We start from the raw sequence: 57,671 nt of genomic DNA, 5'->3' as shown, positions 1-57,671 counted from the left end.
AAAAAGAGGGAAAGCCTAAAGTGTGTTGAATATATTTTAAGAGTGTTTAAACCCGAACGTATTTTACTATTTGGAGTCAGGAGGTGCCACAGACTTGAGCAACAATGACATCATTGTTAGTTTGGACATCGGTACATCCAAAATTCGCGCTATTATTGGGGAAATGAATAATGGAACCTTTAATATTATTGGAGTTGGATCTGCCGACTCGGAGGGAATTCGCAAAGGTGTAATCGTAGATATCGATCAGACGGTGCAATCGATCCGCAATGCAGTGGATCATGCAGAACGTATGGTAGGTATTCAAATATCCGAAGTGTATGTTGGAATCTCGGGAAATCATATCGGACTGATGAGCAGTCACGGTGTCGTGGCAGTGTCTAACGAGGATCGTGAAATCGGAGAAGAAGACATGGAACGGGTGTTGAAAGCAGCCGAAGTGATTGCGGTTCCACCGGAACGGGAAATTATTGATGTTGTCGCCAAGCAGTATGTTGTAGATGGCTTGGAGGGCATACAGGACCCCCGTGGTATGATTGGTGTTCGTCTGGAAGTAGAGGCGACCATCATTACGGGTGCAAAAACCGCGATACATAATCTTTTGCGCTGCGTGGAAAAAGCGGGTTTGAAAGTAAGTGATTTGGTACTCATGTCACTTGGAGCAGGTCAGCTGGCATTGTCCAAGGATGAAAAAACGATGGGTTCCGTGCTTGTGGATATCGGAGCAGGGGCTACAACCATCGCCATCTTCGAAGAAGACAGTCTCGTTGCAACTTCAACGCTGCCTATCGGCGGAGAGTTTGTAACGAATGACATTGCCTATGGTCTGCGCACATTAACAGATCAAGCCGAAAAGGTGAAACTGAAATATGGCTGCGCATGGCTGGATGATGCTGCTGCGGATGTCATGTTCAAAGTAACACGGATCGGCAGCAACGTAGACAAGGAATTCTCTCAAGAGGATCTGGCGGCTATTATTGAACCGAGGGTTCAAGAAATATTCCAGATGATTTCTCAAGAAGTGAAGCGTCTTGGTTACAATGATCTTCCTGGAGGTTATATACTAACGGGAGGTACGGTCTCTATGCCGGGTGTTCTGCAGGTAGCTCAGCATGAGCTTGCTGCTTCGGTACGAGTTGCGGTGCCGGATTATATCGGTGTGCGTGACCCTGGCTTCACGAGCGGAGTCGGCATTTTGCACAGTGTAATTCGCAGTTTGCGTATTCGTCCCTCGAGCAACAACGGCGGTGGAAATAACAACAACAATAATAACAACAAAAAACCGACCAACCGTCCTAAGCCGAATACGGCCCAGGAATCGGAGCAGAAACCAGGTCTGTTCGAACGGCTGAAAAATATGTTCAGCGAATTTATATAAAAGGTTGAATCCATTTCATACAATTCTTGAAGCCGTCTGAATGCGCTGGTTCTAAAATAAACGCTTTCGTTCGTCGATATATGAAATTGATTCGGTTCAATCAAAAATTGGACGGGCCATCCATGCACATTGAGGGGGAGATGGAATAATATGTTGGAATTTGATTTCGAGATGGAGAGCTTGGCTCAAATTAAAGTCATCGGTGTAGGCGGCGGCGGAAGCAATGCAGTCAACCGTATGATCGAAAACGGTGTACAAGGTGTAGAATTTATTACGGTAAATACGGACGCTCAGGCGTTGCACCTCGCGAAATCCGAGCATAAATTGCAAATCGGTGATAAATTAACCCGTGGTCTTGGCGCTGGTGCCAACCCGGATGTAGGTAAAAAAGCAGCGGAAGAATCCCGTGATTTGATCATGAACACCTTGAAAGGTGCAGACATGGTATTTGTTACAGCGGGTATGGGTGGCGGTACGGGTACAGGCGCAGCTCCGGTTATTGCCGAAATCGCCAAAGAGTGCGGCGCACTTACCGTGGGTGTAGTTACTCGCCCGTTCACATTTGAAGGACGTAAACGTTCCAGCCATGCAGAGCAAGGTATTGAAGCTCTCAAGGAAAAAGTGGACACGCTGATTGTCATTCCAAATGATCGTTTGCTTGAGATTGTAGACAAAAAGACACCAATGCTTGAAGCGTTCCGTCAAGCAGATAATGTATTGCGTCAAGCCGTACAAGGTATCTCTGACTTGATCGCTGTACCGGGTCTGATCAACCTTGACTTTGCAGACGTCAAAACGATCATGCACGAGCGTGGATCTGCGCTGATGGGTATTGGTGAATCGACTGGCGAGAACCGTGCTGCAGAAGCGGCACGTAAAGCCATCATGAGTCCTTTGCTTGAAACATCCATCGAAGGTGCACGCGGGGTTATCATGAACATTACAGGTGGCATTAACCTGTCCCTGTATGAAGTCAATGAAGCAGCTGAGATTGTTACGTCAGCTTCTGATCCGGAAGTGAACATGATCTTTGGTGCCATCATTGATGAGGATCTGAAGGAGGAAATCAAAGTCACGGTTATTGCGACTGGCTTTGAAGATAAACCTGCTCCCCCACCACCAGGACGTAAACCCGCTCCAGCAAGTGAGCCTGCGGATAACCGTTCCCCGAACTTGCGTCCGTTCGGAAATCAGCCGAGCAATGATCAGCTGGATATTCCGACATTTTTGCGCAATCGTTCACGTAATAATAACAACGATTAATACGATAATAGATTTCATTGAAGACCCGGTGCTCCTGATGGAGCAACCGGGTCTTTTTTGTTTTTTTTATTATCCTATCACATCGTATTGAACAAATTCTGAACAACTACTCTGAGTAATTCCGACAAAAAAAGTTGGAACGATCCCCCCATGATTAGACAGACTTTGAAAAGTGAGCTCCTTATACTTGTGAATATGCTCATGAATATCGGGATAACGTTATTTCGATATGTTGCGCGCAGGCAGGTGAAGAATGTGGTTGTATATGTGGATCTTATTTTTTTGACGAACCTGTGTATTGACGGTGCACTCATCGGACTGACGGCCTGGATGCGCAAAACGAAGCTGGTCTGGTGGCGATGGTTGCTGTCCGCGATCGTGGGTGCGCTGTACGTTGTCATGATGTTTGTGCCGGAGTTTGATTTTATGTTCACCTTTTTGATCAAGTTTGGATTGTCTCTGGTGATGCTGAGTATTGCATTTGGGTTTAAGGGTCTTCAGGCATTTATGAGGACCTTGGGTACCTTCTATGTAATCAATTTTGTCGCCGCAGGGGGAATTCTGGGTGTGCACTACATGCTGCAAAGCTCTGGGGAATTGTTCAACGGCATTTGGTTTACAGCATCAGGTGGAATGTCTTTTGATTTGAAAATTGCCTTCTGGTTCACGTTTGTCGTCTTTTTTGCCGTGCTTTTTCTATTCAAAGCCGTACAGGGCTCCAAACGAAAAACAGACCGAATGACAACGTACTTGGGTAAAGTGGAGGTTTTTATTGATGATGTGACTATTTCTTGTACAGGCCTTCTGGATACAGGAAATCAACTCACAGACCCCCTTTCACGTATGCCCGTCATGGTAATGGAAGTATCGTTATGGCAAGACATGCTGCCTGCTGCTTGGAAGGGAAGGTTGAAGGATGAGGCGCCGGACAACCTTATCATGGAGCTCGATCAGGAGGACTTCCACTGGCAGGATCGTTTAAGGCTTGTACCCTATCGAGGCATTAACAAAGGAACTGCGTTTATGCTGGCGATGAAGCCAGACCGGGTGAAGGTAACGATGGATGAGATGTGTTATGAGACGACAAAGGTATTAATAGGGTTGGACGGGGGCGTACTGTCATCCGATGGAAAATACCAGGCCGTGATTCACCCTGAGCTTGTGCAAGACGCTGCTTCTGCGCAGTCTACGGCTATCTCTGCGGGAGCAACAGAAAAGCCGCTGAATGTGGTATAGGAGGAACGTACATGCTTGTAAAATGGAAACTGGTGGCGCAGCTGCAGTACTATCGTTTATTATTTCTGCTTGGGTTGAAAAGTGAAGAGATTTATTATATCGGAGGCAGTGAGGCGCTTCCGCCCCCATTAACACGTGAAGAAGAAGAGTTTTTGTTGCAAAAGTTGTCTTCAGGAGATTCCGCGATCCGTGCCATGTTAATTGAGCGGAACTTGCGACTGGTTGTATACATCGCACGTAAATTCGAAAATACAGGTATTAATATCGAGGATCTGGTCTCCATCGGTGCGATTGGTTTGATTAAAGCCGTTAATACGTTTGACCCGGAAAAGAAAATTAAGCTGGCAACCTATGCTTCCCGTTGTATCGAAAATGAAATTTTGATGTACCTGAGACGTAACAGTAAAATTCGTACAGAAGTTTCTTTTGATGAACCACTCAATATTGATTGGGATGGAAATGAACTATTATTATCCGATGTACTCGGTACTGAGAACGATACAATCTATCGGAATATCGAAGAACAGGTAGACCGGAAGCTTTTGCATAAAGCATTGGAAAAATTAACCGAGCGGGAGCGAATGATTATGGAGCTTCGCTTTGGCTTGACGGATGGGGAAGAAAAGACACAAAAAGATGTCGCCGATCTGCTTGGAATCTCCCAATCCTATATCTCTCGTCTCGAAAAAAGAATCATTAAAAGACTCCGCAAGGAGTTCAACAAGATGGTCTGAACAGGAGCATTTTTCATAATGGGTATTAATGGCAAGGATGCCAAGTGCGAATAAAAAAGCCTGCCCCGGAGATAATGTACATTAATGTTTCTCCTTGGGAGGTAAATCACGATGACCCGAAACAAAGTCGAGATTTGTGGCGTGGACACCGCAAAATTGCCTGTCCTCACCAACACAGAAATGCGGGAATTGTTTCATTCCCTTCAGCAACACCATGATCGCTCAGCAAGAGAGAAATTAGTGAATGGCAACTTGCGTCTCGTACTCAGTGTCATTCAGCGCTTTAACAATCGGGGAGAGTTTGTCGATGATCTGTTCCAGGTTGGATGTATTGGCCTGATGAAAGCCATTGATAATTTTGATTTATCCCAGAATGTCAAATTTTCAACCTACGCGGTGCCGATGATTATCGGTGAAATCCGTCGATACCTGCGCGATAATAACCCAATTCGGGTATCTCGCTCATTGCGGGACATTGCTTATAAAGCACTTCAGGTGCGTGACAGCCTGACGAATAAAAATTCCCGTGAACCGACGATATTCGAAATTTCTGAGGTACTAAATGTGCCGAAGGAAGATGTGGTTTTTGCATTGGATGCCATTCAGGACCCGGTTTCGCTCTTCGAACCGATCTATCATGATGGTGGAGATCCGATCTATGTGATGGATCAGATCAGTGATGACAAAAACAAGGATGTGTCCTGGATTGAGGAAATTGCACTGCGTGAAGCGATGCATCGTCTCGGTCAAAGGGAGAAAATGATTCTGTCGATGCGGTTTTTCGAAGGAAAAACCCAGATGGAAGTGGCTGATGAAATTGGTATTTCCCAGGCGCAGGTATCCCGTCTGGAGAAATCAGCGATACAACAAATGCAGAAACATGTGAAGTCGTAACAAGGGGTTAGCGAAGAGGCGATCAAAGGGAAGTGACATTCCTTTGATCGTCTTTTTGCTTTTTGGATTTCGACATCAGAGATATTTGGATTTGTTCGGTTTCCTTTCCTTCGAAAAAGAGGACATTTTTCGCGTATGAAACATATATTGTATAGAAGCGGAGAACGGGCAGAAGCGGATTAATCAGGGGGCGGGACCAAATGAAAGTGAACACAGGTGAAGCGGTGGGTAGCGGGATGAAAATTTCGGATTTTCAAACCAAAGATGTTATTAACATTACGGATGGAAAACGTCTGGGTCAGATTAGCGATTTGGAATTGGATCTGAAGCAGGGCCGAATTGAAGCGATTGTTGTGCCAGGTTACAGTCGTTTTATGGGGCTGTTTGGCGGGGGGACGGATCTGGTCATCCCTTGGAGAAACATTGTGAAGATCGGTTCGGATGTGATTTTGGTTAAAATGGATGAAATGAAGGAAAATAACTACGATGAGCGCGACCGTGAAGCCCGCTTGTATGACGAACAGAACGGCCGGATGGACCGGGTGGAACGTATTGAACGTTTGAATCGTAACCAGCGCCGAACGATATAACCGAGACAGAACGGGGTTCATTTGGTACACTGGAAGTTGTGAGGTGAGAAGATGGAACCGTTTATTTTGGATAAGGAAATACGGTCGGGAAGCCAGAACTCAAATTGGGGTCCTGACCCGTTGTTATTATATGTGGAGCCGTGGAAATTGCAGTTTAAGCATATGAAAGCCGGTTTTACGACAAGGCAGGGTGGTGTCGGAAGCACACCTTACGCCAGTCTCAACTGCGCATATCATGTGGGTGATGATCCGGCTGACGTGCTCAATAATCGCAAACTTGTGGCTGAAAAGCTGGGTTTCCCTTTGGAGTCCTGGACTTGTGGAGAACAGGTACATGGTAAACATGTCGCTGTAATCACGGCTGAAGAGCGGGGCAAAGGTTTGCTGGATCGACAGTCTGCAATACAGGATACGGATGGGTTGGTCACTAATGTGCCTGGTGTGCTACTGACTTCCTTTTATGCAGATTGTGTACCCCTTTATTTCTATGACCCCGTACAACAAGCGGTGGGGCTTGCTCATGCCGGATGGAAAGGTACAGTTGCCGGTATAGCCGAGTCGATGGTCGAAAAGATGGAGCAAGAATATGGAAGTCGCAGACAGGATATCCATGCTGCAATAGGTCCCTCCATTGGGGATTGCTGTTATGAAGTGGATGAAGCGGTTATGCAGCATGTACGGGTTTGGCTGGACCACTCCTCGGGTAATGATGAATACAAGAACTCTGCATCCAATCAAGTATATCGACCTGCCGCAAATGGCAAAACGATGTTAAACTTGAAAGAATGCAATCGACACATTATGATGAAAGCAGGAATATTGCCGGATCATATCGAATGTACAACTTGGTGTACAAGCTGCAATCCCGAGCTATTTTTCTCGTATCGTAAAGAAAATGGCATTACCGGGAGAATGGCGAGCTGGATTGGGCTGGAAGAGAGGTGACCCTCTGTGTCATTGGAGGAGCGTATACAACTAGTAAATCAGAAGATCGAAGCCGCGTGTCAGCGCAGTGGCCGTCAACGTGAAGATGTGAATGTGATTGCTGTCACGAAATACGTCTCACTTGAAACAACGGGAGCTGTGCTGGACCACGGTCTTGAGCATATTGGCGAAAACCGCTGGCAGGATGCACAAGCGAAATGGGAAGCATTCGGTCAGCAGGGAACCTGGCATTTTATCGGTCATTTACAGACGAATAAGGTGAAGGACGTCATCGGTAAATTCCGTTACATACATTCACTGGATCGTTTGTCCCTGGCCAAGGAGTTGGATAAAAAGGCGGCGTCTCTTGGCATCCAGGTGGAAACATTATTGCAGGTGAATATTTCGGGTGAAGAAAGTAAGTATGGCTTGCAGCCTGAACAGGCGAGTTCCTTTTTGCGTGAAATCAGTTCGTTCAACAACCTGAAGGTCATCGGCCTGATGACCATGGCACCCCATGAGGAAGATCCAGAGCTTACACGTCCCGTATTCCGCGGACTGCGTGAGCTTAGAGACCATTTGAATGGACAAGCTTTGACAGCGGAGCCATTGACCGAGTTGTCGATGGGCATGTCCAATGATTTTGAAGTGGCGATTGAAGAAGGGGCAACCTGGGTTCGGCTTGGATCGATTCTCGTAGGAAAAGAGGAGGGTTCGCAATGGGCGTAATGAATAAGTTTATGAATTTCCTCGGGCTTCAGGAAGAGGAAGAGATTGTGGAACGTGAGCGTATGGCGGCACAAGAGGAACATGATCCTGATCAGCAGGAAGCTGAAACCTCAAGTCTCGATAAACGTAGAAACCAAAGGGGTAATAATGTGGTGAGCATTCATTCCCAGAAAAATGTTAAAGTCGTCCTTTATGAACCGCGTTCTTATGACGAAGCACAGGAGATTGCTGACCATCTGCGCTCCCATCGTACAGTTGTCGTTAACCTGCAGCGGGTACGTCAGGATCAGGCTTTGCGCGTCATTGATTTCTTGAGTGGCACAGTGTATGCACTGGGCGGCGGTATTTCAAAAATTGGCGGCAACATTTTTCTCTGTACGCCAGATACGGTTGAAATTCAGGGTTCAATTACGGAAATACTGGCTGACAGCGAGCAAGATTATAACAGAATGAGGTGAGCCACTTTTGTATCAGATTGAAAGCGTGTTGTACACGTTATACCAGATTTACTTTTACATGGTCATTGTCTACATATTGATGTCATGGCTTCCCAATGCACGGGAGAGCTTCATCGGTGAATGGCTAGGTAAGTTTGTAGAACCATATTTAAGACCTTTCCGCCGATTTATTCCGCCTTTGTTCGGTGTGTTGGATATTTCACCGATTGTGGCGTTGATCGTTCTTCAACTCGCGCTTAATGGGCTGATCTCCGTCCTCCGATACTTTGTATATTAAGGTAGGGTGAACATAGATGAGCGGTGAGATTTACGAGCATTTTAGTCATGATGAGCGGGATTTTGTGGATAAAGCCTCAGACTGGGTTGAACGGGCAGGTAAGTATCATGACATGAAGCTAACTGACTTTCTTGATCCCAGGCAGGTCTTTATTTTACAAACACTTGTGAACCGTCGAGATGATGTACAGATTCGTCTGGATGGTGGTTATGAAACAGCTGAACGTAAGCGTGCGCTGATTGCACCGGATTATCGGTATCTGGACGATGAGGATATGGGTATGCAGGTGATGAGCATTACGTCTGACGATCAGAAAATCAAAGAGCTGGAGCATGGGGACTATATGGGTGCCCTGCTCGGGCTTGGCATGAAACGTGGCAAGATCGGTGATATTCAAGTGCTGGAGGATGGATGCCATACGGTGGTGGCGTCGGAAACCGGCGCTTTTTTATCGCTTCAACTGAATCAGGTGCACCGGGTACATGTGTTTACGGAGCTGTTGGCACTGGATCAGCTGAAATGGTCCGAGAGTAAACTGGAGACGATGGATATTACTGTCGCTTCACTGCGTTTGGATGGCATCTGTGCAGATGTGTATCGGCTTAGTCGCAGTAAAGTTCTCGTTCCGATCAAGGCTGGCCGCTGTCGTGTGAATTGGAAAGTGGAGGAAGATCCGTCCAAAGCGCTTAAGGCGGGAGATGTGGTATCCATTCAAGGATTTGGTCGATTCAAGGTGATGGAACAGGATGGGTTGACTAAAAAGGGACGCTGCCGCGTAAAAATCGGCAAATTTGCCTAAGTGTGTTGCAGGAAAACCCGCTTTCTTGTCGAAATGTTTAAGGTAAAGGTGCAAAAAACATTCGGTGTTTCCGATATACATTAAAGTGCAAAGGTTGATATGACCGCCAAAGGATCAGAGTCTGGTCCTGCATTCCGTATTCGTGCCAGGATTGGGCATCACATATACGGCCCCTTGGGTGGAACCCATATGCTGCAAACCTTCTCAGTCCGGGAAGGAACTTTTACAGGAGGTGGACAGCATGCCATTAACGCCGCTGGACATACACAACAAGGAATTTTCCCGACGCTTGCGCGGGTATGACGAGGATGAGGTCAATGAATTCCTGGATCAAGTCATCAAAGATTACGAAGGCGTCATTCGCGAAAACAAAGAGCTGAGCAATCAGTTGCTGTCCGTTCAGGAGAAGCTTGATCATTTTGCAACGATTGAAGAGACGCTGAGCAAAACGATCATCATTGCGCAGGAAGCTGCAGATGATGTGAAGAACAATGCGAAAAAAGAAGCACAGTTGATCGTGAAGGAAGCCGAGAAAAATGCGGACCGGATCGTAAACGAATCTTTGTCTAAATCACGCAAAATTGCTTTGGAAGTCGAAGAGCTGAAAAAGCAGGCGTCCATCTATCGTGCCCGTTTCCGTACACTTGTGGAAGCACAGCTTGAATTGTTGACTCAGGATGGTTGGGAAGCGCTGGAGAGCCGGGAGCAGGAAGTCCGTGACCGTGAGCGGGAAATGAAGGAAATTTATTAGTCTATCCGCCTGGTTGACTTTTGCCTGTAAAGAGGCTATAACTATATTCATAATGAATAGTGATTCCATGACGGGTTCAGTACGTTATGATCTCATCCCTCAGAGAGTTGGCGTCTGGTGCAAGCCAATGGATGAGTTATAGCCGAATATCTCCCCGGAGAAGTGACGCTGAAGCGGTGAAGGATTGGCCGTGTGTAAGCGAAACCGTGAGCCGAACGTTATATCGGCACCCTGCTGTAGTTAAGCGGGGCATAAGCGCTGTTGATGACAGAGCATACCCAATTTATATTGGATGTGGTTTGTGATGAACAGAATTAGGGTGGTAACGCGAGCATAACCTCGTCCCTTTCCAGGGATGAGGTTTTTTTGTGTCCAAAAAAAGGCGAACGTGCATGAGGCCGAAGGTCTCTCAAGGAGAGAGCCGACCGCCGGAAGAGCGAAGCATCCGGCAACTGGGGTTTCGCTAAGGCGAAAGTACATGAGGCCCGAGGTGCCTCAAGGAGAGAGCCCGCCGCCGGAAGAGCGAAGCGTCCGGCAACTGGGGTTTCGCTAAGGCGAACGCCCATGAGGCCCGAAGGTGCCTCAAGGAGAGAGCCGACAAGCCTGAGGAGCGAAGCGTCCGGCAACTCCGTTCTCGCGGTAAGGCCCTGCGGCGTTCCCGAAGGGGACAGCCGCATGAGGGCCGACTCCACCATACACACCCTCGCCAACGCCGCCGCAGTTCCCGCCAAAGACAACCCATTCCGGGTGTCCAGAGGGCGGAGCGCCTATGGGGTCCCCCTTGGTAAGGGGGATTTAGGGGGATTGAAACGCTGTTTGTGGACGGTCCACAACTATATCTCGAAAGGAAGATTATCATGCAACGAGTTGACGTCAAAGAGAAAGCACGTGCAAGAGAACTACGTGTGTTAAACAAATGGAAAACCGAGAATACATTCAAAAGATCCATCGAAAACCGGGAAGGCAAGCCGAATTTCGTATTTTACGAGGGACCACCAACAGCCAACGGTAAACCACATATCGGTCACGTACTGGGACGAGTAATCAAGGATTTCGTGGGACGTTATAACACGATGAAGGGTTACCGCGTCGTTCGTAAAGCGGGCTGGGACACACATGGTCTGCCTGTAGAACTGGGTGTTCAGAAAAAGTTGGGCATCTCCCACAAGTGGGAAATCGAAGATTATGGCGTGGAAAAATTCATTAACGAATGTAAAGCGAGCGTGTTCGAATACGAACAACAATGGCGCGATCTGACGGAAGGTATCGGCTACTGGACCGACATGAATAATCCGTATATCACACTCGACAACAATTACATTGAAAGTGTGTGGAACATTCTGGCGACGATTCATGAAAAAGGCCTGCTGTATCGCGGTCACCGTGTGAGTCCTTACTGTCCGTCTTGTCAGACTACACTTAGCTCCCATGAGGTAGCCCAGGGGTACAAAGACGTGAAAGACCTCAGTGCTACAGCCAAATTCAAGTTGGATGACAGCGGCGAATTCGTGCTTGCCTGGACAACAACGCCTTGGACATTGCCTTCACACGTTGCGCTTGCCGTGAATCCGGATATGGACTACTCCCGTGTTCGTCAGGACAATGAAGTGTACATCATGGCGACTAACCTTGTTGAGAAAGTCATGAAGGATGCCAAAGGTGAATATGAAATCATCGGTGCGTTGAAAGGTTCTGACCTGGTTGGCAAAACGTATGATCCTCCGTTCAATTACGTGCAGGCTGAGAAGGCAAACATCATCCTGGGTGCAGGTTTTGTAACCGATGCAAGTGGTACAGGGATTGTACACATGGCACCAGCACATGGTGAAGATGACTATCGTGTATGTCGTGAGAATGGCATCAGCTTTGTGAACATGGTGGACCTGGAAGGCAAGTTTGTGCCACAGGTAACTGATTTTGCCGGACGTTTTGTTAAGGATTGCGATATTGATATCGTAAGATACCTGTCTGAAAAAGGACGTTTGTTCAGCAAAGAAAAATATGAGCACAGCTATCCGTTCTGCTGGCGTTGTGATACCCCACTTCTGTACTATGCAATGGACAGCTGGTTTATCCAAACAACAGCAATCAAGGATCAGCTGATCGCCAATAACAGTGAAGTAGACTGGTACCCAGGCCACGTTCGTGACGGGCGTTTCGGGAAGTTCCTTGAAGATCTCGTAGACTGGAATATCAGCCGTGACCGCTATTGGGGAACGCCACTGAACATCTGGGTATGTGAAGAGACAGGTGAACAATTCGCTCCGCATAGCATCGCTGAACTGCGTGCTCGTGCCATCGGCGACGTGCCTGAGAATCTGGAGCTGCATAAGCCGTATGTAGATGACGTCAAAGTCATGAGCTCTTGTGGCAAATATGAAATGAAACGTACACCGGAAGTGATCGATGTCTGGTTCGACAGCGGCTCCATGCCGTTCGCCCAGCAGCACTATCCATTTGAAAATAAAGAAATATTCGAACAGCAATATCCGGCAGACATGATCTGTGAAGGAATTGACCAGACACGTGGCTGGTTCTACAGCTTGCTGGCTGTATCTACACTTTTGACAGGCAAAGCACCTTATAAAGCGGTTATGGCAACAGGCCACGTTCTCGATGAGAACGGACAGAAGATGTCCAAATCCAAAGGTAACGTTATCGATCCTTGGGAAGTTATCGAAGAATACGGTACAGATGCATTCCGCTGGGCTTTGTTGTCTGACAGCGCACCTTGGAACAGCAAACGTTTCTCCAAAGGCATCGTGGGCGAAGCGAAATCAAAAATGGTGGATACGCTGGTCAACACCCATGCATTCCTGACGCTGTATGCTACGATTGATGGATTTGATCCACAGGAGCATCCGTTCAAGTTGTCTTCACACAATCTGGACCGCTGGATTTTGTCAAGACTGAACAGCCTGATTCTCGTTGTAGAAAAAGCGCTGGCTGTTAACGACTATCTGAACTCTTCCAAAGCCATTGAAGCGTTTGTAGATGAACTCAGTAACTGGTATATCCGTCGTTCACGTGACCGTTTCTGGGGTAGCGGATTGACAGAAGACAAACTGGACGCTTACCGTACACTTACCGAGGTGCTGGTGACTACTGCCAAACTCGTGGCTCCATTCACACCAATGCTTGCAGAAGATATCTATCTGAACCTGACTACCGGTGAGAGTGTGCACATGGATGATTATCCGGTTGCCAATGAAACGCTGATTGACTTGAATCTGGAGCAGGATATGGAGACAGCACGCCGAATCGTGGAACTTGCCCGTAATGTCCGTAACGAAACAGGAATCAAGACACGTCAACCGTTGTCCGAACTGATCGTTTCTCTGGATAAAGGCTTCGATCTGGCAAGTTATGAAGAGATCATCAAGGATGAGATCAATGTCAAAACTATTCGTACCGAGCATGATGATGCGGATTTCGTTGATTTCACTTTGAAGCTGAACTTGAAAGTAGCGGGTAAAAGGTACGGTAAAAACGTAGGCTTCCTGCAGAATTTCTTCAAGGGAATGTCAGCAGATGAGACGCGTAAAGTGGTGACAGAAAATCTTCTGAACGTTGTTTCTCCGGAAGGTGAAGAGCTGCAAGTGACGGGTGAAGAACTGCTGGTGGAGAAACAAGCCAAATCCGGTTTTGCCTCGGCATCCGGCTATGGTCTGACGGTAGCTCTCAATACGGAGATCACAGCAGAACTTGAACAGGAAGGTTGGGTCCGTGAAGTCATTCGTGCAGTTCAAGACACACGGAAGAAGCTGGATCTGCCGATTGAGAAAAGAGTACGTTTGACGCTGGATGTAGACTCTTCTTTACAAGAAGCAATTAAGGCCTTCGATCATGTGCTGCGTGAGAATGTGCTCGTTACCGAAGTTACCTTCGGAACGAATGCTTTAATGCAACGCATTGAAGCTGGAGGCAAAGCCATCGGTGTTTATATCGAGGGGTAATGCAGTAATTCTCACGTAAGGCGTTCCTGGAGAAAGGATTGCTCTGTCAGACTTTAACGGGGACAGAGTAACTCTATTTCAAATAGGACAGTATATAGAGACAGACATGCCAACGAGCCTCAGATGCAGGAGATCAATCCTGTGTCCTGGCTCGTTTGGTTTTTCAGCAAATGGGCAATGATTTCTATTGTGCAGACCATTCTATATACATCAAAGGAACTGAGTAAATTATGAACGAACAGGATACCCAATCGCCATCTAATTCAGAATCCACGACGCATTCCAAGAATGCGGAGGACAAGATTGAAGAACTTCACAAGCTCACTAACCGGCTCGCGAATGAACTTGAACGTTCACGAATCGCACAGTATACGGAATTACTGAACCGGCCGTGGAAGCTGATCGGACTTAATCTGTTGTCTGGCGCCGCAAGGGGCGTGGGGATTGCCATCGGTTTTACTTTTTTTGCAGCAACGATTATTTATGTGTTACAAGTGCTAGGCGCGCTTAATCTGCCCATCGTGGGTGATTACATCGCAGATATTGTACGGATTGTGCAGCGACAGTTGGAATTAAACACTTATTAGGTTACCCGTAGGTTAATACGAGTCATCTGACTCGACATCCGGTTCTAACAGACCTTCGCCTTCGCGGTTCTCCAGATACTGTCGATATTGCCGATTGCGCACGATGGAAACGTCATGACCGTATATATCGGTTGCAACAAAGCTCTCATATGCCTCAACGCATCCCTCCACTTCGTCAGTGGCTTCAATCGCCATAACGTCATAACTGTCGATGTCGCGTCCCTCAGCCATAGCGGGAGTATTGGAGGTACCCCAACTTTCAACAATCTGCCATGCGTCTTCGCCATCAAAACCGTTCTGGTCATCACGTTCATCCAGGCTTGTGCGGCCAAAGGCAGGGGCGAGGAATTCTTCCTCGACAGGACGATTTTCAGAGACAACCGTTTCAGGTTGATGCTTTTTGCAGTATTTGGTGTAAGGAACAGCTTGCATGCGTTCATAGGGGATAGGTTGCTGACACACAGCGCAAGTTCCATAATGGCCTTCTTCGATGGAATGCAGGGCAGAATCGATGCGCTCCAATTGAAATTCATCATGCTCCAGCAGGGAAATATCTTTTTCGCGCTCATACATCTCGGTAGCTACATCACCTGGATGGTTGTCAATCGGTGATAATTCACCTGTCTGAAGCTTCATGGAATCACCAAGACCATAATGTTCGTTCTGCTCCAGTCTATGTTCAATATCGCGCTTTTCTGTTATCAATTGGGAACGTAAGGATTGCAGTTGTTTGGCAGTGAAATGTGACATCATTTTCCCCTTTCTGTTCCGTATGAACTCCGGATTTTAACTCTGTTGTAGGATGTACCATTTGGTGCAGAATTACAGAAGGGAAATGTTATCGTTTTTGCCATCCAGGCTGCGGCTAACCGCGTCGTGGACGATTTCCAAACAGCTGTGCTACAATGAACAAGTCTGGCGTAAAGCCTGGTATCGTTTGGAAAAGACAAGAACGGAGTGACAAACAAACGTGGTGTATTATATCCTCGCTTTTATCGTATTTTTAGTCGATCAGGGAACGAAGTTCCTAATTGCAACCCGGATGGAACTTAGAGATGAAATTCCGGTGATTGGCAATTTCTTTGTCATCACATCACATCGTAACTCAGGTGCAGCTTTTGGTATTTTACAGGATCAACGCTGGTTCTTTATTGTGGTTACACTAGTTGTCGTGGTGGCTTTGGTTTGGTATTTACAAAAGGTAAAAGATACTCCGCACAAATTGCTGCCTGTAGCGCTTAGTTTGGTACTTGGGGGAGCTATTGGTAACTTCCTGGATCGGGCTTTGACCGGAGAAGTGGTGGATTTTATCCAGCTTAATTTTGGTAGCTATACGTTTCCCATTTTCAACATAGCCGACTCAGCGATCTGTATCGGTGTGGTACTGATTATTGTAGAAACGTTGCTTGAAGGACGGCGCGAGAAAGCAGCCGCAAAGGTCGAAGGGAATGAACATCATGAGTAAATCGCAAAATGAAGAACAGACTAACGGAGACACGTCAACGCATGACGATGAACTCTTGAATGGCAATGATCGTATGGAATGGACGGTTGCTGCTGAACATAATAAAGAACGAATTGACAAATATATTACAGAATCCATGGATAACGTATCGCGCTCCCAAGTTCAATTGTGGATCGGAGACGGATTTGTAACGGTGAACGGGGCTAAAGTCAAAGCTAACACCAAATTATCTGAAGGCGATCTGGTAGAGCTTCTGATCCCTGAACCGACGACTGTAGAGATTATTGCTGAAAATATCCCACTTGAAGTGGTATATGAAGATAGTGATTTGATCGTTATCAACAAACAGCGTGGCCTTGTTGTACATCCAGCACCAGGACATACGTCAGGAACACTTGTTAATGCACTGATGTATCACTGTAAAGATCTCTCAGGCATTAACGGCGAACTGCGTCCGGGTATTGTGCATCGGATTGATAAGGACACATCAGGTCTAATTATGGCTGCCAAAAATGATCGTGCTCACGCCTCGCTGGCCGCTCAACTCAAAGAGCATAGTGTGAATAGACGATATATTGCACTCGTTCATGGGCATCTTAGCCATGATCAGGGTACGATTGATGCACCAATTGGTCGAGATACCAATGATCGCAAAATGTATACCGTTACAGAGCGTAACAGTAAACATGCGGTCACGCATTTTACCGTCACCGAGCGCATCAATGACTACACGTTGTTGGAGCTGAAACTGGAGACAGGGCGTACCCACCAGATTCGTGTTCACATGAAATTTATAGGTCATCCGCTTGTTGGTGATCCGACGTATGGTCGTAACAAAGGAATCAAAATGCAGGGACAAGCCCTGCATGCCGCGATTCTCGGTTTTGTACATCCAACGACCGGAGAATACCTTGAATTTACAGCTCCGCTTCCGCAGGATATGGAAGATGTTCTGGCCTCACTGCGTAGCCGCTGACAGCTCGAGAAAGTACAAATGTTCGGATAATTTGTCCATGGTTTTGAACGCGCAAATGCTTCATATTAAAGTGTAGAAATTTGCGTCAAATGAGGAGATGAACAAAATCATGAGTATCGATAAATATCAGGAAACGTACATTCAGACTAATTTTGCCGACCGTATTGGCGGCTCCAACTATGGTAAAGACACCAACATCTATAAATTCGAGAAAATCAAACGTGCCAAAGCTTCGGCTAAAAAAGATTTTCCCAATGTAGAACTGATTGACCTCGGCGTAGGTGAACCGGACGAGATGGCAGATGCAGGCATCGTAGCTGCATTGGCGGAGCAAGCCTCCAAACCGGAAAACCGTGGTTACGCGGATAACGGTATTCCTGAATTCAAGGAAGCGGCAGCTGCTTACCTGAAAAATGTATTTAATGTTGAAGGTATCGATGCATCAACTGAAATCGTGCATTCCATCGGCTCTAAGCCAGCTTTGGCGATGATGCCTTCTTGCTTTATCAATCCAGGTGATGTAACGATTATGACGGTGCCAGGGTATCCGGTTATGGGTACACACACCAAATACCTGGGTGGTGAAGTATTCAATATCCAGTTGACCAAGGAGAACAATTTCCTGCCAGATCTGTCGGCTATTCCAGAAGATATCGCGAAACGTGCGAAGTTGCTCTATCTGAACTACCCGAATAACCCGACGGGGGCGAGTGCTACCGTGGAGTTCTTTACGGAAGTGGTTGAATGGGCGAAGAAATACAGCGTAGTCGTTGTGCATGATGCTCCATACGCAGCACTGACATATGACGGCAAAAAACCGTTCAGCTTCCTGTCTGTACCTGGTGCGAAGGATGTGGGCGTGGAATTGCACTCCTTGTCCAAGTCCTATAACATGACAGGCTGGAGAATTGGTTTTGTTGCAGGTAACCCGCTTGTTGTTAAAGCATTCAGCGACGTAAAAGACAACAATGACTCCGGTCAGTTCATCGCGATCCAAAAGGCTGCTGCTTATGGATTGAACCACCCGGAAATCACGGAAAAAATCGCTGAGAAATATTCCCGTCGTCACGACCTGCTGGTAGCTGCACTGAACGAGCTGGGCTTCCAGGCTGAGAAACCTAAAGGTTCCTTCTTCCTTTATGTTGAAGCTCCAAAAGGTATTGCTGGAGGCCGCCGCTTTGAATCAGGTGAAGACTTCTCCCAGTTCCTGATCCGTGAGAAACTGATTTCTTCGGTGCCTTGGGATGATGCCGGTAACTTTGTTCGTTTCTCCGTTACCTTTGAAGCTAAAGGGGAAGAGGAAGAGAAACGTGTTATCGCTGAAATTAAACGCCGCCTGAGCGACGTGCAATTCGAATTTTAATTGAGTTCACATAATCATAATGATGTAGAGAAAAAAGAGACCGAGAACGGTCTCTTTTTTTATGCAAAAAAATATAAATTCTTCCTGTAATCCCTTTACAAAATTATACAAGCAACATATGATTAGATCTTTACGTTATTTATATAAGTCAGAAGTTGCTTTTGAAGGGAGTTATGGAAATTGTTATCATCACGTACCAGTACCGTGTCTACACCTGCTGCAGGGACAGGCAATACCATTTCAGGATTGCTTAAATTATTGAGGCCAAAACAATGGACCAAAAATTTGTTGTTATTTGCCGCTCTGCTTTTTTCTTTTGAGGAGATTCGCACAGAGACCATTCTATCGACTTTACTAGGTTTTATTTTATTTAGCCTGGTTGCAGGCTGCGTTTATATTTTAAACGATTATGTAGATCGCGATAGAGATCGTCAGCATCCCGTGAAGATGTTCCGTCCCCTTGCTTCTGGACAGGTTAATCCGGCTCACGCCTTGCTGTTTGGAATTCTGTTATTGATTCTTTCGGTCGGTACAGCCTTCGTAATGAACCCGTTATTCGGAGTGTTATGTATTGTTTATTTCCTTTTGAATGTGTCGTACTCATTTGTACTGAAACATCTCGTTATTCTGGATATGATGACCATTGCGGCAGGGTTTGTGCTTCGTGCGATTGCGGGCGGTGTGCTGATCCATGTACCATTTACGCCGTGGTTTCTCATCTGTACGATGTTGCTGTCCCTGTTTCTGGCCATTGGCAAACGTAGGAATGAACTTACCCTGCTTGAGGGAAATACCGGTTCCCATCGGAAAGTATTAGATAACTATTCGATTACGTTATTGGATCAGTTCAATACCATCGTCACAACGGCGACCATTATCAGTTATTCGCTCTTTACGTTCACATCCGATCGCACCATTCATTTAATGTGGACGATTCCTTTGGTCATATACGGCATGTTCCGTTATCTGTATCTGATTCATATGAAGAATCAAGGTGGTTCGCCTGATCGAGTTCTATTTGAGGACAAGCCCATCTTGATCACGGTTATTTTGTATGTCATAAGTGTTATTTCGATTTTTGCTATTTTTGAATAAAAGTTTGAGTTTGGAAGGTAGAGGGGGATCAGGGTGAAAAGCACTAAAGTCGCCATCTTTGATATTGATAAAACGATTATACGCAGAGATTCCATGTTCCAGTTTGTACATTACGGCGTTCGGCGTTACCCATGGCAGGTATGGAGATTGCCTGTAATTGCATTTCATACCGCGTTGTTCAAGGCAGGTCTGATGACCGTTGAGCGTGTCAAACGTTCCTATTTCAAAAGCATCGAGCGCATGTCCGAAAAAGATCTGGAGCATTTTTTTGATACACGATTGCGTACTGCCATTTTTGCTGAGGCAAGTGTAGAGATGCAGCACCGTAAGGAAGCAGGTTATCATGTTTTGCTGGTGACCGCATCACCGCATGCCTATATGAAATATTTTAAAAATTTTCCCTGGGTGGATCATGTCATTGGTACCGATCTGGTTCGTCACTCGAATGGCTATACCTGTAGGATTGAAGGCAGCAATTGCAAAGGGGATGAGAAGGTTCGCCGAATTCAGGCCTATCTGGATGAGAAAAAGATGGTGATTGATTATGATCAATCCTGCGCCTACTCCGACTCCCTATCCGATCTTCCAGTGATGCAGTTGGTGAGTCAGCGATACTTTATTAACAAGCATGTGCCAGAGATGGAGGCATTGTCGTGGGGGAGATAAAAGGGCGCCATACAGGCAAGCTGTTGATGCTTGTCTCCGCTTTTCTTACAGCGACGGGCCAACTGTTCTGGAAGTGGGGACTGACCGAGTGGGTCTATTTGTGCATCGGTTTTCTCTGTTATGGACTGGGTGCCATTTTGATGATCAAGGCTTTTGCTTTGGAAAAGCTGTCTGTGGCCTATCCTTTGATGTGTGCGAGCTATGTGTTTGCGCTGATCTATGGATACTTTTTGCTAGGAGAAGAAATTACGGTGCAGAAGCTGGCCGCTGTTGTGCTGCTTGGAATCGGGGTGACGTTGACCAGTGTTGATCGATAGCTGGATGATTGCTGTACTGATCGCAATGACCCTGTGTGGAGCAATGGGGGGAGGGGGTTTGAAAGCCTACGCCATTAGCCGCAAAAAGCTGCATGTTCTAATGGGGCTTGGATTCTATGGTGCAGGTGCGCTGCTGAACATTGTATTGTTGAAATTTCTTCCCTTAACGGTTGTGCTGCCTGCCAATGCGTTAACGTATGTGTGGACGCTCATTATAGCGCGCTTTGCCTTTAAGGAAACAGTGGGTCCTTTGCGCTGGATCGGTGTCGCTTGTATTATGGGTGGGTTGTGCTTATTGGTTTTCTAGAATAATTGAAACTGGATGTGAACGCATGAAATTTTTGGACTACATATTTTATAATCGCAGGACCAATTGGACGGCATTTTGCCTGTTTGCGGGTTTTGCTCTTTTTTACGCTCTCATGAATGGACCTTACGTGACGTACATTGCGAATCAAGCAGATCTTCTTGGTTCATACACGCCATTTAGTACGACACAGTTCCCACTTAATTTATTTAACTTCGATCCTTCCATGTATTATGGAGATAACAGTTCTTCGGTGATTCATCCGTTAATTTCATTCCTGGCGGTTACACTTGAAGCAGGTGCTCAACTGTTGGGCGGAAATTGGTTCTTTCTTGTCCTGCAGTCCCTTGTGAATGCGGGTTCGGTTGTACTGGTATTTCTGTTTTTGAGTCAAAAAGATAAACAAATCACTACACCGTTACTTTTCGCTTTATTGTTCGGTTTCAGCTCCTATCTGATGTTTACCGCGTTGATTCCGGATTCGTATCCGTACGTACAATTTGTTATCCTATTCTCTGTGCTGTATATGCAGTACACCCGTGAACGCAAAGATGTTCGTTACATCCCGAATGCGCTGCTGGCATCCATCAACTTTGGGCTGACATCGACGAACATTGTACCGCTTGCGGCTGCCATGTTTTTTAATTTGCGTACGTGGCGTAACAAGTCTGGTTGGAAAAAGTATATCGGGATTATGGCACTGGCTGTTGCCTTCATTGTAGTATTGACAGGGATACAGTATATCGCGTTTGGCGGTCGTAGTTGGGTCAGCAATTGGCTGCTTGGTATTCAAAATGGGGGAACAAGCTATGCCACTCCATTCCAGTTCGCAGTTCATTGGAAGGCTTTAAGCTTACTAACGATTAATCCAATGCTGTCACCGAAAGTGCACTTGCTGGACCCGGGCATGGTCGCGTTTGTAACGGATTTATCCCGTTCCAATCCGATCTATGTTCAGCTCACGGGTATTTTTATTCTGCTGCTGGCGCTCACTGGGTTTATTAAAGGCATCCGTGAACGGGAAGTGTGGACACTTGTGCCATACATTCTGTTTGCATTTTTACTTCATATCGTTGTTGGTTTTGGGCTGGCGGTATTTCAATACGATATGTACCTGTATGCAGGACACTATCTGTTTGCGTTTTTCCTCCTCGGTGGGGGCTTCGTCATCGATCTTCGTCCGGGGCTGGGTAAAAAAGTGCTAATAGGCTTGATCATGCTATGTATTCTCGTCACCGCAGGGAACAACATCTATCGGCATGTAGAAACATTAACAACCATTAAGCAGTCCTATGATCAGTTGGAACAGGAACGTACAGTGAATTAATCAGAGATTTTAATTATCTATATAATGAGACAAGGCCATTGGACTGTAAATCCAATGGCCTTGTCTTGTTTGGCATGATTCATTCGATATGTGCATGTTGGTTTAAACAAAAGACCCACTGCGTTCATTACGCAGAGGGTCTCACGGACGAGTTTAAGCGATAATTTTGGTCTTCTTGGCATTCTCGGCTGAACGTTTGGTGAGACTGCTGAGTGGACGTTTCAAAGCGAGTGCAACGATGAGACTCAGTGCGATGAACATGCACAACCACAGAATATCCTTGATGGCAGTCGACCACAGGATGCCCCCGACCGACTCACGCAGCAGGCTGATCGCATACGTGAAAGGCATGAACGGATTCAATGCCTGGAAAAAGGGCGATGTCATGCTGATAGGAAACGTACCGCCGGAGCTGGAGAACTGGAACACCATGAAGATGATCGCGATCCCTTTTCCGATATTCCCAAAAACGGACAGCAGGGTGTACGTTATGGTGACAAATACGGCACTCACCAGCATGGCAAACAGGACAAACCACAGTTTATCTGCGACATAGGTGCCGAGGATCAAAATATCTCCCAGGCTGACACAGATTGCCTGAAGCAATCCAATAGTCAGAAAAGTGGCAAGACGTCCAAGATACAACTCGTATCCCCGGAACTTGCCTTCTGGATTCTCAGCTTCGGCACGAAGCAGGGAAATTAGCAGCGTTGAGCCAACCCACAAGGACAGCACGCCATAAAATGGTGACATGGCTGATCCGTAATTCGGAATCGGGTAAAGCTGCTGTTCCTTGATTTGCACCGGACTTGCTAGAAAAGCACTCTCTTCTTCAATGTCACCGCGTAAAAGCTTGGCGAGCTCGGCAAACTGGTTATTGCCTTCAACTTCTCTAAGTTTGTCTGCTGCCTTGCTGATGGCACTTTCCAATGCTGGCAGATCATCACGTACAAGCGTGGCAACACGATGTACTCCTTGTTCGACCTCGGGAAGCTGATTTTGTACAAAATCGGATGCCTTGCCTATCTGTTTCTCGGCATTGGGCAGATCGTTCCGAACAAAATCAGCCGCTTCATTCAGCTTGGTCCCCAGCTTGGGCAGATCGTTTCGAATTAATGAAGATACTGTGTTCAAAGCTTGGATGAAGCCTTCACTTTTGTTCGCAAGTGTCTCCGATATCTCATGAATCTTAGATTGTATTTGAGGCAGTTCGCTCTGGATTTTTGTCAATTCAGTCTGCCCAAACGTAATGCCTTCTTTGGCTGATGCAAGAATGTCCGCAATATCCGGAATTCGATCTCTTGCTCCCTGTAGTGTATCTGCTGAAGTGGAAAGGATAGACCTCAGCTTATCCGCACCAGCCGCAAGAGCCGGCGATATTTCGCTCTCGTAGGTGTTCATGAAATTGCCAATGCCGCTGCTAATCTCCTTGGAGAGAGCATTTAACTGGGCGATGACGTCTGCGGGCGGAGTTGTATTGCGACGCAGAGCATCACTGATAATCCCAGCCAGGCGGATTTGCAACTGAAGTTTATCTGAAATGGTGTTCAGCTGCGTAATTTTATTAGCAAGTGGATGGCTTGGAAGCAAGTTGTCGATTTTGCCCAGTAGTTCTGCCATACTGTCGACGAGTTTTACCGCAATCCCCAAGCGGGCAGCGATCCGGTCCAGATCTTCTGCTGTCGGCAGTTTAGTAAGATCCGTATTCTGCAATTGCCCAAATACGTCTGACGCAGCGTTTGCGATTTGTTGCACCAACAGCAGGTTTTGCCGGATTGCCGGGCCTATGGCCTGAAATGCTTCTTCACTGGAATCCACAAACTGATTCAAGCCTTCGGCCAGCTCAATCCCGTTACCAGCGATTTGGGATACTTTGTCCAGATCTTGCTCTGCGGCGGTTACGATAGAGAGAGCCTTATCGGTTTTATCCAGGGCCGTTTGGATGACACCAGATACCTGACCAAAGTTCGCATCCACATCTTGAATACGTTCTACGGCTTTTTGAATATCGGGAATCCGCCCCTGAATAGCCAACACCTCGGATGCTGCATCATTAATTTGAGGCCAATACTCCTGTACCTTGAGCACATATTGTGCAGCTTCATTGATTTCGGGTAGTTTTTTTTCGATTTCGACGATCTTTTGAGCATCTTTTACGATACCAGGCATGGCTTTTTCTACTTCCAGTACCTTTTGACCTGCAGCTTGTATATCCGGAAGATTTTTCTCCAGCGTGAATATGCCATTCTCCATCTTGCGCAAAGTTGGAAGCTGGGCATTGATCTCAACTCCGGCTTCCTTCAATTTGGTTAGAACAGCCTGACTGACGGCTTCAGTGAAATTTTCATTGATTTGTGTTGTAATCGCAGATACACCAGAACCTGTGATTTTTGGAGCGATGGCATTAACCTTTTCATTAACGGTATAGATTACCTCTGGGCGCTCCAGCTTCCCGTCAACGATACCTGTAATTTTGGTTGAAAAGTCCCCAGGAATGAGCAGGCTTGCATAATACTCTCCTGTTTGCACCCCACGGTCAGCCTCAGCCTGGCTCACAAAAGTCCATCCCAGCTTTTCGTTCTGTTTGAGGCTGGACACCAGTTCGTCTCCAATATTGACATTAGTTCCTGCCACAGTTGCACCCTTGTCCTCGGTTGTCACCGCAATTTTAATCCCTTGGGTGTTACTATAGGGGTCCCATACGGACTTCACGTTAACCCAGTCATACACCCCGGGTAGTAAAATAATAGCCACAATTAGAAAAATACCTGTGGGAACCTTCAAAATATGCAACCAGTCTGTTTTGTAAACTTGCCAAATGTGACGCATAACTTCCTCCTAAATGTAAATAAATGTAGGTCTTATCTTATTTCTATGTCGCGTATTTGTAAATCCTTATGTATATCGGCTTTATTGAAGCATCAATGAATTGTTTCATGTTTATAAACTTTACCCATTTCACTGGGGACTAATGCAGAGCCTTCATGTATTCCGTGTTTCTGGGACGTTGAACTCTAAAATTAGAAGAGATGGATCATATTGAAAATACCTTTAGAACTTAAAATAGTTATGACAAAACTCATTGTTTGTTCCAAAGGGGGAGAGCTTTGTCTCAACTTGGATTATAGTCAGAGGATTATTTTGGTTGTAAGGTTCTCCGCAATTTCTTATGGATAAATATACAGAATTATTGTATAATTATGAATAACGAATGAAATGTGATGTGTTTGGATGTTTTTCAGCCGAACTGCTGATTCTAATTCTAAAGGGAATACAGTAGAGGAATTTCGCCTGTGATGTTGAGGTGTTGACAGAGGGTTGTCTTTCTGTCATAATTCATGAAGACAAACGGACATATTGAGTATAGAACCCTGTGAGGTCCTTCAATATGAACGACATGAATAGCACCTTTAAATCAGTCCCGTGAGACTGGCAAGGTAACGTGAACGATACATCGTTTTTTTGCTGCGGCAAATGAAGCGATGCATCCCGAGAGTAAACTTTCTTCAGAGCGGTCTGAAGTTCGGAGACTCCTTGCCAATAAACACGGCAAGGAGTCTTTTTTGTTCTCCTCGTCACGGGGCCATGATCTGAAAGGTAAATCCTGAGGAGGCTGAACGCATGAGCACAGAGACACATGTCATTATGGATGAAACCGCGATCCGCCGTGCATTAACACGGATTGCCCATGAGATTTTGGAGAAAAACAAAGGCATTGAGGGCTGTGTACTGATCGGTATTCGAACACGGGGTGTATACCTCGCAGAACGGATCGCCGCCAAGATTGAAGAAATCGAAGGTACACCGATCCCTTGGGGAGAGCTCGATGTGACCCCTTATCGCGATGATCGCTTGGATGAGAATAAAGCGAATCGCAAGGAACTGTTGACGATGACACCTGAATCACTTTCGATTCATAACAAAAAAGTGATTTTGTTCGATGATGTGCTTTATACCGGACGGACGATTCGCGCAGCGATGGATGCCCTGATGGACTGTGGAAGACCACAGAACATTCAGCTGGCGGTTCTCGCAGATCGCGGACACCGGGAACTTCCGATTCGACCTGATTTTATCGGCAAGAATGTGCCGACTTCCAAATCAGAGGAGATCGAGGTTGCGCTCATGGAAACGGACGGACAGGACGAAGTCAAGATCATTCAGAACCGGGGGGAACAAGCATGATGATTACACAACCAGCATTGAAGGACCGGAGCTTGCTTGGCCTCAAGGAACTTAGTCGCGATGAGATCGAATCCATTCTGAACAGAGCAGCACACTGGGAAGCGCAGAAGGAGAAACTGGTTCCTGTACTGGAATCCCACTTCGTAGCCAACATGTTCTTCGAGAACAGCACGCGTACTCGGTTCTCATTTGAGATGGCGGAAAAACGTCTGGGTGCACAAGTACTGAACTTCACGGCGGCTGCATCAAGCGTGGAGAAAGGTGAATCCATCTATGATACGGTACGCACACTGGAGTCCATGGGCATCGACGCAGGGGTGATCCGATTGAAACCTTCGGGTGTTCTGCAACAACTGGCTCAGAAAGTGAATGTTCCACTGGTGAACGCCGGAGATGGGAATAACGAGCATCCTACACAGGCGCTGCTGGATCTCTACACGATGCGGAAGGCTTTCGGTGAGCTGAAAGGTTTGCGTGTGTCGATCATCGGAGACATCCTACACAGCCGTGTAGCTCGCTCTAATCTGTGGGCCCTGCAAAAGTTTGGTGCAGATGTGCGCTTCTGCGCACCGCAAACGATGCAGGCACCGGAGCTCGCAGAACACGCACCTTATGTAGGTCTGGAAGAAGCTCTCGATGCGGATGTAGTCATGATGCTCCGAGTTCAACTGGAACGTCATAAACATGGCCTGATTACTTCGGCTGAGGATTATCGCGAACACTATGGATTGACGGAAGAACGGGCGTCACGCCTGAAACCAAGCACAATCATTATGCACCCTGCTCCTGTGAACCGAAATGTCGAGGTAGATGACGCGGTAGTGGAGAGCGCAGCATCGCGGATCTTCCCGCAGATGGCAAACGGTGTTCCAATCCGCATGGCGGTCATGGAACGTGCGATGAAACTGTAACAGGGTCTGGCTGTGGGTCATAGGCTGACGGGACGGAAGTTCTTATAGAGCAATGTGAGGGTACACGATAAAGAAAATCATCCGGCTTGTCTGGCAAGTCGGACAGAACCGAAGCGGAGGGCAATTATGCTACAGATTATAAAGAACGCGAACATCTTGAATCAACAAGGGGAACTTGAACGGAAAACGATCATTATAGATGAAGGAAAAATTCAAAAGATCGCTGGAGTGGAAGACGAAGCGGTACTGAAAGCAGAGCAATCAGCGCATAGCGTAACCGATGCTTCAGGCAAACTGGTCATTCCCGGTTTGATTGATATGCACGTGCATCTGCGGGAACCTGGATTCGAGCATAAAGAGACGATCGAGACGGGAGCCCGTTCGGCAGCACAAGGCGGTTTTACAACGATTGCATGTATGCCGAACACAAGACCGGTAACCGACAGCGCGGATGTCGTTAAGCTGGTTTTGGATAAAGCCAAAGAAGCCGACCTAGTAAAAGTACTGCCTTATGCAGCTATTACGAAGAATGAGCTTGGACGTGAACTTACGGATTTCGCCGCATTGAAAGAAGCGGGTGCTATTGGATTCACGGATGATGGGGTGGGCGTACAAAACGCTCAAATGATGAAAGATGCTATGAGCCTTGCAGCAAGCATGGATATGCCAGTCATCGCTCACTGCGAAGACGACTCATTGGTAGTTGGCGGATATGTGACAGAAGGCGAGTTTTCGAAGCGTCACGGTATCAAAGGTATCCCAAATGAATCCGAGGCCATCCACGTAGGCCGTGATATCCTGCTTGCAGAAGCAACTGGAGTTCACTACCACGTCTGCCACGTAAGCACGGAGCAGTCGGTTCGCTTGATTCGTCTGGCGAAGTCCATCGGTATTAAAGTAACTGCAGAGGTATGCCCACACCATCTGGTATTGTCGGATGAGGATATCCCAGGTATGGATGCCAACTGGAAGATGAACCCTCCTCTTCGCTCACCACGCGATGTGCAAGCTTGTATCGAAGGTTTGCTGGACGGAACGCTGGACATGATCGTTACCGATCACGCGCCGCATAGCGAAGAAGAAAAAGCAAAAGGCATGGAGCTGGCACCGTTCGGCATTGTCGGATTCGAAACAGCCTTCCCGCTGTTGTACACGAAGTTTGTGGAAACAGGGCTTTGGAGCCTGGACTTCCTCGTGAAACGCATGACAGCTGATCCGGCACGGGTATTCCGACTGGATACTGGCAAGCTGGAAGAGGGCGCACCAGCGGATATCACGATGATTGACCTGAACGAGGAAAAAGCGGTTGATCCTGCAACGTTCGCAACCAAAGGAAGAAACACACCGTTCACAGGCTGGAAGCTGAAAGGCTGGGCCACACAAACATGGGTGGACGGCAAAAGCGTGTGGAACAACACGGTACAACAGTAAATCAGTAACTTAGTAAATCCATAAATTTCACATCTTTAATTCTTTTACAACAACAAGTCTTTATAACTCTAAATCTACAACCTATACACCAATAACATCTTTAAAACTAACTCGAGGCAGACCATGCCGAGAGTCCAATATACGAAACAAAGAAAAGTTGAATAATGCTTTTGAACATGGACACTAACGTAACTGCGGAGTGGGCAGAAAGAACCCGAAGAAGTAAAGCGTTCGCCTTTATCACCGGATTACTCCATTTGAAGAATGGGATCAAAGTAATCCGGGGATAACAGCGATCAAAGGGTTTTCTGCCCACGGAGCCGCACCAAACGTAACGTCCCCCATGTTCAACTCAAAATATTCAACTTTGATAAACACAGAGGAGTGAAATGGGATGCAGGCACAGGCAAGATTATTGTTGGAAGACGGCACGCTGTTCACCGGGAAAGCATTCGGTGCTGAAGGTGAAACAACAGGTGAGGTCGTTTTTAATACGGGAATTACAGGCTATCAAGAGGTGCTTTCGGATCCTTCTTATTGCGGTCAAATCGTAACCATGACGTACCCACTGATTGGTAACTACGGCATTACGCGTGACGACTTCGAGTCGATTCGTCCGTTCGTACACGGTTTTGTGGTACGCCGTCATGAGCCGACACCAAGTAACTGGCGTGCGGAATACAGCGTAGACGATTTGCTTAAAGAGTATGGCATCGTTGGGATCAGCGAGATTGATACACGGATGCTGACTCGCCGGATTCGTCACCACGGCACAATGAAAGGAATTCTCACAACAGGATCGAAACCTGTGGAAGAGTTGCTGGAGATGATGGGAGACACCAGCATCGCTGAGCTGCGTAACCAGGTTCCTATGACTTCTACTCAACATGTTTACAACAGCCCGGGAACGGCTGAACGCATTGTATTGGTTGACTACGGTGCAAAAACAGGGATTTTGCGTGAACTCAGCAAACGTAACTGTGACGTTGTCGTAGTTCCGCATGATGTAACAGCGGACGAAATCCGCCGCATGAACCCGGATGGCATCCAGTTGTCCAACGGCCCTGGGGACCCGAAAGACGTTCCTCACGCGGTTAAAATGATCAGTGAACTGCTCGGCGAATATCCGATCTTCGGAATCTGCCTGGGTCACCAACTGTTCGCACTTGCGGCAGGAGCCGACACAGAGAAGCTCAAGTTTGGACACCGTGGCGGAAACCACCCGGTTAAAGAACTGGAGAGCGGACGTTGCTTCATCACATCTCAGAACCACGGTTACACTGTAAACGAAGAATCCGTGAAAAATACGGAGCTTGAAGTGACACATATCAACAATAACGATAAGACCATCGAAGGTCTGAAACATAAAACATTCCCGGCGTTTTCCGTTCAGTACCACCCGGAAGCAGCGCCAGGACCATATGATAACAGCTATTTGTTCGACCGCTTTATCGAGATGATTCGGGAACACAAGATTACTCACCCGCAACAGCCGCGTCAAGCCGTACTGGCAGCCGCAGTGAAAGGAGCACAATAACATGCCGATTAACAAAGATCTCAAAAAAATCCTGGTGATTGGTTCAGGTCCAATCGTCATCGGTCAAGCGGCCGAGTTCGACTATGCCGGTACACAAGCATGCCAGGCACTGAAAGAAGAAGGCGTGGAAGTTGTACTCATCAACAGCAACCCGGCTACGATCATGACGGATACCAACATGGCTGACAAAGTATACATCGAGCCAATCACACTGGATTTTGTAACGCAAATTATTCGTCAGGAACGTCCAGACGGTTTGCTGCCTACCCTTGGTGGTCAAACAGGTCTGAACATGGCTGTGGAACTGGCACGTGCCGGTGTGCTTGAACGTGAGAATGTTAAACTACTCGGAACTCAGCTCACTTCCATTGAGAAAGCGGAAGACCGTGACTTGTTCCGTGATCTGATGCGCGAGCTGGAACAGCCTGTACCTGAGAGTGTAATCGTAACTACACTTGAGGAATCACTTGATTTTGCGAATGAGATTGGTTATCCAATCATCGTCCGTCCAGCTTACACGCTTGGCGGAACAGGCGGCGGAATCTGTGCCAACGAAGAAGAACTGCGTGAGACAGTCGTAGCAGGTATTCGGTATAGCCCGATCGGTCAATGTCTGGTTGAGAAGAGCATCGCAGGCATGAAAGAAGTCGAGTATGAGGTTATGCGGGACAAAAACGATAACTGTATCGTAGTCTGCAACATGGAAAACTTTGACCCGGTAGGTGTTCATACAGGTGACAGTATCGTTGTAGCACCAAGCCAGACGTTGTCTGACCGGGAATATCAAATGCTGCGCTCAGCTTCCCTGAAAATTATCCGTGCCCTCAACATTGAAGGTGGATGTAACGTACAGTTTGCGCTTGATCCGCACAGCTTCCAATACTATGTTATCGAAGTTAACCCACGGGTAAGCCGTTCTTCGGCACTAGCTTCCAAAGCAACGGGATATCCAATTGCTAAGATGGCTGCCAAAATTGCCATGGGTTACACACTGGACGAAATCGTGAATCCGGTAACGGGCCAAACATATGCATGCTTTGAGCCAACACTGGACTATATCGTGAGCAAAATCCCACGCTGGCCGTTTGACAAGTTTATCTCAGCGAACCGCAAACTGGGTACACAGATGAAAGCAACAGGCGAAGTTATGGCGATTGGCCGTACATTCGAAGAGTCAATTCATAAAGCTGTTCGTTCCCTGGAAATCGGCGTACACCGTCTGTATCTGAAAGATGCCGAAACCCTTGATGAAGAAACGCTGAATGAGCGTCTGGTCAAAGCCGACGATGAGCGTATCTTCCTGATCGCTGAAGCATTCCGCAGAGGGTATACATTGCAACAGCTTCAAGATCTGACGAAGATTGACTGGTGGTTCCTGGATAAACTCGAAGGGCTGATCCGCTTCGAAGATCGCATTCGTGAGGAATCCGAATTGTCCTCCGAAACCTTGTATCAAGCGAAGCGTCTTGGCTTCACAGACCGTGCCATTGCTGAGTTACGTGCTGAAGGTCAACCAGGAGGTACGCTAACGAAAGAAGCTGAAATCAGAGCACGTCGTGAAGAGGAAAACCTTCGCCCAGTCTACAAAATGGTAGATACATGTGCAGCTGAGTTTGAAGCAACAACGCCATATTACTACTCTACTTACGAAACTGAGAATGAAGTCATTCCTTCAGATAAGAAAAAAGTAGTTGTGCTTGGTTCCGGTCCAATCCGGATAGGTCAAGGGATTGAGTTTGACTACTCAACAGTACACGCAGTATGGGCTCTGCAAAAAGCAGGCTATGAAGCAGTTATCATCAATAACAACCCGGAGACCGTGTCTACGGACTTTAATACATCAGATCGCTTGTACTTTGAACCTCTGTTCTTCGAAGATGTAATGAACGTTATCGAACAGGAACAGCCTGTAGGTGTTATCGTACAGTTTGGTGGCCAAACGGCAATCAACCTGGCAGCACCACTGCGTGCCGCTGGTGTAACGATTCTCGGAACAGATCTGGAGAACATTGATGAGGCAGAGGATCGCAAGAAGTTCGAGCGTTTGCTCTCCCGTCTGGAAATTGCACAACCAAAAGGAAAAACAGTCATTTCAGTAGATGATGCGGTTGAAACGGCTCAAAGTCTGGGCTACCCGGTACTGGTTCGTCCTTCCTATGTACTCGGCGGTCGTGCGATGGAGATTGTATACTCCGATGCAGAATTGCTGACATATATGGAGCAGGCGGTTAAAATCAATCCGGAGCATCCGGTCCTGATCGACCGTTACATGATGGGTAAAGAGGTTGAGGTTGACGCGATCTGTGATGGTGAAACGGTATTGATTCCGGGAATCATGGAGCATATCGAGCGCGCGGGGGTTCACTCCGGTGACTCCATCGCGGTTTATCCGCCACAACACCTGTCCCAGGATCTCAAAGAGAAAATTGTAGAGATTACAATCAAGATTGCAAAAGAACTGAAAACGATCGGTTTGGTTAACATCCAGTTTGTTATCCATAAGGGTGAAGTGTACATCATCGAGGTGAACCCGCGTTCATCCCGTACAGTACCTTTCCTGAGCAAAGTAACCAACATTCCGATGGCGAACTTGGCAACACAAGCCATTCTGGGCGTGAAGCTGAAAGACCTCGGATATGTGGACGGTCTGTGGCCTGAATCGGATCATGTTTCCGTAAAAGTTCCGGTCTTCTCCTTCGCGAAGCTGCGTCGTGTGGAACCAACGCTTGGACCTGAGATGAAATCCACAGGTGAGGTTATGGGTCGTGACCCGAATTACGCTAAAGCGTTGTTCAAAGGTCTCATCGGTGCAGGCATGAAGATCCCAGCCACCGGAGCAATCGTGGTAACGGTAGCCGACAAAGACAAAGAGGAAGCTGTTCCACTGCTTGAAGGTTTCTATAGACTGGGATACAAAATCATGGCTACCGGAGGTACGGCAGCTGCGCTTGAAGCAGCGAACATTCCGGTGACGACGGTGAACAAATTAAGTGAAGGTTCGCCGAACATTCTCGATATGATTCGCAGCGGCGAAGCAAACTTTGTGTTCAACACGCTGACCAAGGGCAAAACCCCGCAGCGTGACGGATTCCGTATTCGTCGTGAGGCGGTAGAGAACGGCATTGTATGTATGACTTCACTGGATACGATCCGTGCCCTGTTGATCATGCTGCAAACGATCAACTTCTCCTCTGAGGCTATGCCAGCTCTTGTACAATAAATAAGACGATTTGTCACTGATCAAGGACATCAGTCAGCCTTCGGGCTGGCGGGATGTCCTTTATATCGGGCAAAAACGGAAAAATCAAGCTTTTGGAAGGAGCGCTGGAATATGAATCACCCGAATTTCAACGAAATGGCTGGCCGTCTGATGGTGGCACTCGATTATCCCGGAGCAGAGCAAGCACAGGAATTGGTACAAGCCTTAGAAGGCATTCCCTGTTATCTGAAGGTGGGCATGCAGCTCTTTTACGCCGCTGGCCCGGACTTCATTCGCGAGCTGAAGTCGAAGGGGTACTCGGTATTCCTTGACGTGAAGATGCATGATATTCCAAACACGGTTCGTGGGGGTGCTGAAAGCATCACCCGTCTGGGAGTGGATATGTTCAATGTGCATGCGGCTGGAGGTACAAGCATGATGCGTGCTGCCCGTGAAGGTGCAGAGGCGGCTCTGGCTGCTGATCCTTCTCTTCGCAGACCTGAGATTATTGCGGTTACCCAGCTGACCAGTACCAGTCAGGAAACGATGAATACCGAGATCGGCATCCAGGGCAGCGTTGAGGCAGCAGTAGTCCGTTATGCAGGATTGGCCCATGAGGCAGGTCTCGATGGCGTCGTTGCTTCCCCGCTGGAAGTACCGGCGATCCGCGCAGCCTGTGGCAGTGATTTTCACACGGTCACACCAGGCATTCGTCCAGCAGGAAGTGGCCTCGGAGACCAGACTCGTGTCCTGACGCCAGGTGAAGCCATTACCAGAGGCAGCCATTACATTGTTGTAGGCAGACCAATTACGGGCGCTCCCAATCCGCGTGAAGCGGCAGAAACCATTTTGAAGGAGATGTTGAACGCATGATCGAACTTACAGAGATTCCCAACCATATCGCTTCCCAATTGTTGAAAATTAAAGCAGTGGCGCTGCGTCCGCAGCAGCCATTTACCTGGACATCCGGCATCAAATCACCAATCTATTGTGATAACCGTCTAACGATGTCTTATCCCGAGATTCGTAACGACATTGCTGAAGCTTTTGCTGCGATCATTCGTGATCAATACCCCGATGCAGAGGTCATTGCAGGTACAGCAACCGCGGGTATCCCACATGCTGCCTGGGTGGCGCAAAAGCTGAATCTGCCGATGGCTTACATTCGTGATAAAGCTAAAGGACATGGCAAAGAGAACCTGATTGAAGGTCTGATCACCGAGGGACAGAAGGTTGTTGTCATCGAAGACCTGATCTCGACAGGTGGAAGTTCAATCAAAGCCGCTGAAGCAGTACGCGTAGCCGGGGCGACTCCACTGGTAGTACTGGCGATTTTCAGCTATCAGCTCGACAAAGGAATTAAGGCATTTGAAGAAGCGGGAATTCCGCTGCAAACTCTGTCCAATTACACAGCTTTGATGGATGTGGCTTTGGCTGAGGGTACAATCCAGGAAAGTGATTTTGAATTGCTCAAATCCTGGCGTGAAGATCCTTCTTCATTTGGTAAATAATATCATTCGCACCGGATTGAAAGGTTTGCTTGTGAACGGTATCAAAATTGTAATGATTGCCGCCGTAGAGGCAAATTCATCGAATATTCAAGAGGCATCCCGCTCGTTGGGGTGCTTTTTTTGTTTGTTCATCAAAATATTAACTTTTTCACGGGAACGTTGTAAAAAGCTTGTAACTTTTAGTTGTGATCCGTCGTTTATAATGCAGTGTAGTATGGAATAGATTTCTATTTTTAGTGTCTTGATGAAGTGAAAGGGATATGAAGAAAGGATGAGCGTGATTGCTGGCATGAAGAATTTATTTTCCAAAATCAGACCTGCCAAGAGCCAGTCAGGCGAGAACAGTGCGGTCGGACAAACGGAGTATAAGGAACCAGTCGGGCAGGAGGAGTCGGCATACATAAGTGAACCGCAGAATACATCCATCGACCCGCACGACATAACCAGCGAAACAAGCCAGGGGGAGGTTGCGGTTGCAGCAGCTGAACCTGAAGCGAAATTCAAGTCCTCCAAGAAGGATCTGTTGCCTCCATATGACGGGCCTGTATTGGAAGTTCGCAATGTTCATCGCAGTTTCCAGACGGGTAGCCGTATTATTCATGTGCTCAAAGGTATCGATATGGAGGTGAACCCGCAACAGCTGGTGATGTTGAAAGGGCGGTCAGGCTCAGGGAAAACGACACTGCTCAATATGTTGGGTGGGCTGGATCAGCCATCAAGTGGCGATATTCTGTTCTCCGGCCAGCCTCTTCAGGATTGGGGCGACCGGCGGCGAACCGCTTTGCGGCGCAGAGAAATTGGTTTTATTTTTCAGGCGTATGCACTGATGCCCTTGTTGTCTGCCTGGGAAAATGTAGAGCTGTCGCTGCGAATGGCGGACGTGCCGCGTTCGGAATGGAAGGATCGGGTAGGTCATTGTCTGGATCTGGTCGGACTAACCAAACGGGTCAAGCACCGTCCATTCGAGATGTCCGGGGGAGAGCAGCAGCGGGTGGCCATCGCCAAGGCGATAGCCCACAGACCGAGATTATTGCTCGCGGATGAGCCGACAGCTGAACTCGATTCCAAAATGGGAGCACAGGTTATGGCTGTATTTCGCAATATTATTGAAGTTGAACAAGTAACGATCTGTATGACTACACACGATCCTACGATTTTGGAGGTTGCGGACCATGTTTATGAAATGGCGGACGGCAGATTTATCAAGTAAAGGGGCCGCTCCGAAGAGGGGGAAACGCGCGGCGCTTATTGTGCTTAGTGCGATAGTGGCTGCAACGATGTCCGGCTGCTCTTTGCTGCCGGCTGAAACAGAGGAGGAAGTACTTCCGCCAATTACACCGCCAACGATCTCCAAGAAGCCGGAATATGAAGTTCGGACGGAGACGCTGGAGAAGAAAGTAAGCGGAAGCGGCAAGATGATGAGCCAGCGGGAAGAAAAGGTGTATTTTACGCTGGACGGTATGCATATCAAAGAGTTGAATGTAAAACCAGGGGATAAAGTGAAAAAAGGTCAACTTCTCGCTGTTCTTGATGTAGAGAGTGTGGAGAAGGAAATCCGGGCCAAAAACCTGCAGATTCGCAAATCGGAAGTGCAAATGAAGGAGACGCTTCGCAAACGGGATGAGATGGACCCGGTAGAGTTCGAAGAGTCCACGATTGCCTTTGAAGAGCTTCGTCAGGAACTCGCCGATCTGGAGGATCAGTTGGGTAAAGCCACTTTGACGGCTCCATTCGGTGGAACAATCATTGCTGTGCAGGTGGAGAAGGGCGCGGCTGTCAAAGCTTATGACCCGATTGCGACCATAGCAGATACATCCAACCTGGTTGTCGCAGCTACGTTTGCCAAGGAAGATCTGGAAAAGTTCTCGGCTGGCATGAAGGCGGATGTGGACATTAATGGCGCAGGCAAAGTGGCTGGCAAAGTTAAGGTGATGCCTGTTGCCCAAGCATCGGGAAGTGGAAGTGGTACCGGCGGAGGTTCAGGTGAAGGCGGAACGCCTCCAGCAAAAGAAAGCTTGGATCAATATGTGATCGTCTCGCTTGCGAAAATGCCGAAGGGTGTTGAACGCGGTACACCTCTAACGGTGTCAATTGTTACACAGCGTACAGAGAACGCGATTGTCATTCCAGTATCTGCTCTGCGCTCCATCGGTTCAAGAACGTACGTGCAAGTGGTGGAGAGTGATGGAAGCAAGCGTGAAGTGGACGTAGAAGTCGGGCAGCAGACATCCACGGATGTGGAGATTCTGAAAGGTCTGACCGTTGGACAGAAAGTAGTGGGCCGCTAATGGGGCTGCCATTGCTTCGACTGTTGTTCCGCAAAATGTGGAACACTCGCTGGATGACGTTCAGCACACTGATCGGACTGATTGTGGCGGTAGCGTTCACCGTTAGTATTCCGATGTATGCCGATGGTGCGCTGAAGCGGGTCGTGGCCCAGACGCTGCAGGATAACAGTGAGGGACTGCCAGCCGGCTCGTTGCTCATGAGTTACCAGGCACCTGGTGGTGTGAAGACAGACACACGTGGCCTGGAAGAGGTGGATCGATATATTCGCGAGGATGTGCCGCGTGACATCGGTTTTCCTTTTCATACGTATGTGAACTCCCGTTCCATCCGCAGCACAGAGGTGAACCCGGAAGACCCAACGAAAGTGGATGCCAGCCGGGTCCGCAGCATGAGTCTGGGTACGATGACAGGCCTGGATGCACAGGTTAATTATTCTGCGGGAGTGAAGCCGGGCAACCAGGTCAAGGACGATACGATTGAAGCGGTCATGCTCGAAGAGGGTATGTATCGTAACGATCTGCATATCGGAGATGTTCTGGAATATCCGATTTACAGCGGTCTCGATATTACGTTGCGTGTGAAGATTATAGGTTCTTTCAAAGCCGATGATCCTAGCAGCCCGTATTGGGTACAGGGATTTGACGGTATGATGAATGGACTATATGTGGATGAATCGGTATTTAATAATGTTTTGTTAAAGGAAAAAGGGATCCCTCTTCAGAATTCACGTTGGTATTATGCATTTGATCTGAAAGAGATTCAAACGAGCCAGCTCTCGGGATTGACCTCTGTGCTGGAAAGGCTGGATATCGATCTGTATCAGCGGTTGAAGGACACGAAAGTGGACATCACCTTCGGGGATCTGCTGAAACAATTCCGCAGTCAGAGTCTGCAATTGCAGACCATGCTGTTCACGCTGGCAGCACCGATGATTGCGATGGTCTTTTATTTTATTGCCATGAATGCCAGACAGTCGTTACAGAAGCAGGAAAGTGACATCGCGGTTCTGCGCAGTCGGGGAGCTTCTGCCCGGCAGATATTCTCTCTTTATCTGCTTGAAGGTATATTCCTGGGAGCGATTTCTCTTGTCATCGGACCGTTTCTTGGATGGTTTATGGCGAAAAGCATCGGTTCAGCGAGCGGATTCCTGTCGTTTGTGGATCGGAAATCCATTCCAATTGGAATATCAAAGGAAGCCATCCTGCTTGGTCTTATCGCCGTGTTGGTGGCAATCATAGCTTCGCTCATTCCGGCAGTAACTTATGCGCGGGCGACGATTGTGTCGGCTAAGCGGCGGCAAGCGCGTACGGACCGTGCACCAGTATGGCAGCGCTGGTTCCTGGATATTGGGCTCCTGGGTCTCGCCGGATATGGATACTACTTGTTCTATGAACGGCAAATGTTGACGTTCCAGACCGGAATGACGACAGATCAGCTTCAGGTGCAGCCGTTTCTGTTCTTTGTACCGGCACTCGCGATCTTTGCACTGGGACTGTTCTTCTTACGGTTGTTCCCGTGGATTTTGAAGCTGATTCAGCTGATCGGGCGTAAGTTTCTCCCAGTTCCACTGTATCTGACACTGACGCAGCTTTCGCGTTCATCATCTTCTTACTATCCCTTGATGATCCTGCTTGTATTGACACTTGGACTTGGTGTGTATAACTCGGCAGCGGCTCGTACCATTGATCTGAACTCAACCGAGCGCACGTTATACCGCTATGGATCGGATGTTATTATGCAGACGGTATGGGAAGGCACACCTGAGGTTAAGCCAACAGGTTCCGGACAAAACGGAGGTTCAGGCGGTGGACAGGGTGGAGGAAACGGTAGCGGTGGTTCTGGAGGCGGGGGTAACGGCGGTGGAGGTGGATCAGGTGGTGGCGGTGGTACTTCACAACCCACGAAGATGATCTATTCCGAGCCACCTTTTGAAGTGTTCCGCAGCCTGAATGGTGTCGAACATGCAGCGAGAGTGCTGCAAACGAAAGGCAATATTATTGTCTCTGGCAAATCAGGTGGACAGGGAATGCTGGTGGGTATCGACAATGTGGATTTTGCCCAAGTGGCGTGGTTCCGCAACGATCTGTTCCCGGCTCATCCTTATAGGTACCTTGACTTGCTTGGAAAATATGAAGGGGCCGTATTGATCTCTTCCAAATTTGCAGACAAATTCAAGCTCAAAACCGGAGACCTCGTCTCCATTGGTGTACAGGGCCAGGCGATTGAATTTGTGGTCTTTGGCATTATGCCTTACTGGCCTGCCCAGTACCCGGATCAGATGCCGTTTTTCATTGCCAATCTGGATTATATCTATGATCAGGTGCCTCTGATTCCATATGAGGTCTGGCTGAAAATGGAGCCGGATGCCAAAGTCGCTCCTTTGATGGAGAAACTTGCAGCTGAAGGCATTGAATTATCGTCTGTGCGCGATGTGCGTACAGAGCTGGTATCACAGGGCAAACATCCATCAAGGGGCGGGGTGTTCGGCATACTGAGTCTCGGATTCCTTGTGTCGGTGATTATTTCCCTAATCGGATACATTCTGTACTGGTTCTTCAATCTATCCGGGCGTGTAGTACAGTTCGGTGTCCTGCGGGCGATGGGGTTATCCAGGGCGCAATTGAGCGGTATGCTGCTGTTGGAGCAGGTGTTCACGGCGGGTCTGTCCATCATTCTCGGTATTGGCATTGGTCAGGTATCCAGCCGTCTGTTCTTGCCCTTCCTGCAAACGACAGATAATGTGTCCGCACAGGTACCTCCGTTCCGAATTGTATTTGAAGAGAAAGATATGCTGCAACTGTACGGTGTGACCGTGGTTATGCTGATCATTGGAGCAACGATGCTGCTGTGGCAAATTCGCAGGCTGCGTGTTCACCAGGCAGTCAAAATGGGAGAGGAGAGGTAAACGTGATCCAATGCGAAGGACTTGTCAAAATTTTTAAATCCAGCGATGTGGAAGTCGTTGCCCTTCAAGGTCTCAATCTGACTGTCAATCAAGGTGAAATGATGGCCATTATCGGTAACAGTGGTAGTGGTAAATCCACATTGCTCAACATTCTGGGTGGACTTGATCGTCCAACTGCTGGTACAGCCGTTGTCGGGGATTGGGATTTGTTGAAAATGACAGATGCCCAATTGGTGGAGTACAAACGACATACTGTAGGGTTCATTTGGCAAAATAACGGCCGTAATCTGCTGCCATACCTCACAGCACTGGAAAACGTGGAAACGCCCATGATTTTGGGAGGCAAGCGCGATCGTGCCTATGCCATGCAGCTGCTGGAGTGGGTTGGACTGAAGGATCGGATGCACAACAAGCTGCATCAATTATCCGGTGGTGAGCAGCAGCGGGTGGCGATTGCCATCTCGCTATCAAATCGCCCCAAGCTGCTGCTTGCCGATGAGCCAACAGGTTCGGTGGATTCAGAGACATGTGATACCATCATGGGCATTTTTCGCAAAATGAACAAGGAGCTCGGGGTCACGATTGTGATTGTTACTCATGATCTAACCCTTGCTGGTAAGGTGGACCGGATCGTGGCGATTCGGGACGGCTTGACCAGCACCGAGTTTGTGAAACGCAATCCGAATCTGGATGACGAACATGGCTTATCGGAGGCAGGAGCCCCGGATATTCATGAAGCTTTTGTCATTATTGACCGTGCGGGACGACTTCAGGTGCCCAAGGAGTATCTGGAGGCGCTGTCCATTGATAATCGTGCCACATTGGAATTTGACGGTGAACGTATTGTCATTACACCGCCAAGATAATTTTAGAGGGGGAATTGGGAGATGAAGAACAGGTTTTGGGGAAAACGAGTGCTTGCCGTGCTGGCTACAGCCAGTCTGGCATTGCCGCTTCTTGCGGGTTGTACAGCGAGTGAGTCCAAGGATAACGAGCAGCGTGTACTGCGTGTAGCGACATTATGGGGGGGCCAGGATGACAGCTATTTCCGTCAGCAGTTTACCGATGCTTTTGAATTGACACATCCAAATATAACGATCGAAGTTGTACCAGCGGTAGATCAGGGCAGCATGTATGGGTATGGTAACCAGGAAGAGCAACAGGACATCCCGGATACGATGGAAAGCTTGAAGAAGATTATGACAGGGGATAACCCGGTAGACATCATCGTGGCGGATACGGCGACAGTCAAGTCGTTAATTCAGGAAAACATGGTGAAACAACTGGACCCACTGATGCAGGAAGACAAGTTTGATACTACGGATATTGTGCCAAGTGTTCTCGAAGGAATCAAGGATTTGGGAGATCAGAGCATCTACGCTTTGACGCCAACATTTTCCTCTTCAGCTTTGTTCTATAACAAGGGTATGTTTGAAAAAGCAGGCGTGGAGCCTCCAACGGATAACATGACTTGGGATGATATTTTCAACCTGGGTACACGTCTTACCAAAGGTGAAGGAAAAGACCATGTATTTGGTTTCTCTTTCAGTACCTATCAAGGCGGTTCTCCATACTATACGATGTCGCAGTATTATAACTCTTTGCAGCTGAAAATTTTTGATGACAAAGCGGAGAAAATGACTGTAGATTCTCCTCAGTGGGAGAAAGTATGGAGCACGATAAGCAAGCTCGCCTTAGATAAAGTCATCCCTAAAGGTGACGAACCGCAGGATAATCAGGATGAGAGTGGACGTTATAATCCGCTTCAGGGTGATCTGTTCCTGAGTAGCAAAACAGCCATGGTGATTGGAGATTACAGTTACATTAATCAATTGATTGATGCCAATAAAAATGCGGATAAAATGAAAGATTTTACGAAGGTAGACTGGGATGTTGTCACTCCTCCAGTTCATCCAGAGGCTCCTGAAATTGGAGGCAATATTTATCTGAGCAACCTTATGGCCATTAATAGTTCAGCTCAGAACCCTGATGATGCGTGGGAATTGATCAAGTATATGAACAGTGAAGATTGGGCGAAGATCAAAGCTCGCAGCAGTTATGAGATGGTTTCACGGAAGAGCTTCATTAAACCGAAGGATGGTTTGGATTACAACATTCAGGCGTTCTATACATTGAAACCTGTACCTCCGACTAATACGAACTTGGATAAAATGTATCAAAAAATGCCGAACCTGTGGCAAGTAAGTGATAAGGGTATGGAATACTTCAATCAAGTTCTTGCGAACAAAAAAACACCAAAAGAAGCGCTTGGTGAATGGGCAGCCAAAGGGAACGAGATGCTGGAGAAATTGAAAAAGAACCCTAAAGCCACATTTCAATAAAAGTTAGATGATCTTGTAATAAAATCATAGATGCAGCCGCTGGAGATTTATATCTTCGGCGGCTATTTTTATGAAATTGGGGTATTCTACAAAAGTAGGGATAAATGATGACTTCAAGAAAGGACGAGTGGAATGCACTGGGTATATTTCAGCAAATTGTATGCAACCAAATTTCAGGCAGGGTGTCTTGCAAAACGGATGGAGCAGGATGGGTGGATTTATGGCCATAACGAGCCGGCTGAAGTGGAAGTATATCGTTCAAAAAAGGGAAGATATGGCGTACGCTTTATCCCCTAAACATTACCCCTTGACTTAATGGGGAGGTATGGTGTATATTAATTAAGTCGCTGTTTTAATATTTCTTACTGACGCGGGGTGGAGCAGCCCGGTAGCTCGTCGGGCTCATAACCCGAAGGCCGCAGGTTCAAATCCTGCCCCCGCAATTTAGTTTTACTGGATGATTCACAGCCATCATCTGAACGTTATACATTTTTGTTCAGGGCCCTTAGCTCAGTTGGTTAGAGCGGTCGGCTCATAACCGATTGGTCACAGGTTCGAGTCCTGTAGGGCCCATTCTCTCAAAACCCTTGCGTAGCAGGGGTTTTTTTCTGTCTTCATGTAAGATAGAAAAGTCAGGATTATTTTATTTATAATAATTCCAGTAACTTCTAATAATGTGTTATCCTATAAAAAACACGAAGGAAGGATGACAACTTAAAATTATGAATGGTGCTAATGCTGTTGGTTTTGCAGGGATTTTAACTATATTTATTTTCATTGGTTTGGTAGGTCTGATTTTATATGCTGTGTTTTCAATGGCAATAAAAAGGTCTGGTTTACGGGTTTAAAGCAAGAGATTCGATTGTTAAAAGAGAGAATGGAGAAAAACGATCATAAACTCGATTAGCCATTCTAAAAAGAAGAATTTCCAAAGTTGAAGATTGTATATTTCAATCAGAATGAAACAGCTAATTTGCAAAATTTGAAAGATAAACGATAGAGGCACTGCCGTAGCAAATACGGGCAGTGTCTTTTTCATATGCCCTTTTTTCTAAATATCTGTGTCTGTCCATGCCATATTACAAATCTCACATATACTATCATATTCCAAACCATAGGAGGTAGATTTCATGAGTCAATTTATTGATGCGAGAACGTCGCAGAATGCAAGTTTGGCGAACTCCATTGCAATACCGATCCTTGTTATTAATACGCCACAATTATTTGGTCAGATCGGACTTGTAACTACTGCGGGTATTGGTGCCAATCCGCGGGTGCAATTCAAAGGAACCGTTTCAGTTCAACTTCCCTTGGCCCTCGCAGGAATAACGATAACGATTGTCAGAGGAACTTTGGCAACGGATCCTGTCATCTATTCTGCAACTTCTACGTTCAGCTTGAGCGTACTGGCTCCTCAAATCATTACGTTCTCTGCGGATGATTTCAATCCACCAATCACACCTCAATTAACGTACACTGCATTCGTCAGCTCTAACTTGCTCGGTACGATTCGTGTAGGTCCAGAGAACTTTGATGGAGTCTTGTATTCGGACTAAACTTTGAGCGCCCTTGCCAACAGTTCGTTATAAATGGAGCATAAATGTATGAACGAATATGGCCTACCTTGAGAAAGGTAGGTTTTTTCTATTTTACAGGAGTGCGGTTTAGCACTTCATTGGATCAGGCATCGTTTATGATATAATGCGTTAGAGATTAAGGGAACGGTCTATGAGAGCATCGAATTGTTAATGCGAAAAGTCGATGAAATTATGAATGGAAAGCAGGTTTTCAACCAATGATGCAAAACGAAGGACAGCGATTCCGCTTCAGTGAAGCTCCGGTATGGGACTGGCAGCGGGCATACTATGAACAGAAAGGACTGCACGCTTGGACCGAGAATCAGGTTCCGCAATATATTACGAGTAATCCCATGATTGCAACGGCGTATGCCGAGATGATTTTTGGTTTTCTTCAAGATCTCGCCAGCAAAGGAAAGACGGCCGAGGCGGTGACCATTCTGGAACTTGGAGCGGGCGTAGGCCGATTGGCTCACCAAATTCTGCTCAAACTGACAGAGTTGAAAGATTTTGCAGGCGTGGAACTGCCTGCTTTTCGATATGTAATGACCGATCTGGTCGAAGATAATGTATTGGGCTGGAGAGAGCATCCGTCTATGCAATCCTTTATTGACCAAGGAATACTGGATTTTGCACGTTTTGATGCGATACAGGACACTGAGTTGAATCTGGTAGTGGCGGATACTGTTATTCGACCAGGCGATCTGAAGCAACCTTTGCTGTTGATTGCCAATTACTTTTTTGACAGCATTCCACAGGAATTAATTTATGTTGGTGAGGGCGAGATATATGAGTGTGACGTACTCGTCCAATCTCCAAAATCTCCTCTTCATTCGGAGCCTGCCGAGTTACTGCAAAACATGATACTGAGTTATGAATACCGCCGTGCACCTGAGTACAGTGCAGAAGACTATCCGTATCAAGGGCTTATCGCTCTGTACAAGGAAGAGTTGGAGGATTCGCACATTATGTTCCCGGCAATTGGTCTGTCCTGTCTCGAACGATTAAACAAGTTATCAGAGTCGGGATATGTGTTGATTACTGCGGACAAAGGGGACCATCGACTGGACAACTGGAAGTTTGCCGAGCCGCCTGAATTCGTACTTCATGGGAGTTTTTCTTTAACGGCGAATTATCATGCCATTCAATATGTATTGGAAGGGCAAGGAGCCCACACTCGCTTTACAACACATCATTATAAGGATCTGAACGTTGGATGTATGTTGATGGTGGACGAACCGTTAGGGTACGTGAACACACGGTTGGCGTATCACCGATTTGTTGAACGTTTTGGACCCGATGATTTCTTTAGTATGAAAGAATGGATGGATCATCAGGTAGAGCGAATGGAACTGAAGCAGATTATACCGTTCTGGCGTCTGGGCGGATATGATGCTGAGTTTTTGATTCATAGTGCCAACCGAATTTCGAACCTTCTACCGGATGCAAGCGACGAGGAAATGCTTGATATTCAGTCTGGGATTCACATCATGTGGTCTTCATATTATGAAATGGAGCGGCTAGGAGATGTGGCGTTCCTTGTAGGTCAGTTGTTATATGGGATGTACATGTATGAGGACGCCAAGCGATTTCTGGAGCTGTCGTTAGATGCTGATTCGAGTAAACAGGACTCAGCGGTGCTGTACGACTTGGCCGTGTGTTGTTATGAACTTGAACTGGAAGAAGAAACACTGGATTACACGCGGAAAGTACTGGCTTTGGAACCTGATCATGAAGAGGCAATGGATTTGCTGAAAAGCTTCGAATGACTATAAAGATTGAAACTTACTTCTCTTCATCGTATTATTAGGATGATCACACAAAAATTTCCTGTATACGGAAGAGGAGATGAGTACATGAAGAAGATTCTGACCATTTTGCTTTATCCACTTGCGGCGGTTGTGGGAGCGTTAGGCACGAATTCAGCTGCGGCTGGCGATATGGTACTTTTTGCGAAAGATATAGCTACAGATCGAGGTTATGACGGGCAGGAGATTTATGATAGAATTGAACACAGAAACTCCTAACTACATATCATTTAAACTGTAAAAAAGTAATTGTTGGACGGAGCGATATGCCAAAGACAATTACTCTTGAAGCGAAGTGCGATGAGCAGGGAATCCTGCCTGTACAGTAGCCTTTAAGCCGGTTTCATACCTGATACAGGTATGAAACCGGCTTTTATTCATGAATGGGGGATAAACGATGAAGATTATTATTGGACAACCCAGGTTGGAACAACAATTGCTGCAACTGGAAGCGGAATTGAAACAACATCCAGAAGTGGATGTGTTACTCTTTCCTGAGGGCTACTTGAATCAGAACGTGCAAGAGGCTAGCCGTCTGGCGGCTGTATATGGAACGATGATTGTGTCGGGTCATCGCAGGTTGGATGAACGTCCCAAGGACCGTGCGATCATCATTAACAAAGCTGGGGAGACTGTATTGGAGAAAGCCAAGTATACCGCTGCTGAGGTCGTTAAGGAACAGGACTGGACCATAAGCACATTGTTATGTGACGAACTGGTGCTGCAAGGATTTCGCAATGAGAATATTGGTAGAGTGGATATCATTATGCATTCCATTGGTGTGGGGATGTTCAGCGAAGAGCAGTATATAGAGTGGATTGAAGAAGCACGGCGGATAGCGATACAAAATCAATGCATTGTTATGGGGACCAGCCATGCCGATGGCTCGTATCGTGACAGTGAAATTTCAATACCAATCGCCTATTGTATTGCCCCGGATGGTCAAGTGGTCTTGGTGTCCAGAAACGATACGCGTACTCGTTTGATTGTCCTGGAGAAGCAAAATACAGCAGACCTCTCTCGTGAAGTATCAGGAAATCATGTGAACATTCAAGTCATTCCTTTGGCATCATTCAACTGACAGAATACACAATGATTGGGCCGGTTAGCTTGCCGTATAGCCCGGTCATTCTTATTCGAATCGACATATGTTATGGCATACCTTGAAATTTAAAGGAGGCCAATCAAATGAGTCAAGTTGGATACGGTTGTGGCGGCAATGTTGGTGGATTTGGCGGATGGACTTCCACAAGCGCAATTCTCGTACTCTTCATCCTGCTCGTAATCATCACTAAATCTTTCTGGCTGTAAGCCACTGTAGAACAAAGTGAGATCCTGGTTACGTGTATGCTCCGCTGAGACTTCAGCGGGGCTTTTCTGCGTTTCTATGAAAAAAATGATATGATGAAAGAGATTTGACAACCGAAAACAATGTGCTTAAAATCACATAAGAGACTAATAATAGAGATTGAAGGGATAGCAATGCCGTTTATTCGTTTTAAAGGATTCACAGGACCCCAACTGGAGGAAGTTGTACCCCGCATCACGGAGCAATTTGCGTTGATTACCAATATTCCGCGGGAGAGAATGAAGGCAGAACGTCATGACGTACAAGCCCTTACTCCTTCTCCGGCTTCAGTAGAGATTTTGATGTTCCAACGTGATCAGGAGATTCATAATCGGATTGCTTCCTCAATGCAGGTTATTTTGGAAGAAGCGGATTTGCCTGATGTGCATATTTTCTTCAATATACTGTCACCAGCGTTGTATTATAAACAGGGTAAGCCGTTGACAGATTACCGATTGGATTGAGAATAAAATGGCTGCTCCGATAATGTTCGGAAGCAGCGGAGACGAGCAGATGTATGCTCGTCTTTTTTTGATTCAATCATTTACTCTTTAATTCGATTTAACCGGAAAGAGCAAAGGGAGGAAATGATGAATAAGGCACCGCCAATCAAATACACCAGCCGAACCCCCATTTGGTCAGAGATCAGACCGAAGACTACCGTAGATATGCTCATGGCAGTGGATAGAACAATCCCATGCGCTGCGTATACCTTGGACAAGGATTCGACGGGCACACTGCTCTGAAAAGCGGTTTGCTGAGCAATATCGCGGATTTGATAAGCAGGACCCATAAGCACACACAATACCAGAGCAAGCCAAGGAAGGCTGTTTAAACCGTATGCGATGGTCAGCAAGCTGAAGAGTAAAGAACCTATGGCCATACTGGAGATCAGGTGCTTCTGTATACGAGAGGCCAGGGCAATGGCCAAAATTCCCCCAAGAATGGTGCCGGCAGAATAGCTGGAGTTGATAAGTCCCCACCAACCTTCCTCTTGGCCCAAAGCTTCTTTCACAAAAGCAAGCGTGATAGCGCCGATCCAGATGGAGCCAGCAAGACCTTCAACCAGATCCATGAACGTTATCAGGCGCAACGACCGATTTTTCCAAAGAATAAGCCAACCTTCCCTTAATACATCCCATCTGGAAGTGGATTTCTCGACTTTCTCCTGAATATCGTGGGTAAGTGAACTGATCGTAATCATTAGAAGCAGGACAGCCCAGGATAAGCTTGTAGCGGCCCAGAATGTTTGTGAAGCCCCCCAGTGCATAACGATGAATCCTGTCATCGCATATCCAATGATCGTTACGGTCTGAGTAGAGAACGAGAGAAAACTATTCGCCTTCACCAGATCTTCTCCTTGAACCAATCGTGGAGTTAATGTGTTTATTAATGGCGATTCCCATCCGTCCAGGAACGAGAGGATCGCTGTTCCCACAAGCAGAAGAGGAGTCTGTGCAGTGAGATCGGTAAATGCGATGGCGATTCCGGTAATCATCAATGTTTTGGCTAAAGGAATGCTAATAATCAGCTTGGAGAATGCGAAACGGTTCACAAGCAGTGGTGCAGTAAACCCTGCGACGATACGCGCTGACATTTGAATGAATGGAAACAACGCAGCGTAAAGGACAGACCCGGTCTGACCGTAAATAAACGTCGTGATAACCATGATATATATAACATTAATGAGAGAAAGCAGCGTTTTGGCAGCCCAATATGGATAAAATGCGATGTTCATGCTAAGGTGTCCTTTCCACAACGATATTTATATATTACGGGGATCGTTGCAAACGCACCACAAACAAAGTTGTCATTTTCCCGTCATTGAAGCAGCAAAAAAAGCAGCTGTCCCAAGGGACAGCTGCCATTCTGGTTTCTATAATTCAAGCCACAACGAGCGTAAAAGCGATAAGCAGCATCAACAGACTGGTCATTCTGGTCATCGCCATATAAGGTCTGCTGGGCTCAGCTTCTCCCCGGGAAATCCAGCCATAACGCAAGTACCAGCCAAATTTCGGGAAGCACAGATTAATGATACAAAGTGTCATGAATATAAAAAAGAGGGTTCGCATACCCGATCTTCCTTCCTCATTTACATGACCGGATTAAAATTAACGTTTACGTCTTGTGAAAAAGAAAACAAGCAAAATAATAATAATGACGATTAATAAAAATTTCATAAGTGGCCCTCCTGATGACATGATAAGTATTTGTGAATGTATTTATCAGATATTACCCAAGGAACACATGACTTGAATAACTATGTTACAATTAATTATATTGTTTTTATATAATCACATACCATCGGGTTATCGATAACTGAATAAGGAGTATGAATACAACAAAGTTTGGTGAGATGAAGGAGGAAGCATGACTAAATACAATCAACTCGCTATACAATGGGAATTTATTATCTCTAAAATCAAATCTTCCGTGACCGTAGTCGATGCCACCTTGCCTGATTTTCCGCTAATGTATGTAAATGAATATTTTAGTGAATTAACCGGATATAGTGCAGAAGAGTCGATTGGACAGAATTGTCGGTTCCTGCAAGGGCCGGATACGGACCCGGAAACCGTACAGCATATCCGCGAAGCGTTGAATAAGCAGCAGTCAATCAAGACGGAGATTCTGAACTATACGAAGCATGGACAGAAATTCTGGAATGAACTAAATATTGATCCTATTTTCGATGATTCAGGCGAATGTTTGTTTTTTGTAGGGATTCAATACGATATTTCAGAGCGGAAATATGCTGAGCAGCAGTTGCGGATGGCAGCTTCGCTGACAGAAATGAACAGTAGGGGACAGCTTGAGTTCATTGGGAAGTTGAACCATGAACTTCGCACACCGCTGAACGGGATTATGGGCATGATCGAACTTGTCGGCATGGGTGACAACAGTGAGGAGCAGAAAGAGTACCTGGAGCTTGCGCGTCAGTCAGGGGAGGCTCTTCTGAACATTGTCAACAATAGTCTTGATATGGCCAAGCTGGGCAGAGGGAAAATGAGAGTGGAACAAATTGAATTTCAGCCGCTGAAGCTGATTCAACAGATTATTAAAACGCATGAACCTGCGGCGCAGAATAAACAAATTCGTTTGCTCTGTCATGCGGATCTGACCACTCCTGATGTACTCACAGGTGATCCTCTGCGTCTCCGACAAGTGTTGGATAACCTGCTCAGCAACGCCATTAAATTCACGGAACAAGGTGAAGTGCAATTACAGATGGATGTTGAGGAGCGGCGAGGAGATACCGTTATTCTGGTATTCACTGTACAAGACACCGGAATTGGTATTGCGGACAATAAAATTAATCAATTGTTTGAAGCATTCACGCAGACAGACATCTCTCATGCACGCAAATTTGGCGGCAGCGGACTTGGACTCACCATCTGCAAAGAGTTGCTCGAATTGATGGACGGTCAAATTTCGGTGGAGAGTATCGAGGGAAAAGGAACGAAGTTTGAGGTAACCTTGCCTTTACTTCGACAACAGGCGATTCCTAACGTGGGATAGTCTATGCAGAGCAGCCGTGAAGTGTCGGCTGTTTTTTTATGTTTTTTATATTGTTTAGCGAACTGGCGTTCTGGTATAATGCAAGTGTTGAATGGGGGAGAAGCAGCATGAGTAAAAGACGCAGAAGCAGAAAGAGCAAGGGCAGGCAACGATTTAAAAAGCAGATATTGACGCTGGTGGCCATGTTAATGGTAGCTCTCTATGCATGGGTTGGGGGAGAATGGTCTCTGGACATTCCGTCCCAATTTGGTGGAAGCAAGGGGAGTGTAGATCATACTATCACATTCCCAGCCGAGCGCTATCCCGAAACGGCCAATCATATCAAGACGGCAATCAAGGCAGGTCATTCAGATGTATGCACCATTGATCGCAGTGGAGCTGAAGGTAATCGGGATTTGTCCCTCAAAGGTGTTCCGGTTAAAAAGGGGAAAGATCGGGATGAATGGCCTATGGCGATGTGTGCAGAAGGCGGAGCGGGTGCGGATATCCAATATATTAGTCCCAAAGATAATCGTGGTGCTGGCTCATGGGTGGGAAACCAACTAAGTACATATCCGGATGGAACGCGAGTAAAGTTTGTGGTGAAATAACGACAGGCTGTGAATGAGAAAGTAATCGATACCGATATGCCCTGGGGTTTTGAAAGAGTGTGGCATAGCGTAAAAGGCAAAATAAAACCAGACGTTGATGCGTCTGGTTTTATTTTATGAATGGCGAAATAAACACGTCTAGTTCACGTATAAATACATGAAGTACTTGTTCCCTGTTTACAGATCAGCCGTACACAACTGCATCCCACTTAAATGATGAGAGCGGATAGTTAACAAACGAGTGACTTGTTCCACTTCGTCGAATGGAATCCACAGGCTTCCGTGGACGGTCCGTAAGGAAAGAATGGAAGTATCGGCTGTACGTTCCGGAAATCCAGTTACCGTTTGCCCACTTGTATTACGGACGATAATTTGTTGTTTGCGCCGAATGGCAATTTCTACCTCTTTTTTCATATGTCATTGCTCCTGGTTATGGAATATTAAATCGATATGTCAATAATTTCAATGGTTAATTTGTCTTCTTTATCTAGTCTATCAGAACTAGGTATAGATTTCCAGATCAGAAATTATATTTTACATAGGTGTAAGGACTTATTACATGCATTCCGTTTTTGAAGAAGCAGCCAGGGTTATATAAGGGTAAAAGGAGGGGGACGTATAATGACACAATTGCTGATCGGACTTGTACGCACGGAGCACGAAGCCATTATCATGCTGAATAAATTGAAAGAGGAAGGCATAGCAGATAAGTATTTGGGCGCGGTAGCTAAAGAACAGGTCAATCTCGAAATGGTAAGTGAGAAAACTGGTTTGCCGCTGCCTCTGAAGGGCGCAGGAACAGATGGAGCATTAGGCGTGCTTAAAGGGGTACTTGCTGGTCTGGGCAAGCGGATGGATCAGACGATGTCCATCGGAAAAGCGGTACGCAAACTTGCAGGCAACGAGATTGGAAGTGAGACGGATGATCTGGTGCTTACCTTAACCGAAGCAGGGGTCTCCGAAGAAGATGCTAATTACTATGAAGATTGGCTGGTACAGGGGCATATCCTGGTGGTTGTGGAATGCAGTGAGGAAGAGGCGGCCCGAATTGCACCTATTCTTCTTTTTTAGTTTAATTTAAGCCTGATTTTAGGTTTCTTTAATGTTGGGGAGGTATTCTTATTTCACACCTCCCTTAATATAGATGGTTTAAAGAAAGTTCGGGACCGCAACTCGAACTTTCTAGGCACTGCTCGCTAACGCTGGCAGTGCCTGTTTCATTTTTTTTGGATTATTTTATGTTAAGGTATTGCAAAGCTATAAATTTCGTGGTAAGATATTTCTTGTCGCCAAGAAATACATACCCATGCCGGGGTGGCGGAATTGGCAGACGCACAGGACTTAAAATCCTGCGGTAGGTGACTACCGTACCGGTTCGATCCCGGTCCTCGGCATCCTAAGAAAAGATCGCATGACACTTGTTAAACAAGTTGTTCATGCGATCTTTTTTTGTTTGGAAATTTTAATTTTTATGATTTTCTGCTGTACCATTCAGTTCATAAACATAAATAAACGATAATACATATCATATGACGCCTATGGGGCTGCCCATTATGAATTACCAGGATCGATGGTGTATACTATCCGTAGGCATAAATTACCTTTAACTTTGAACTTGAAGAACTCAAGGTTGCATAACAAAATAAAACAATTTAATGGACGGAGGACTCGACCCATGTTGAAACAGCTTAAGCCCTACAAGGTGCTGCAGGAACGCAGAATCGAAGAGTTGAAGTCAGATGCGTATCTCCTGGAACATCAGAAATCCGGAGCCAAAATTGTACTCTTATCCAATCAAGATGATAATAAAGTGTTCAGTATCGGTTTCCGTACTCCTCCGGAAGACAATACAGGTGTAGCTCACATTCTGGAACATTCCGTACTTTGTGGCTCCAAGAAATTTCCGGCCAAGGATTCCTTTGTTGAATTGCTGAAGGGTTCTCTTAATACATTTCTGAATGCGATGACATATCCCGATAAAACGATCTATCCGATTGCAAGCCGGAACGATCATGACTTCCATAACCTGATGGATATTTATCTGGATGCGGTACTCCACACGAATATTTATGATAATGAAAAAATATTTCTGCAGGAGGGTTGGAATTACAACCTGACCTCAGCTGAAGATGAGTTAACCTATAACGGCGTTGTATATAATGAGATGAAGGGTGCTTTTTCTTCCCCGGAACGGATTGTACGCAGAGAAGTCCTGAATTCACTTTTTCCGGATACTACATATTCCTGTGAATCAGGCGGATTTCCCGATGCCATTCCCGATCTGACCTATCAAGGCTTGCTGGATTTCCACTCCAGATACTATCATCCATCCAACAGCTTCATTTATTTGTATGGGGATATGGATATGGAAGAGAAATTGCTGTGGTTAGATGAAAACTATCTGAGTGAGTATGATCGGATTGAGATTGATTCTGCCATTCAGCTTCAACCTGCATTCGGAGAAAGAGTGGACGCAGTCAAGACATATTCTGCCGGAAGTACCGAATCTGAAGTGGATAACAGTTTTTTGACCTATAATGCGGTTATTGGAACAAGTCTGGACAAGGAATTAAACATCTCGTTTCAAATTTTGCTGTATGCACTGCTTAACGCTCCAGGAGCGGTTTTAAAGCAGGCTTTGCTGGATAAGGGCATTGCAAAAGATGTGTATGGTACGTATGATGACAGCCTGTATCAGCCCGTGTTCACCGTTGGATTGAAGAAGAGTAATCTGGCAAGCAAAGAAGATTTTCTGGGGACGGTAAAAGAGGTGCTTGAGCGTGTGGTGAAGGAAGGTTTTGATCCAAAAGCGCTGCTCGCAGGTATCAATTCCTATGAGTTCAACCACCGCGAAGCGGATTATGGAAGAATGCCCAAAGGATTAATCTACGGTTTCTCCTCATTGCAAAGCTGGCTGTATGATGTCGATGCGCCATTTACTCATTTGGAAGCAAATGACGTATTCGCCGAGCTCAGAACGAAGATGACCGAGGGTTACTTTGAGAAGTTGATTGATACGTATTTATTGAAAAATACACATACTTCTTTCGTTGCTGTCACGCCGGATAAAGGATTGAACGCACGCAAAGAGGAAGCACTGAAAGCACATCTGAAATCAGTTCAGGCGGGACTGAGTCAGGAAGAGATTCAGCAGCTCATTCAGAGAACCGAGGCTCTCGCCGAGTACCAGAATGCACCGTCAACCAAGGAACAACAGCAGGTGATTCCGACGTTGTCGATAGAGGATATTGAACCGAAAGCATCCACGCTGTATCAGACGGTAAATCAGGTCGAAGGTACAACGGTACTGCACCATAACATCTATACGAATGGAATCGGTTATCTGAGACTGTTGTTCGATATTAAGGAAGTCCCACGGCGTTTGCTGCCGTATGTTGGATTGCTGAAAAGTGTGCTCGGTTACGTCGACACTCAGAATTTCTCATTTAATGAATTGTCGAATGAAATTCACATTCATTCCGGGGGCATTCATAGTGGCATCGGTACGTATGCAAACGCGCATGAGCACCGTGATTTCAAGGCTACGTATGAATTCAACGCCAAAGTACTGTATGACAAACTTGGATTTGCTTTTGACATGATCAAAGAAATTGTGTTTACGTCCAAATTTGATGATTCGAAGCGTTTATATGAAATTATTGCCCAGTTGAAAGGCAACTTGCAGCGCAATCTGATCAGTGGAGGGCATTCAGCGGGGATTGGCCGATCTTCTTCTAAACACTCGGCTGTCGCAGACTTCAGGGAAGCGGTTAGCGGCATCGCTTTTTACCAGTGGCTTGAGGAGCTTCAAGCGAACTTTGAGGCAAGAAAAGAAGAACTGTCGACCAGCCTTCAATCGTTGACTAGCTTTATTTTCAGACCGGAAAACTTGCTTGTAAGTTACACTGCGGATGATCAGGGGTATGCGGGCTTGGAGAAACAGGTATCCGATTTGAAAGCGAAGCTGTTCACCCAAGACGTTGCCAAAGAAAAAGAGACATTTACACCTGTGCATCACAAAGAAGGATTCAGATCTCCATCTGAAGTCCAATATGTCGTTCAAACAGGTAATTTTATCGATAAAGGGTATTCGTACACTGGCTCGCTGCGTGTCTTGCAGGGGATTCTATCCCTGGATTACTTGTGGAACAATATCAGGGCCAAAGGCGGAGCGTACGGCTGCATGTCAGGCTTCAGACGTAACGGAGACAGTTATGTAGCATCGTACCGCGACCCGAATCTCGAAAAAACATACAAAGTTTATGAAGAGATGCCTCAATACCTCAAGGATTTCAAAGCAGATACACGGGAAATGACAAGATATATCATTGGCGCCATCCAGGACCTCGATACACCAAGAACGCCTTATGGCGAAGGATCATTCTCTCTGGAATGTTACCTGTCTAATGTCACCGAAGCCGATCTTCAGAAAGAACGGGATGAAGTGCTAAGCACAACAGAAAGTGACATTACAGGTTTTGCGGAAGTGGTATCTGCCATATTGGAACAGCAGCAACGCTGTGTTATCGGTAATGAAAACAAGATTGAGGAGCAGAAGCAATTATTTGACGAAACCCTTGATTTGATCAAGAACTAATCGAATAATGCATCAAAGTCGAAGTGTGAAGTAATAAACATCTGATCCCAAAGGGCGCTTTTATGAGCTGTAATAGCTTATAACTGTCGCCCTTTTCTTGTTATACAGGCGGTTCTCATCCAATCCACTCTGATGAATCAGCTTCTGTAGAGGTTTAGGTAACAGCGAGCATATTATAGATCTTTAACGTACGCAGATCTTCCTTAGACATTTTTAGTTCGTTATATAACTCCTGATTCTCAGGCAAGGGCGTTCGAGAGAATAACATTTTCAATGCGATGGGCATAAAGGGGCGGAAGGAAACGCCTGCCATCAATCCCCACTTTTTCTCAGACTCCTGAAAAGATGCCAGAATGTTAATATACAGATTCTCCAGCGGTGTAGCCTGATTTTTCAGAATCAGCGTGGTGAGTGTGTCGTAATGCTCGGTGTGGCCCCAATACATATTTTCGCATTCCTGATAGTTCTCAAAATTCTTGACGTTCATATACATCACGGTTCGGTAACGATTCGCGTCCGATTGTGCCATCATATCAATAACACAACGGATGAGGCTGTTATTGCGCCCGTCATAAAAATACGAATAAAACCGTGTGGAATTTTTGAAAAAGCTGGACGGTACGGTATTCATAAGGGGAGAGGCTTGCTTGGGCTCGATATACAGCAGCTGCTCCACCTGAATGTTCAATGAATCAGCAATTTGATGAAGCGTGACTACATCAAGGGTAATATCTCCACTCTCATATTTGGATAGAGTAGCTTTGCTTTTGTGAATCTGATCCGCCAGCTGCTGAACCGTTAATCCTTTCCATTTGCGGAAATTACGGATTTTCTTACCTACTTCTTTGTTGATGGTGTTCATATCGGATCTCCTTCTGTTAAGTTTCTTAAGAATATGAGAAAAGGTGAAACGCCTTGGTAAAATCAATCTATACGAAAAATATAACACTTTTTTCATGAAAATACCTATTCAGAAGAAACATTAAGATCGATTTGTTTCTTCTGAATAGATTGTATTGCGTTTGAAGGAACTTCTAAGCCATGAAATAATGTTTCTAACAGAACCTCATCCCAGGATGGAGAACAGAGAGAAAGAGGCGCAGAAGGCTATGAAGTATGATTTTGATGAGATTATTGATCGCACAGGAACCAACGCCATGAATACGGATGGTTTCCGTCAATATATTTTTAACGCAACAGAAGATATGCAATTTCCCTTTAAGGATGAAGAATTTATTCGCATGTGGATTGCAGATATGGAGTTTGCCACACCTCCCGAAATACGGGAAGCAGTTAAAGAACGTTTGGACCGGAAAATTATGGGGTACTCCCAGGTGTTCGATCCTGCATACTACGAAGCTGTCTCCAACTGGATGAACAGATACTACGACTGGTCTTTTCCCAAGGAGCATCTGGAGACATCACATGGGATCATTCCTGCTCTATATGAATTAGTTGAATATATTTGCAAACCGAATGAAAAGGTGTTGATTGTGACACCCTCCTATGGTTATTTTAAATCGGCTGCAGAGCATAATCATCTTGAACTAGTTTGCTCAGATTTGATCAACGAGCAGGGACATTATTCAATTGACTTTGCAGATTTTGAAGCCAAAGCCAGTGATGAACAAGTTACGTTATGTATTTTTTGCAATCCGCATAATCCGTCTGGACGCGTATGGTCAACAGAAGAGTTACAACGTGTGGGTGAGATCTGTCTGAGCCATAACGTGTGGGTAATATCGGATGAAATTCACTGTGATTTGCTGCGTACAGGTAAGAAGCATACGCCTCTTGCCAAGCTGTTCCCGGGTACGGATCGAATCATTA

General features: G+C 46.4%; 53 protein-coding genes, 3 tRNA genes and 1 other annotated feature (1 of these 57 cut by a window edge). Of the genes, 50 read left to right on the top strand and 6 right to left on the bottom strand.

The window, feature by feature from the left end; all coding sequences use genetic code 11:
• Positions 1 to 94 precede the first annotated feature (94 nt).
• The 14 genes from ftsA (at position 95) to G3352_RS07255 (ending at position 14,576) form a co-directional block, all read left to right on the top strand.
• The gene (gene ftsA / locus G3352_RS07320; protein WP_163755306.1) at positions 95 to 1,378 is read left to right on the top strand and encodes a cell division protein FtsA; all 1,284 of its coding nucleotides are present in this window, start codon (positions 95 to 97) and stop codon (positions 1,376 to 1,378) included.
• A gap of 150 nt (positions 1,379 to 1,528) precedes the next feature.
• On the top strand, positions 1,529 to 2,641 hold the full coding sequence (ftsZ, locus tag G3352_RS07315) for a cell division protein FtsZ (RefSeq protein ID WP_064636455.1): 1,113 nt from the start codon (positions 1,529 to 1,531) through the stop codon (positions 2,639 to 2,641).
• A 255-nt stretch (positions 2,642 to 2,896) separates the two neighbouring features.
• On the top strand, positions 2,897 to 3,877 hold the full coding sequence (gene spoIIGA, locus G3352_RS07310; RefSeq protein ID WP_163755418.1) for a sigma-E processing peptidase SpoIIGA: 981 nt from the start codon (positions 2,897 to 2,899) through the stop codon (positions 3,875 to 3,877).
• A gap of 11 nt (positions 3,878 to 3,888) precedes the next feature.
• Positions 3,889 to 4,611 carry an RNA polymerase sporulation sigma factor SigE gene (gene sigE, locus G3352_RS07305; RefSeq protein WP_017687308.1) on the top strand — a complete coding sequence of 241 codons (723 nt, stop codon included), beginning with the start codon at positions 3,889 to 3,891 and terminating at the stop codon, positions 4,609 to 4,611.
• A gap of 111 nt (positions 4,612 to 4,722) precedes the next feature.
• Positions 4,723 to 5,505 (top strand): RNA polymerase sporulation sigma factor SigG, encoded by a 783-nt coding sequence (gene sigG / locus G3352_RS07300; RefSeq protein WP_024628410.1) that lies wholly within the window; start codon positions 4,723 to 4,725, stop codon positions 5,503 to 5,505.
• A gap of 236 nt (positions 5,506 to 5,741) precedes the next feature.
• Positions 5,742 to 6,095 carry a YlmC/YmxH family sporulation protein gene (locus tag G3352_RS07295; protein ID WP_163755416.1) on the top strand — a complete coding sequence of 118 codons (354 nt, stop codon included), beginning with the start codon at positions 5,742 to 5,744 and terminating at the stop codon, positions 6,093 to 6,095.
• Between the two features lie 51 nt (positions 6,096 to 6,146).
• Positions 6,147 to 7,040 (top strand): peptidoglycan editing factor PgeF, encoded by an 894-nt coding sequence (gene pgeF / locus G3352_RS07290; RefSeq protein ID WP_163755304.1) that lies wholly within the window; start codon positions 6,147 to 6,149, stop codon positions 7,038 to 7,040.
• Between the two features lie 6 nt (positions 7,041 to 7,046).
• A complete protein-coding gene (locus tag G3352_RS07285; RefSeq protein ID WP_072734481.1) occupies positions 7,047 to 7,748 on the top strand; it encodes a YggS family pyridoxal phosphate-dependent enzyme in 702 nt (233 codons plus the stop codon).
• The gene (locus tag G3352_RS07280) at positions 7,739 to 8,206 is read left to right on the top strand and encodes a cell division protein SepF (RefSeq protein WP_063566976.1); all 468 of its coding nucleotides are present in this window, start codon (positions 7,739 to 7,741) and stop codon (positions 8,204 to 8,206) included. Before G3352_RS07285 ends, G3352_RS07280 begins: the two co-directional genes overlap by 10 nt.
• Positions 8,207 to 8,213: 7 nt before the next feature.
• Positions 8,214 to 8,483 (top strand): YggT family protein, encoded by a 270-nt coding sequence (locus G3352_RS07275; protein WP_205524745.1) that lies wholly within the window; start codon positions 8,214 to 8,216, stop codon positions 8,481 to 8,483.
• A gap of 16 nt (positions 8,484 to 8,499) precedes the next feature.
• Positions 8,500 to 9,282 (top strand): YlmH family RNA-binding protein, encoded by a 783-nt coding sequence (locus tag G3352_RS07270; protein ID WP_076288135.1) that lies wholly within the window; start codon positions 8,500 to 8,502, stop codon positions 9,280 to 9,282.
• Positions 9,283 to 9,523: 241 nt separating this feature from the next.
• On the top strand, positions 9,524 to 10,033 hold the full coding sequence (locus G3352_RS07265) for a DivIVA domain-containing protein (RefSeq protein WP_063566974.1): 510 nt from the start codon (positions 9,524 to 9,526) through the stop codon (positions 10,031 to 10,033).
• A gap of 58 nt (positions 10,034 to 10,091) precedes the next feature.
• Positions 10,092 to 10,383, top strand: a binding site (T-box leader).
• A 507-nt stretch (positions 10,384 to 10,890) separates the two neighbouring features.
• Positions 10,891 to 13,989 carry an isoleucine--tRNA ligase gene (gene ileS / locus G3352_RS07260; protein WP_163755302.1) on the top strand — a complete coding sequence of 1,033 codons (3,099 nt, stop codon included), beginning with the start codon at positions 10,891 to 10,893 and terminating at the stop codon, positions 13,987 to 13,989.
• A gap of 230 nt (positions 13,990 to 14,219) precedes the next feature.
• On the top strand, positions 14,220 to 14,576 hold the full coding sequence (locus tag G3352_RS07255) for a DUF5665 domain-containing protein (RefSeq protein ID WP_063567857.1): 357 nt from the start codon (positions 14,220 to 14,222) through the stop codon (positions 14,574 to 14,576).
• Positions 14,577 to 14,588: 12 nt separating this feature from the next.
• Here the strand turns inward: G3352_RS07255 and G3352_RS07250 are convergent, their stop codons facing one another.
• Positions 14,589 to 15,326 (bottom strand): TraR/DksA C4-type zinc finger protein, encoded by a 738-nt coding sequence (locus G3352_RS07250; RefSeq protein WP_163755299.1) that lies wholly within the window; start codon positions 15,324 to 15,326, stop codon positions 14,589 to 14,591.
• Positions 15,327 to 15,546: 220 nt separating this feature from the next.
• On the opposite strand from G3352_RS07250, the gene lspA reads away from it, so the two are divergent.
• The 8 genes from lspA (at position 15,547) to G3352_RS07210 (ending at position 22,092) form a co-directional block, all read left to right on the top strand.
• Positions 15,547 to 16,041 (top strand): signal peptidase II, encoded by a 495-nt coding sequence (lspA, locus tag G3352_RS07245; protein ID WP_024628399.1) that lies wholly within the window; start codon positions 15,547 to 15,549, stop codon positions 16,039 to 16,041.
• Complete coding sequence (locus G3352_RS07240; protein ID WP_143764570.1) at positions 16,034 to 17,017, top strand: RluA family pseudouridine synthase; 984 nt, start codon at positions 16,034 to 16,036, stop codon at positions 17,015 to 17,017. Before lspA ends, G3352_RS07240 begins: the two co-directional genes overlap by 8 nt.
• Before the next feature lie 109 nt (positions 17,018 to 17,126).
• Positions 17,127 to 18,380 carry an LL-diaminopimelate aminotransferase gene (locus G3352_RS07235; protein WP_113053859.1) on the top strand — a complete coding sequence of 418 codons (1,254 nt, stop codon included), beginning with the start codon at positions 17,127 to 17,129 and terminating at the stop codon, positions 18,378 to 18,380.
• Positions 18,381 to 18,560: 180 nt separating this feature from the next.
• On the top strand, positions 18,561 to 19,475 hold the full coding sequence (locus G3352_RS07230; protein ID WP_205524744.1) for a decaprenyl-phosphate phosphoribosyltransferase: 915 nt from the start codon (positions 18,561 to 18,563) through the stop codon (positions 19,473 to 19,475).
• A gap of 33 nt (positions 19,476 to 19,508) precedes the next feature.
• Positions 19,509 to 20,141, top strand: a complete 633-nt coding sequence (locus tag G3352_RS07225; RefSeq protein ID WP_163755297.1) for an HAD-IB family hydrolase — start codon at positions 19,509 to 19,511, stop codon at positions 20,139 to 20,141.
• A gap of 26 nt (positions 20,142 to 20,167) precedes the next feature.
• Positions 20,168 to 20,458: an EamA family transporter gene (locus tag G3352_RS07220; RefSeq protein WP_163755410.1), complete on the top strand. Its 291-nt coding sequence runs from the start codon at positions 20,168 to 20,170 to the stop codon at positions 20,456 to 20,458.
• Complete coding sequence (locus tag G3352_RS07215) at positions 20,445 to 20,765, top strand: DMT family transporter (protein WP_345940735.1); 321 nt, start codon at positions 20,445 to 20,447, stop codon at positions 20,763 to 20,765. Before G3352_RS07220 ends, G3352_RS07215 begins: the two co-directional genes overlap by 14 nt.
• Before the next feature lie 115 nt (positions 20,766 to 20,880).
• Positions 20,881 to 22,092, top strand: coding sequence for a DUF6080 domain-containing protein (locus G3352_RS07210; RefSeq protein WP_240342971.1), 1,212 nt, complete (start codon positions 20,881 to 20,883; stop codon positions 22,090 to 22,092).
• A gap of 153 nt (positions 22,093 to 22,245) precedes the next feature.
• Here the strand turns inward: G3352_RS07210 and G3352_RS07205 are convergent, their stop codons facing one another.
• Positions 22,246 to 24,921: a YhgE/Pip domain-containing protein gene (locus tag G3352_RS07205; RefSeq protein ID WP_163755292.1), complete on the bottom strand. Its 2,676-nt coding sequence runs from the start codon at positions 24,919 to 24,921 to the stop codon at positions 22,246 to 22,248.
• A gap of 792 nt (positions 24,922 to 25,713) precedes the next feature.
• On the opposite strand from G3352_RS07205, the gene pyrR reads away from it, so the two are divergent.
• From pyrR to G3352_RS07105, 22 genes are all read left to right on the top strand, one after another.
• Positions 25,714 to 26,277: a bifunctional pyr operon transcriptional regulator/uracil phosphoribosyltransferase PyrR gene (gene pyrR, locus G3352_RS07200; RefSeq protein WP_090901445.1), complete on the top strand. Its 564-nt coding sequence runs from the start codon at positions 25,714 to 25,716 to the stop codon at positions 26,275 to 26,277.
• Positions 26,277 to 27,188 carry an aspartate carbamoyltransferase catalytic subunit gene (locus G3352_RS07195; protein ID WP_094939311.1) on the top strand — a complete coding sequence of 304 codons (912 nt, stop codon included), beginning with the start codon at positions 26,277 to 26,279 and terminating at the stop codon, positions 27,186 to 27,188. Before pyrR ends, G3352_RS07195 begins: the two co-directional genes overlap by 1 nt.
• A gap of 126 nt (positions 27,189 to 27,314) precedes the next feature.
• Entirely contained in the window at positions 27,315 to 28,619 is a 1,305-nt protein-coding gene (locus G3352_RS07190) for a dihydroorotase (RefSeq protein ID WP_163755290.1), read from the top strand.
• Positions 28,620 to 29,013: 394 nt separating this feature from the next.
• Positions 29,014 to 30,156, top strand: a complete 1,143-nt coding sequence (gene carA, locus G3352_RS07185; protein WP_053784194.1) for a glutamine-hydrolyzing carbamoyl-phosphate synthase small subunit — start codon at positions 29,014 to 29,016, stop codon at positions 30,154 to 30,156.
• A gap of 1 nt (position 30,157) precedes the next feature.
• Entirely contained in the window at positions 30,158 to 33,376 is a 3,219-nt protein-coding gene (gene carB / locus G3352_RS07180) for a carbamoyl-phosphate synthase large subunit (protein WP_163755287.1), read from the top strand.
• Positions 33,377 to 33,487: 111 nt separating this feature from the next.
• On the top strand, positions 33,488 to 34,228 hold the full coding sequence (gene pyrF, locus G3352_RS07175; RefSeq protein ID WP_163755278.1) for an orotidine-5'-phosphate decarboxylase: 741 nt from the start codon (positions 33,488 to 33,490) through the stop codon (positions 34,226 to 34,228).
• Positions 34,225 to 34,866 carry an orotate phosphoribosyltransferase gene (gene pyrE, locus G3352_RS07170; RefSeq protein WP_099858483.1) on the top strand — a complete coding sequence of 214 codons (642 nt, stop codon included), beginning with the start codon at positions 34,225 to 34,227 and terminating at the stop codon, positions 34,864 to 34,866. The genes pyrF and pyrE overlap by 4 nt, the downstream gene beginning before the upstream one ends.
• A 289-nt stretch (positions 34,867 to 35,155) precedes the next feature.
• Positions 35,156 to 36,076: an ABC transporter ATP-binding protein gene (locus G3352_RS07165; RefSeq protein ID WP_240342970.1), complete on the top strand. Its 921-nt coding sequence runs from the start codon at positions 35,156 to 35,158 to the stop codon at positions 36,074 to 36,076.
• Positions 36,039 to 37,154 carry an efflux RND transporter periplasmic adaptor subunit gene (locus G3352_RS07160; protein ID WP_099858485.1) on the top strand — a complete coding sequence of 372 codons (1,116 nt, stop codon included), beginning with the start codon at positions 36,039 to 36,041 and terminating at the stop codon, positions 37,152 to 37,154. Before G3352_RS07165 ends, G3352_RS07160 begins: the two co-directional genes overlap by 38 nt.
• Positions 37,154 to 40,060, top strand: a complete 2,907-nt coding sequence (locus tag G3352_RS07155; RefSeq protein WP_163755276.1) for an ABC transporter permease — start codon at positions 37,154 to 37,156, stop codon at positions 40,058 to 40,060. Before G3352_RS07160 ends, G3352_RS07155 begins: the two co-directional genes overlap by 1 nt.
• Before the next feature lie 2 nt (positions 40,061 to 40,062).
• Positions 40,063 to 40,926: an ABC transporter ATP-binding protein gene (locus tag G3352_RS07150; RefSeq protein WP_063567873.1), complete on the top strand. Its 864-nt coding sequence runs from the start codon at positions 40,063 to 40,065 to the stop codon at positions 40,924 to 40,926.
• 21 nt (positions 40,927 to 40,947) lie between these two features.
• Positions 40,948 to 42,402 (top strand): ABC transporter substrate-binding protein, encoded by a 1,455-nt coding sequence (locus tag G3352_RS07145; RefSeq protein ID WP_163755274.1) that lies wholly within the window; start codon positions 40,948 to 40,950, stop codon positions 42,400 to 42,402.
• 132 nt (positions 42,403 to 42,534) lie between these two features.
• Positions 42,535 to 42,699 (top strand): hypothetical protein, encoded by a 165-nt coding sequence (locus G3352_RS30850; RefSeq protein ID WP_167666091.1) that lies wholly within the window; start codon positions 42,535 to 42,537, stop codon positions 42,697 to 42,699.
• 72 nt (positions 42,700 to 42,771) lie between these two features.
• Positions 42,772 to 42,845 (top strand) — tRNA-Met (locus G3352_RS07140).
• Positions 42,846 to 42,901: 56 nt separating this feature from the next.
• Positions 42,902 to 42,975: transfer RNA gene (locus G3352_RS07135), tRNA-Ile, on the top strand.
• 149 nt (positions 42,976 to 43,124) lie between these two features.
• Entirely contained in the window at positions 43,125 to 43,250 is a 126-nt protein-coding gene (locus tag G3352_RS31400) for a hypothetical protein (protein ID WP_275898413.1), read from the top strand.
• Between the two features lie 282 nt (positions 43,251 to 43,532).
• Positions 43,533 to 43,958: a hypothetical protein gene (locus tag G3352_RS07130; RefSeq protein ID WP_163755272.1), complete on the top strand. Its 426-nt coding sequence runs from the start codon at positions 43,533 to 43,535 to the stop codon at positions 43,956 to 43,958.
• Positions 43,959 to 44,197: 239 nt separating this feature from the next.
• Positions 44,198 to 45,748 (top strand): tetratricopeptide repeat protein, encoded by a 1,551-nt coding sequence (locus G3352_RS07125; protein ID WP_163755271.1) that lies wholly within the window; start codon positions 44,198 to 44,200, stop codon positions 45,746 to 45,748.
• 87 nt (positions 45,749 to 45,835) lie between these two features.
• Positions 45,836 to 46,006, top strand: a complete 171-nt coding sequence (locus G3352_RS07120) for a hypothetical protein (protein ID WP_163755268.1) — start codon at positions 45,836 to 45,838, stop codon at positions 46,004 to 46,006.
• A gap of 178 nt (positions 46,007 to 46,184) precedes the next feature.
• On the top strand, positions 46,185 to 46,868 hold the full coding sequence (locus tag G3352_RS07115) for a hypothetical protein (protein ID WP_205524743.1): 684 nt from the start codon (positions 46,185 to 46,187) through the stop codon (positions 46,866 to 46,868).
• A gap of 107 nt (positions 46,869 to 46,975) precedes the next feature.
• On the top strand, positions 46,976 to 47,098 hold the full coding sequence (locus G3352_RS07110) for a sporulation protein YjcZ (protein ID WP_083678795.1): 123 nt from the start codon (positions 46,976 to 46,978) through the stop codon (positions 47,096 to 47,098).
• Positions 47,099 to 47,269: 171 nt separating this feature from the next.
• Complete coding sequence (locus G3352_RS07105) at positions 47,270 to 47,599, top strand: DUF1904 family protein (protein WP_063567881.1); 330 nt, start codon at positions 47,270 to 47,272, stop codon at positions 47,597 to 47,599.
• A gap of 80 nt (positions 47,600 to 47,679) precedes the next feature.
• On the opposite strand, the gene G3352_RS07100 is transcribed toward G3352_RS07105, so the two are convergent.
• Both G3352_RS07100 and G3352_RS07095 read right to left on the bottom strand, forming a co-directional pair.
• Positions 47,680 to 48,873 (bottom strand): MFS transporter, encoded by a 1,194-nt coding sequence (locus tag G3352_RS07100; protein ID WP_163755266.1) that lies wholly within the window; start codon positions 48,871 to 48,873, stop codon positions 47,680 to 47,682.
• Positions 48,874 to 49,018: 145 nt separating this feature from the next.
• Positions 49,019 to 49,183: a DUF6199 family natural product biosynthesis protein gene (locus G3352_RS07095; RefSeq protein ID WP_161490655.1), complete on the bottom strand. Its 165-nt coding sequence runs from the start codon at positions 49,181 to 49,183 to the stop codon at positions 49,019 to 49,021.
• Positions 49,184 to 49,505: 322 nt separating this feature from the next.
• Here G3352_RS07095 and G3352_RS07090 point away from each other — a divergent pair, with 322 nt between their 5' ends.
• A complete protein-coding gene (locus G3352_RS07090; RefSeq protein WP_163755264.1) occupies positions 49,506 to 50,654 on the top strand; it encodes a sensor histidine kinase in 1,149 nt (382 codons plus the stop codon).
• Positions 50,655 to 50,761: 107 nt separating this feature from the next.
• Positions 50,762 to 51,244: a NucA/NucB deoxyribonuclease domain-containing protein gene (locus G3352_RS07085; RefSeq protein WP_083678812.1), complete on the top strand. Its 483-nt coding sequence runs from the start codon at positions 50,762 to 50,764 to the stop codon at positions 51,242 to 51,244.
• Positions 51,245 to 51,421: 177 nt separating this feature from the next.
• On the opposite strand, the gene G3352_RS07080 is transcribed toward G3352_RS07085, so the two are convergent.
• Positions 51,422 to 51,658: a hypothetical protein gene (locus G3352_RS07080; protein WP_076288160.1), complete on the bottom strand. Its 237-nt coding sequence runs from the start codon at positions 51,656 to 51,658 to the stop codon at positions 51,422 to 51,424.
• Between the two features lie 207 nt (positions 51,659 to 51,865).
• On the opposite strand from G3352_RS07080, the gene G3352_RS07075 reads away from it, so the two are divergent.
• From G3352_RS07075 to G3352_RS07065, 3 genes are all read left to right on the top strand, one after another.
• Positions 51,866 to 52,315, top strand: a complete 450-nt coding sequence (locus tag G3352_RS07075; RefSeq protein ID WP_163755261.1) for a general stress protein — start codon at positions 51,866 to 51,868, stop codon at positions 52,313 to 52,315.
• Positions 52,316 to 52,552: 237 nt separating this feature from the next.
• Positions 52,553 to 52,638, top strand: a tRNA-Leu gene (locus tag G3352_RS07070).
• 281 nt (positions 52,639 to 52,919) lie between these two features.
• Positions 52,920 to 55,841: an insulinase family protein gene (locus G3352_RS07065; RefSeq protein WP_163755260.1), complete on the top strand. Its 2,922-nt coding sequence runs from the start codon at positions 52,920 to 52,922 to the stop codon at positions 55,839 to 55,841.
• Positions 55,842 to 55,995: 154 nt separating this feature from the next.
• Here G3352_RS07065 and G3352_RS07060 read toward each other — a convergent pair whose 3' ends face one another.
• Positions 55,996 to 56,703: a helix-turn-helix domain-containing protein gene (locus G3352_RS07060; RefSeq protein WP_072735384.1), complete on the bottom strand. Its 708-nt coding sequence runs from the start codon at positions 56,701 to 56,703 to the stop codon at positions 55,996 to 55,998.
• Between the two features lie 247 nt (positions 56,704 to 56,950).
• On the opposite strand from G3352_RS07060, the gene G3352_RS07055 reads away from it, so the two are divergent.
• Positions 56,951 to 57,671, top strand: the 5' portion of a protein-coding gene (locus G3352_RS07055; protein WP_163755406.1) for a MalY/PatB family protein. 500 nt of this gene lie beyond the right edge of the window; the window shows 721 of its 1,221 coding nt (coding positions 1–721); its start codon is at positions 56,951 to 56,953; the stop codon falls past the right edge of the window.

The organism is Paenibacillus sp. ALJ109b (genome assembly GCF_010747435.1).
Classification (GTDB): Bacteria; Bacillota; Bacilli; order Paenibacillales; family Paenibacillaceae; genus Paenibacillus; species Paenibacillus taichungensis.
Note: the sequence above shows the minus strand (reverse complement) of the source record. Positions and strands in the feature narration are given on the sequence as shown.

What these genes read in the sequence shown, in the direction of transcription:
- ftsZ (WP_064636455.1), top strand. Translation starts at nt 1,529, where the DNA reads ATGTTGGAATTTGATTTCGAGATGGAGAGCTTGGCTCAAATTAAAGTC.
- sigE (WP_017687308.1), top strand. Translation starts at nt 3,889, where the DNA reads ATGCTTGTAAAATGGAAACTGGTGGCGCAGCTGCAGTACTATCGTTTA.
- sigG (WP_024628410.1), top strand. Translation starts at nt 4,723, where the DNA reads ATGACCCGAAACAAAGTCGAGATTTGTGGCGTGGACACCGCAAAATTG.
- G3352_RS07295 (WP_163755416.1), top strand. Translation starts at nt 5,742, where the DNA reads ATGAAAATTTCGGATTTTCAAACCAAAGATGTTATTAACATTACGGAT.
- pgeF (WP_163755304.1), top strand. Translation starts at nt 6,147, where the DNA reads ATGGAACCGTTTATTTTGGATAAGGAAATACGGTCGGGAAGCCAGAAC.
- G3352_RS07280 (WP_063566976.1), top strand. Translation starts at nt 7,739, where the DNA reads ATGGGCGTAATGAATAAGTTTATGAATTTCCTCGGGCTTCAGGAAGAG.
- G3352_RS07270 (WP_076288135.1), top strand. Translation starts at nt 8,500, where the DNA reads ATGAGCGGTGAGATTTACGAGCATTTTAGTCATGATGAGCGGGATTTT.
- G3352_RS07265 (WP_063566974.1), top strand. Translation starts at nt 9,524, where the DNA reads ATGCCATTAACGCCGCTGGACATACACAACAAGGAATTTTCCCGACGC.
- ileS (WP_163755302.1), top strand. Translation starts at nt 10,891, where the DNA reads ATGCAACGAGTTGACGTCAAAGAGAAAGCACGTGCAAGAGAACTACGT.
- G3352_RS07255 (WP_063567857.1), top strand. Translation starts at nt 14,220, where the DNA reads ATGAACGAACAGGATACCCAATCGCCATCTAATTCAGAATCCACGACG.
- G3352_RS07250 (WP_163755299.1), bottom strand. Translation starts at nt 15,326, where the DNA reads ATGTCACATTTCACTGCCAAACAACTGCAATCCTTACGTTCCCAATTG.
- G3352_RS07240 (WP_143764570.1), top strand. Translation starts at nt 16,034, where the DNA reads ATGAGTAAATCGCAAAATGAAGAACAGACTAACGGAGACACGTCAACG.
- G3352_RS07235 (WP_113053859.1), top strand. Translation starts at nt 17,127, where the DNA reads ATGAGTATCGATAAATATCAGGAAACGTACATTCAGACTAATTTTGCC.
- G3352_RS07220 (WP_163755410.1), top strand. Translation starts at nt 20,168, where the DNA reads ATGCTTGTCTCCGCTTTTCTTACAGCGACGGGCCAACTGTTCTGGAAG.
- G3352_RS07210 (WP_240342971.1), top strand. Translation starts at nt 20,881, where the DNA reads ATGAATGGACCTTACGTGACGTACATTGCGAATCAAGCAGATCTTCTT.
- G3352_RS07205 (WP_163755292.1), bottom strand. Translation starts at nt 24,921, where the DNA reads ATGCGTCACATTTGGCAAGTTTACAAAACAGACTGGTTGCATATTTTG.
- pyrR (WP_090901445.1), top strand. Translation starts at nt 25,714, where the DNA reads ATGAGCACAGAGACACATGTCATTATGGATGAAACCGCGATCCGCCGT.
- G3352_RS07195 (WP_094939311.1), top strand. Translation starts at nt 26,277, where the DNA reads ATGATTACACAACCAGCATTGAAGGACCGGAGCTTGCTTGGCCTCAAG.
- G3352_RS07190 (WP_163755290.1), top strand. Translation starts at nt 27,315, where the DNA reads ATGCTACAGATTATAAAGAACGCGAACATCTTGAATCAACAAGGGGAA.
- carA (WP_053784194.1), top strand. Translation starts at nt 29,014, where the DNA reads ATGCAGGCACAGGCAAGATTATTGTTGGAAGACGGCACGCTGTTCACC.
- carB (WP_163755287.1), top strand. Translation starts at nt 30,158, where the DNA reads ATGCCGATTAACAAAGATCTCAAAAAAATCCTGGTGATTGGTTCAGGT.
- pyrF (WP_163755278.1), top strand. Translation starts at nt 33,488, where the DNA reads ATGAATCACCCGAATTTCAACGAAATGGCTGGCCGTCTGATGGTGGCA.
- pyrE (WP_099858483.1), top strand. Translation starts at nt 34,225, where the DNA reads ATGATCGAACTTACAGAGATTCCCAACCATATCGCTTCCCAATTGTTG.
- G3352_RS07165 (WP_240342970.1), top strand. Translation starts at nt 35,156, where the DNA reads ATGAAGAATTTATTTTCCAAAATCAGACCTGCCAAGAGCCAGTCAGGC.
- G3352_RS07160 (WP_099858485.1), top strand. Translation starts at nt 36,039, where the DNA reads ATGTTTATGAAATGGCGGACGGCAGATTTATCAAGTAAAGGGGCCGCT.
- G3352_RS07155 (WP_163755276.1), top strand. Translation starts at nt 37,154, where the DNA reads ATGGGGCTGCCATTGCTTCGACTGTTGTTCCGCAAAATGTGGAACACT.
- G3352_RS07145 (WP_163755274.1), top strand. Translation starts at nt 40,948, where the DNA reads ATGAAGAACAGGTTTTGGGGAAAACGAGTGCTTGCCGTGCTGGCTACA.
- G3352_RS30850 (WP_167666091.1), top strand. Translation starts at nt 42,535, where the DNA reads ATGCACTGGGTATATTTCAGCAAATTGTATGCAACCAAATTTCAGGCA.
- G3352_RS31400 (WP_275898413.1), top strand. Translation starts at nt 43,125, where the DNA reads ATGAATGGTGCTAATGCTGTTGGTTTTGCAGGGATTTTAACTATATTT.
- G3352_RS07130 (WP_163755272.1), top strand. Translation starts at nt 43,533, where the DNA reads ATGAGTCAATTTATTGATGCGAGAACGTCGCAGAATGCAAGTTTGGCG.
- G3352_RS07125 (WP_163755271.1), top strand. Translation starts at nt 44,198, where the DNA reads ATGATGCAAAACGAAGGACAGCGATTCCGCTTCAGTGAAGCTCCGGTA.
- G3352_RS07120 (WP_163755268.1), top strand. Translation starts at nt 45,836, where the DNA reads ATGAAGAAGATTCTGACCATTTTGCTTTATCCACTTGCGGCGGTTGTG.
- G3352_RS07115 (WP_205524743.1), top strand. Translation starts at nt 46,185, where the DNA reads ATGAAGATTATTATTGGACAACCCAGGTTGGAACAACAATTGCTGCAA.
- G3352_RS07110 (WP_083678795.1), top strand. Translation starts at nt 46,976, where the DNA reads ATGAGTCAAGTTGGATACGGTTGTGGCGGCAATGTTGGTGGATTTGGC.
- G3352_RS07105 (WP_063567881.1), top strand. Translation starts at nt 47,270, where the DNA reads ATGCCGTTTATTCGTTTTAAAGGATTCACAGGACCCCAACTGGAGGAA.
- G3352_RS07100 (WP_163755266.1), bottom strand. Translation starts at nt 48,873, where the DNA reads ATGAACATCGCATTTTATCCATATTGGGCTGCCAAAACGCTGCTTTCT.
- G3352_RS07095 (WP_161490655.1), bottom strand. Translation starts at nt 49,183, where the DNA reads ATGACACTTTGTATCATTAATCTGTGCTTCCCGAAATTTGGCTGGTAC.
- G3352_RS07090 (WP_163755264.1), top strand. Translation starts at nt 49,506, where the DNA reads ATGACTAAATACAATCAACTCGCTATACAATGGGAATTTATTATCTCT.
- G3352_RS07085 (WP_083678812.1), top strand. Translation starts at nt 50,762, where the DNA reads ATGAGTAAAAGACGCAGAAGCAGAAAGAGCAAGGGCAGGCAACGATTT.
- G3352_RS07080 (WP_076288160.1), bottom strand. Translation starts at nt 51,658, where the DNA reads ATGAAAAAAGAGGTAGAAATTGCCATTCGGCGCAAACAACAAATTATC.
- G3352_RS07075 (WP_163755261.1), top strand. Translation starts at nt 51,866, where the DNA reads ATGACACAATTGCTGATCGGACTTGTACGCACGGAGCACGAAGCCATT.
- G3352_RS07065 (WP_163755260.1), top strand. Translation starts at nt 52,920, where the DNA reads ATGTTGAAACAGCTTAAGCCCTACAAGGTGCTGCAGGAACGCAGAATC.
- G3352_RS07060 (WP_072735384.1), bottom strand. Translation starts at nt 56,703, where the DNA reads ATGAACACCATCAACAAAGAAGTAGGTAAGAAAATCCGTAATTTCCGC.